This is a genomic window from Desulfovulcanus ferrireducens (genome assembly GCF_018704065.1).
GTDB classification, from domain to species: Bacteria; Desulfobacterota; Desulfovibrionia; order Desulfovibrionales; family Desulfonatronovibrionaceae; genus Desulfovulcanus; species Desulfovulcanus ferrireducens.
The window spans coordinates 1-57671 of sequence record NZ_JAGUQP010000013.1 but is presented as its reverse complement, the minus strand read 5'-3'; the positions used below and the strand labels follow the sequence as shown (position 1 = coordinate 57671).

Genomic DNA, 57671 nt, shown 5'->3' with positions numbered 1-57671 from the left:
AATCAGACCTGAATTCAGCCCAATTACTTAAGGAAGCCGAACAATATTTTGTTAAGTAGTTAAGTGGTGTGAGCAGTTGAGTGGTTGAATGATTGAGGTAAGGTCTTCCCATGTCTCTAACCGTTAAAAATAAACCCTTTAACCTATAAACCAAATAACAATTAGCCCGCTCTAGACTACTTAACTCCAATTTCTGACTTGTTCAACTCATTGATATTACATCATTTTTGAAGAGCACATTTTCTGAAATGCATTACAAACGGGTTGGGCAACACATCTTGGCGAAGCTTGGGGAAAAACAGAGCATCTGGGTGACAAAGGTAGATAGCTGGTGCTACTTGCCATAACTATCTATAATTTAAATTGAACGATTTTTTTGCAGTTCAAACTTTGAGATTGCTTCGCTACACTTTGTTCCACTCGCAATGACAGGGGGGAGATTGTCATTGCGAGGGCAGCGAAGCTGTCCGTGGCAATCTCACCCATTGAGTGAAAATCGCTCAACTAAGGTATAATTAAAAGAATACTCATTTACCCAAAATAGCCCATTATGCTCTCTCCGCAAGCAAGCCTTTTACCCCGTTGAATCCAGCGAAGCTGGGCTGGCTTTGCCAGTATTCAACCGGGGTAGATGTGTCCAAGTCTTTGTTAGCATAGAAGAAAATGCGTTCGTAAATTAACTCCGAAAGTTGATTGCTTAACTTAACCATGGAGGGAAAATGGACAGACAACCCATAGTCGCCGGCCAATTTTATCCAGGCAGGCCCCAAACTCTTTATCAACAGGTACAGGAACTGCTCCAGGGGCAGCCCGAGAACGATGAAAAGACCATCCTGGCCATGGTCCCCCATGCCGGATATATCTTCTCTGGTCCAGTAGCAGGAAGAACTTTATCCCAGGCCAATCTGGGCCAGACCATTGTCCTCTTAGGGCCCAACCATACCGGCCAAGGAGCCCGGCTTTCCCTTTGGCCAGAAGGAAAATGGTTAATTCCGGGCGGCCATTTACAAGTCAATGAAAATTTGGCCCAGGAAATTGAAAAAATACCAGGCATAAACTCTGATTATCAAGCCCACCTTTATGAACACTCCCTGGAAGTGATACTACCCTTTTTATGGGCCAAAAATAATAACATCCATATTGTACCCTTGAGTGTTTCCGAGTTTAATTTGGAAACTCTTCTCCAGGTGGGTCAGGAGCTAGCCCGGGCCATTTCTCGCTATACACAAAACTCTAAACTAAAACCAAGTGATGTCTCCCTGGTAGTCAGTTCAGACATGAGCCACTATGTTACTCATGAGCTGGCCCAAAAAAAGGATCAAAAGGCCATTGAGCAAATCCTAAACCTAGACCCCAGAGGGCTTTTTACCGCTGTTCAGCAAGAAAACATCTCTATGTGCGGAGTCTTGCCCATGACCATGGGCCTTGCGTGTGCAATAAGTCTCGGAGCAACCAAAACAAGACTCGTTTCCTATGCAACTTCTGGAGAAGTTAGTGGTGATTATGACCAGGTGGTTGGTTATGCAGGAATTTTGGTTGGTTAAATTGGTGAATAGCAAGGGCGGATTTATGCCTCCGCCCTTGTGTCTATCGAGTAAAAAATGACTGCTACGTAAAAAGGCCAAAAAGTAAACTTTCTGTTTCTCTTTGTACCTCTTAACGCTTTTACTTTTGCCTTAACTTAAAGGATTGAACAGTATTGAGCAAAAGTTGAGCAATGGTCATGGGACCTACCCCTCCAGGTACCGGGGTTATGGCCGAAACTATATCTTTCAAGTTTTCAAAGTCACAATCCCCGACCAGGCCTTCTTCTGTTCTGTTTATACCAACATCAACTACTACTGCCCCCGGCTTGACCATCTCCCTGGTCACAAACTTAGCACGCCCCACAGCTGCAAAAACAAAGTCCGCCTGGCTGACCTCCGAGGCTATATCCTGCGTGCGAGAATGACAGATTGTGACTGTAGCATTTTCCTGTAAGAGCATCAGAGCCAATGGTTTGCCAACTATATTACTCCGACCGATGACAACGGCCTTTTTGCCCTGAACACTCAAGTCATAGCGTTTAAGTAAGGTCATTATCCCGGCAGGAGTACATGAGCGTAAACCATCTAGCCCCAGAGTCAATTTTCCTACATTTACAGGATGAAAACCATCCACATCTTTTTCGGGCAGGATAAGGTCCAGGCACCTCTGGCTGTCCAATCCTTTGGGCAGAGGAAGCTGGAGTAAAATTCCATCAACCTCAGGATCCTCATTTAAGGCGCAAATCTTATCCTCCAACTCGGCTTGAGTTATCTCCGCTGGCAGATGAAACCCTTTGGAGATAATCCCCACCTCGGCACAGGCCTTTTCCTTGTTGCGCACATAAACCTGGGAGGCTGGATCTTCACCGACCAGAATAACAGCCAACCCGGGAGCGCGACCAGCCTGTGATTTTAGCTGAGCAATCTCCTCTTTTAATTCCTGTCTAATCTGTGCTGCTGTTTCCTTACCATTTAAAATTTTCATAACCACCTCTTTTGTTGTTCAATGTTCAACATTCAAGGTTCGATGTTCAACGTTTGACGTAGATTTCTGTTCACTGATCACTGTTCACTAACTCAACTGGCTGGCCATGGCCGGACCAAAGTAAATAGCCTGCTCATCAAGTTCCTCCTCAATGCGCAAAAGCTGGTTGTATTTGGCCAGGCGATCGCTACGACAAAGCGATCCGGTTTTGATCTGACCAGCATTCATGGCCACAGCCAGGTCAGCGATAAAAGTATCTTCTGTTTCTCCTGAACGATGGGAAATAACAGTAGTGTAAGAAGCCTCTTTGGCCATCTCAATGGTATCCAAAGTTTCTGTTAACGTTCCGATCTGATTTAATTTAATCAAAATAGAGTTGCCTACTCCCTGCATGATCCCCTCGGCCAGCAAGGACGGATTGGTCACAAAGATATCATCGCCCACCAATTGGACTTTGCTGTCCAGGGCCAAAGTCATAGTCTTCCAGCCCTCCCAGTCATTTTCCGCCAGCCCATCTTCGATGCTAATCAAGGGATAGGCATCAATGATATCTTTGTAATAGTCAATAAGCTCGTCAGCAGTAAAAACCTTACCTTCTCCCTGAAGATTATACTTACCATCCTGATAAAACTCTGTTGCTGCCGCATCAATGGCCAGGGCAATTTCTGAACCGGGCTGATAACCTGCCTCCTCTATAGCCTTTAAAATATAATCAAATGCCTGGCGATTACTCTTTAGGTTTGGTGCAAAGCCACCCTCATCACCAACGGCTGTAGAGAGGCCATCCTTGGCTAAAATGCTTTTCAGGGCGTGGAATATTTCTGCCCCCATGCGCAAGGCATCTCTAAAGGTAGCCGCTGCCAAGGGCATAATCATAAATTCCTGAATATCCAGATTATTGGGTGCATGCACCCCGCCATTTAAAATATTCATCAAGGGAACAGGCAAGACCTTGGCGTTTACCCCACCAATGTATTGATACAAAGGAAGTCCGAGAAAATTGGCTGCTGCTCTGGCTGTAGCTAACGAAACACCCAAAATGGCATTTGCCCCAAGCTTTGACTTGTTTTCAGTGCCATCCAAGTCAATGAGGATTTCATCGATTTCAACCTGACGCAAAGCATCATAACCGATAATCTCATCAGCTATTTCTTCAAGCACATTGGCCACTGCCTTGCTCACGCCTTTGCCGCCATACCTGGACTTATCCTGATCACGCAGCTCTAAGGCTTCCTTGGAGCCAGTAGATGCCCCGGAAGGCACTGCTGCACGTCCAAACACACCAGACTCCAAAACAACTTCCACCTCAACAGTGGGATTACCCCTGGAGTCCAGAATTTCCCTAGCCCAGATATCGGTAATAATACTCATCTCTATTCTCCTTTTTTATATATTAAAGTTTGTAGTTTACAGTAGGAAAACCAAGGCTAAAAGATCAAAAAGTAAGGACTTCCGAATGAAATCCCCCATTATGCTCTGCCTGCAAGCAACCTACTAGATGCGACCATGAAGTTTGCACCAGCATGAAAGAATCCGGGTTTGAAAAATAATCATGAAAACTTGCCCTCTTAAATATGGTTTGGCTACAGACTCCTTAACCTTTTTCAATATAATAAGCCATCTTTAAACCATGAAGGAGAAGATCCGGACGGACTTCCTGAATTTTAGTGCAAACACTAGCAATTTTATCGGCAAATCCGCCAGTGGCCAGGATAAAAACATCTTCACCTAACTTTCTTTCCAGCTTACTAACCAATCCATCAACAAGGGAAGCGAAACCAAAAATAATCCCCTGGCTTAAGCTGTCTTTTGTACTCCGACCTATTTCAAGTTCTTTATTTTGTATATCCAAATTGATTTGAGGGAGCTTGGCTGTCTGGGTACTCAGTGCCTTGATTGAAGACAAAACTCCAGGACAAATCAAACCGCCAAGATAGTCCTGTTCATATACGCAATCAAAGGTCGTCGCCGTACCGAAATCAATAACTATAAGCCCTTTATTAGCATATAATTTTCTTGCGGCAAAAGCGCAGGTTAGCCTGTCCGCCCCTACCTCACTGGGACGTGAGTATTTATTTTGCAACCCCAAAGAAATGTCATCCGGTACAAAATAAACAGGGCAATGACAAAATCTTTGCCCGGCTTGTTTGAGCAAACTGTCCATAAGCGGAACCACAGAAGAAACAACCCAGGCCTGAATGCTCCCTGGCTCCACCCGATTAAACTGAAGCATCTGTAAAATTTTCAGACCCAGCGAGTCAGATGTCTCAGTAATATCCGTGGGCAAAACAAAACCACCCAAAATACTATCTTTATCTGCCAGGCCAAATTTTATATTTGTATTCCCTATATCTACTAATAATATCATTATTGAAATTTACTAGGTTTAAGTTCAAGGTAGCAGGCTCAAAATTTAGAAAAAACGATGCAAACTACCCTCCAAGAAGCCCATGTTTAACCGGACAGGCCACCGTTACAAGCTTTAAAAAACTCAATGTACTCAATTTGCCACGCCTCATATTGCTCCTAAATTGAGCTATTTTTTTACAATTCAAACTTTGAGATTGCTTCGTCGCTTCACCCACGCTCGCTCCTCGCAATGACAGGATGAGCGCGAAGTCATTGCAAGGACAGCGAAGCTGCCCGTGGCAATCTCACACATTGGGTGAAAATCGTCGGTGGCTCAAAATCTACTTTTATTGATGCAACTGCAATAATTAAAATTTTACAGTTCTGACAAACATTTTTATCTTGTAACCCATTCAAATAATTCAACATTTATCATTCAAAATTCAACATTGCCTGCAAAAAGTCCCTTTTTGCAGGCGCATCTTTAGTCCAATGTGTTTAAAAATTAAATTACTCAACTCTGACTTCTTAAAACCCTTACTATTTCTACGTTCTCGAAGAGCGCATTTTCGGAAATGCATTACAAATGGATTGGGTAACATATCTCGGCGAAGCTTGCGGAAAAGCTGTGCATAGGGAGACTGTTTAACCAATATATCAAGATACATCATAAATACAAAATGGCACAAAGTAATATTTTACTAATAAACCCCTTTATGCACAGCCCGCAAGCGAGCCTTAGATGTGTCCAAGTCTTTGTTAGCATTGAAGAAAATGTGTTCGTAAATCAACTCCGAAAGTTGAGTTAAATTAAAAATCGCTCAACTGCTCACAATTCAATTTTTCCACGGAGTAACATCAACAAACTTCTTGCGCTCCGATGACCTTGATTTCATTATGCAGAGGATCAACTCTGCCCAGTCTTAGTTTAAATTTTTGTCCGATTCTGACCTTATCCCCTATAATATTGCGAGCAACACGCACTAATATCTGCTCTCTAGGCAAAGATAACACGACCAACGGTCCGGATTTATCTACAACAACCCCTGTCCAGTTCATCTTCTTAGCCTTTTGCTGAAAATAGACCAGCTTCCAGTATCTTGGCCGAAATCTTTGTACCTGGCTCACAGCACCCTGACGAGAATTCAAATAGGGAAGTAACTTTTCCAGTTCTTCCTTTGACCACAACGGGATGTTTTTTTGTAAAAAAGTAATGGTCTGGGCCAGATTTAAGAAGTCTACATAGCGTCGCAAAGGAGAAGTGATGGGAGCATAAGCAGTAACGGCCAGGCTGCGATGAGGCTTAGGGGTAACTTCAGTAATAGTGGCGCCCATAGCCTTGACCAAAGAATAAATTTCTTCCGCCTTTGTCCACACGCCTCCACTTTGTTCCGGTAAAACAATATCCTGAGTACGGTATAAAAAAGGCACTGATTTATCCATGGCCCATAAACCCATGGCCATATTAGCCAGGATCATGAACTCGGATACAATAAGTTGGGCCCGCGCATAAAAGGGTTTGTCCTGTAAATCAACAAATATTTCACCATCCCTGTCCTGAAGGACAATCTCCGGCTCTGCCTGCTCAATAACAACAGCTCCTTTGTCCAGGCGATTCTGCCTAAGGATACGAGCAAGTCCCAGAGCCTGTTCGAGCATCTGGTCCTGCTTTTCAACCAAAATTTTCTCAACCTGAGAATAGGTTAAATTTTTCTGTACCCTTATCCAGGCAAACTCAGGTTTAAATTCAACTATTCTCCCCTGCTCATCCACAAAAAAGTCCAGCAAAAGAGAAGGCTTGGTTTCGCCTTGCTTTAAACTAAAAGTCTGCGTAGCCAGCTCCACAGGCAGCATGTGGCTGGTACCTTCAGGCAGGTAGAGACTGCTCACCCTATGCATCACGGCCCGGTCCAGCTCAGAGCCGAATTCCCAGCCCAAAATCGGACAGGCCAAGGCCAATTTCAAACGAAAACCTGCATCCTGTCTTGCAACATAAAAGGCATCATCAATATCTTTTGTGGATCCTGAGTCAATACTGACTAATTCGCTCAGAGCAGGTTCTTTTATATCCTGGGAAATTTTCTTTTTAATCTGTTCAATCTGCCCGGCATACTTATCTTCCCATGATCTACCCCAGTCATACTCGGCCTGATCTAACAGATAGTTATAATGTTTAGGAAGTATGCCCCACTCTTGCGCTAAAACAAGCGGTAGTAAAGGATCATCGGGCAGTCCGCGAGATATCTGCTTCCAAATTTTTTCACTTTCCCGATCCTCGGGATCCTTGATTCTCTTTAATAAAAGTTCTTTTATCTGTTCCCTTATTTCAGGATCATCCGGCGGTACAACGTTTTTTTGCTTTCCTACATTTTGCCATAGTGTCTTTAAAAAATCTTGACCCAGGCTGACTAATTTTTCCCTTAAGGCAGCTTGTCTTAATTGTTCAACTCTTTTTTGGACAACCTCCTGACTGTAAACCTCAAAATCAGGAGGGTTAAACTTGAAATGTGTTTTGGCACCGAGCATGGCCCGTCCCAGAGCCGCAATCTGATCTATGGATGGTTCTTCCCAGATAAGACTTGCAAACCAAAAGATAGACGCCTGTGTAATTTCTCCCTGGGCCAATTCCCAGACTTCCAGGACATCAATCTCCCTGGTCAATTTTTCGCGTCTGGACTGGTGTTTCTTCAGGTTATCTAAAATATCCTGCCTGGACAATGAATCAAGATATACCGGACCAACCCAGGGCAATACCCTGGAACCCGGCAACTTCATTTCTCTTTGATTAACATTAAAGACCCTGAGCCGGGAGCTTTGCACGTCCAGAACCCAAGCTATCTGAGCCTGATTGTTCTGCAAATATTCGACTACTGCTCCTGGCTGAATTGAGGACTGAGGAAACAGGGCTGAGGTCTGAGCGTTATGGACCGAGTTTTTATCAGTATTGCCCTGATTTCTATAATTAACCATAAATCTACCCCTTTATTCCCACCTAACCCAACTAATTGCTCAACTCTTGTCTTGCTCCTCTCTTAATATCCTTCTCTGAGTTCTGAGCCCATCATACATCACTCAGTCCTCAAGAGTCTGAGGCCAACCCTACTTAAGACTTAAGAGGACAATTTTTCATATTTTTTTTAATACTGATTTCTTTCAAGCTGGTGCAAATGCCTTCAAGAAATCAGTGTTTTCAACCTGGTAGTCAAAGAATGAGGTTTAACCACAGACACTCAACCCTGATTTTCTTAATGTTTAAAAGAGCGTTGCCCTGTAAATACCATGGCTACCTGTGGTTCAGCCTGGTTAACTGCCTGAATAACTTCAAAGTCACGAATAGAGCCTCCTGGCTGAGCAATGGCAGTTATGCCCTGCTCAATGGCTACGTCTACTCCGTCCCTAAAAGGGAAAAAACCATCAGAAACCATGACAGAACCTGGCAGTCCGCCCTTGTGAGCTTTGGTTCTCTCCTGGATATCTTCCAAGGCCTTGGCTGCCTCCGGATCATTTTTGGCCTTTAATTTTAATTCATACAGTGAAAGGCCATGTTCACTAAAAGCCAGATTATCAGCATACTTGGTATAGGCTTTATGAATTGTCAGTTCCACACAGCCAACCCTATCCTGCTCTCCAGTGCCTATGGCCACTGTCTGACCATCCCGGGCAAAAATTACAGAGTTGGAAGTCACTCCAGCCTCCACTGCCCACGCAAAGATCAAGTCATCCATCTCGCGGGAATCAGGTTTCCTGGCCATGACCACCTGCCCATCTTTTTCCGCAGAAGCAGGAATAAAATCATCTGCACTCAAAATTTTGTTCCGGAATGAAAATTGGGCAATTATCCCGCCATCAACCAATGATTTGAGGTCCAGGAAAGGCGTGTTCACTAATTTTTCTAAGTCAGCGAGGCCGGGAATTTCCAGTATACGTAAATTTTTCTTTGTCTTTAAAACATCAATTGCCCCCGGTTCATAAGCAGGCGCTGCCACTACCTCAAAATAATATTTAGTCATAAACTCGGCACACTCTTTAGGTAACGGCCTATTAACAACAACAGCTCCACCAAAAGCAGCAATACGATCCGCAAAATAGGCCTTGCTCAATGCTTCTTCCAGGCCTTGATCCGACCAGGCAGCTCCACACGGATTGTTGTGTTTTAATATGACCGCAGCCGGTTTTCTGGTCAAATATTGCAAGATATTAATACCATTATCCACATCGGTGAGATTGATCTTGCCCGGATGTTTTCCCGATTGAATTATATTTTCTTCTTTGAGACTGGAAACCAGCCCTGCACCCGGAGAACGAAATTTCACTCCTCCAAGCTCTAGCTCGCCTTCAACCAGTTCATATAAAGCTGCGGGCTGATCAGGATTTTCCCCGTACCTCAGGCCCTTTTCCTCTCCTTCAATAACCCAGGATCTTCTGACAAATTTCAAGACTTGATCTCCCAAAGTTAAACTCATCTCCGAGGGAAAAGGATCTTTGACAACTGTCTTATACATTTCCTTGATATTTTTCATACTTTCCTCCAATATTTTGAATTTATCTCGCCAAAGGCAAGCTATAAGCCTTATTGCTAACTTACGCGATTTTTTGCAATTTAAAATTCGTGATTGCTTCGTTGCTTCGCTCGCTCAAGCTCGCTCGTCGCAATGACAGGGTGAGCGCTATGTCATTGCGAGGGCAGCGAAGCTGCCCGTGGCAATCTCACCCACTGGGTGAAAATCTTCATTTCAATGCATAGACTTTTAAAAATTTTATTGCCAAGTCCTATTCAAATTGGATTTGTTGAGTCCGTGGCCAAACCCTATTTTAAGTTTTAAGCGCTGATTGAAAGTCTTGGTTTCTGAAATGCATTACAAACGGCTTGGGTAACCCAATCTTAATGAAGCTTGCTTAAAAAACAGAGCATCGGGATGAATGGGCTAAATATTTTGCGAAAAGAAACCAAGACTAGAATAAACCATGGAAATTAATTTGATAAAAAGATTCGGCTACAAGCTCTATTAACATTTTATCCTCTGCATTTACGCTATAAATCACGCTTGACCTAAAGCTCTAAGCATTGCAGAATCAGCGCCTTAGCAAAAGTGCTTCTATCATAGGCCTTCCTGCTGGGCAAATCGAAAATGGGTGCATTGAGTGTTGCGGTACTTCCCGGCGGGTTTGAAATTTATTATTAGGCTACCCCGGTGTGAATATCCACGCAAAAAGTCAATCTGGAGAAAAAATGGATAAGATGTTACGCAACTTAGCAGAAAAATTAAACCAGTTGGATGAAGCCTCACTCATGTCATTGTGGGAAAAATACTATGAACGGGTAAAAATCTTTTCCCCCAGCAAAAGATGGGAAGAAGATGTGCTTATCCTGTCTATGATCCAGTCTGTACGCTGGAAAAATCAGCTATTTAACCACCTCTGGGCCAAACCGGACAATAGTCAAACCAGCGAGAAAAAAAATGACTCTCCTCCATCAATTGGGCCAGTCCGGGGGAACAAAGTCAAGAAAGCTGGCAAGGTGCTTAGCTTCAGGTCTCCCCAAAACGACTAGCCCATGTAAAATATAATAATAGTATCGAATGCTCTGGACATAGTCTACCGCTTCAAATCCCCGACAATAACCTCTTTTTACGGTTCGATAGTATTTTTTATAGCTAAGAAGGGGAAATACTTCCTTCAATCCCATCCAACTCAGATGATCTTTTTTGAGCCGCTTTGCCAGGTCCATGGCATCATATAGATGTCCTGGCCCTTGATTATACGCGGCCAAAGCAAAAAACCACCCGTCCCAGCCATTAACACCCTTTTCTTTTATTATTTTATTCCCAAGAAACCTCAAATACTTAGCCCCGCCCAGAATACTCTGTTCGGGATCAATACGATTAGAAATACCTACATAACTGGCTGTATCTAAGCTTAACTGCAAGAGACCGCGTACACCTGTTTTACTTTTTGCCCTGGGATTAAAATGAGACTCCTGGTAGATCATGGCTACAAGAAGAAGTGGATCTATATTGTAGAGCCTTGCTGCTTCCAGAATATACTGATCATATTTTGGCAAAACCAACTCTACAATATCCATAAGATGATCTAATTCATAGTAATCGATTCTTGACGGAAAAAAACCATAGTATTTTTCTTTTAAACGAAAAAATTCAGTGCTGCCAAAAAAATTATCCCAAAATACTGTTAGCATGCTATTCAGTTCACTATAGCGTGTAGACCAACACCATTTATAGTCAAATGTGTCATCGAACGAATAGGTTTTTCTTACGTCAACAAAATACGGATGCCAGTGATTAAAACTTATTCTATCGGTCAGTGCAAAACGGGCCTTGTTTTTAGTTATGGCCTGATACAACTTTTCCATTTTCGGGATTAATCGTTTCGCCTTTATGGAACAAGATAGTTTCTTTTGGTATGAGATTAATTTTTGTTCAAAAATCTCTTTATCAGGAATAAACACTACGACTCTACACAATTCGTCAGGCCGACGAAGAGGAAAACGAAACCTGTTGTGGACAACGATAAAATTATTCCTCAAGTAAGCCGGGCCAAATCTAATTCTGTCGTCCTGAAACTCATCCTTTGTTGTCAGCCCAATAAATAAATCAGCAAGACCAAGACGAAGCTTTTTTAGCCCCTCTTCTAAATTCTCTACTTTACTCCACGTAGCCTTAAGACCATTTTGGCGACAAAAAATATCCACTAGCTCCTGTTCCAGACCAGGACCATAAGGAGAAAGTCTAGACTTTACCCTTTCGGAATCAAGATAAACAATCCGCAAATTTTCTTTGGGCCAATAATAAAGCTGATAATAAATATGTCCAAAAATAAGAACTAATTGTATAAAAATCAAAAGAAGCAAAAGCTTTTGTGCACTTAGTGACTTTACGGACATATATTAGCCTTTTTAACAAAATCCCGCCAAATGCGGGACGAAGAATGATATGAAAAATTCGGAGAAAATTCTTCGCCTCGCTCAAAAATTATTTTAACCATAGCTTACGGTATAGGTGGTTGTCCAATAATCATCTCTCCCCCTCATAAAGCCATGTGTCCTAACCTTCCTTAAGTAAATTAGAAATTTATATCAATTAAGTTCCAACTTGCTTAAGAAATGGAACTTTGCTATTTTTACAGTTAAAATAACCTCTTTTAACAAAGAAGGAGGACGCAGATATGCAATTTCTAAAACTGTCTTTTGCTATGCTGACAATGTTCATGATGACCTTCTTGATTTTCCTTGGTGGACATGCTGGGGCTGCAGATCTTGATGAGATAAAAAAAAGAGGAGTCTTGAAACATTTGGGAGTACCCTATGCCAATTTTGTTACAGGCATGGGGGATGGTTTAGATGCAGAGCTTGTTCAACTTTTTGCTAAAGATTTAGGTTTAGCATACCAATATGTCAAGACATCATGGGAAATGGTGATACCAGATCTTATTGGTAAAAAAGTCAAAGCAAAGGGCAATGATGTAGAAATGCTGGATCAAACTCCAATACGGGGGGATATAGCCGCCAATGGTCTAACAATGCTTCCATGGCGAGAAAAAATTGTTCTATTTTCTGACCCTATTTTTCCCACACAAGTATGGCTCATAGTAAGGTCCGACTCGGATATTTCTCCAATTACTCCTACTGGTGACATTGCCAAAGATATCGCTGCGGTAAAGGCAAAACTTCAAGGACGGACTGTTTTGGGCAAATCAGGGACCTGTCTTGATGGCAGTCTGTATAAGCTTGAACAGGCAGGAGCCAAATTTATCCATTTTCCGGGACAATTAAACGACTTGGCCTATGCTGTCATCAAAGGCGAGGCAGAAGCCGCGCTTTTAGATGTACCTGATGCCCTGATAGCCTTGGAAAATTGGGCGGGACAAATCAAAGTTGTTGGCCCTATCTCTCCACCTCAAAAGATGGCCACTGCATTCCCCAAGAATGCCCCAAAGCTGCGGCAAGCCTACAATCAATTCCTAGACAAATGTAAAAAAGATGGAACTTATATCCGACTAGTCAAAAAGTATTATCCGGTAGTGTTTGAATATTATCCTGAATTTTTTAATGATGTTATTCAGGCCAATAAGTAAAAAATGAGTCCATTACGATTTATTGATTTAAAGACCAACACACATTTTCATCGGCAGAACATACTCCTTTATTTCTTGCCTGTGCTAGCGGGACTGATTCTTTTTGGTTATGTTTGGTTCCTGATTCATCTCGTTTACACATCCCACATCCGTTTACAGTTATTTGCACTCGATCGCTTTCAGGCTGAAGTTGATGACCGGGCTCATAATCTCGGTTACTTTTTATGTGAGCGCAAAGAGGATTTGCAGGTCCTGGCAATGGACAGGACTATACGTGCCTATTTTCAAAATAAGGCCCTCGGCATGACCATGGTCTACGGGCTCAGGGGCAGTCTTTATAATATCAATGCAAAATTTAAAAAATACGTTCAGGAAAGGACTTTTAATGGTAAAAGTATTTACACTCGGATTGTCCTGGTTGACTCAGATAGCATGATTCTGGCGGATACAAACTGCAGTAACAATAAAAATCTGGGCAAGCTCAAATGGAATAAATCATTCCCCGGTAAAGAAAAAAATATTTTAATCACCCCAGATCAGGACAATAAAAATTTTCTGGTTGTCTCTGCCCCGTGTATGGTCAAAGATGAATTAAAAGGCCGAGTTATGGCCTGGATTAATTTTCAAACTATTTTTGAAAACTTTTTAAAGGAATATACTTCCCGTATTCAATCCAATAATATCCAACAAAGACTTGCAGCTATAGTTTCCGGCTCTGAAACAATCTTTCTATTTGATCCAGCTGGTAATAATTTCCGGAAAATTTTAAAATTTGTTCCTTTGAAAGAACGAAAATCAGGTGAAGAATGGTATGAAATAAAGGAAAATAATGAGCCTACAACAATAGATAAATTGCCAACAAAAAAAGAATTTTGGGTAAAACTTGTACCAGGCAACCAAGACGCAATAATTTATGGTTCACTCGTGCCCAGCACACCATTTTCTTTATTTGAAATAGTAGATGCTGAGCAAGTTATTGGTCCCTTCAAGCAAAAAGGACTTCTCACAGGACTGATTCTATTGTCGACTGGCATATTAGGAGGAATAATTTTTGCGATTGTTATAAGTATCAGACAGTCAGCCATAAATGCCAGGTACCAGGAAGCTTCAACACAGAGAAAATTTTTGGAGGAGAAGAACAAAGAATTGGAGAAACAAATAGAGATAAGAAAAAAGACAGAAATGCAGCTCATTGCTGCTAAATCAGAAGCAGAACAAGCAGCCAAAAACCTCTCCTCTGCACTTAAGGAATCCGAACAATTAAGACAGCAGGCCGAGGCAGCCACCAAGGCAAAAAGCCAGTTTCTGGCTAACATGAGTCATGAATTGCGCACGCCTATGAACGGTGTCATTGGCATGATCGACCTTGTCATGGACACTGACCTTTCACAAGAGCAAAGAGATTTTCTGAAAATGGCCAAATCATCGGCCTATAGTCTTTTAAAAATATTGAACGATATCCTGGACTTTTCAAAAATAGAGGCAGGTAAATTGAATTTGGAAAATAATAAATTTTCCATCAGAGATACCATAGCCTCAACCGTCAAACCATTTGCTATTCTTGCTGCCAAAAAAGGGCTGAAACTTAATTATAATGTAGATTCTCAAGTGCCAGACCTCGTCATAGGCGATCAAGTAAGAATGATGCAGGTCATAAATAATTTAGTCAACAATGCCATCAAATTTACAGAAAAAGGAGAAATAACTCTTACAGTGACTCTAAAAGCCATACAAAAAGAAAAGCAAGGAGAAAAAGCAATAATCCTTTTTACGATCAAGGATACTGGCATTGGTATCCCCAAAGATAAAATGGAGACTATCTTTGATAGCTTTTCGCAGGCTGATAATAGTATTACGAGAAAATATGGTGGAACCGGTCTTGGGATAACAATATGTAAACAATTAGTAGAGCTTATGGGAGGAAGCATCTCGCTAGACAGCGAATTGGGCAAAGGAACGACTGTGAAATTTACAATACCTTTTCTCATTGCCTCAAAATCAGAGATAGATGCTAAAGACAACAATGGCGAAGATAATTATATTAAGGGAGATGATAAAAAACCTTTAGATTTTTCAAGATATAAAATTCTTTTAGTCGAAGATAATCTGATTAATCAAAAGCTGGCCAAGATCATTCTTGAAAAGTGGGGATTTAACGTAGTTGTTGCTGAAAACGGGAAAAAGGCGCTAGATAAATTAGAAAATGAAAAATTTGATCTCATTTTAATGGACTGTCAAATGCCAGAGATGGATGGATTCGAAGCTACAAAAGCAATTCGCAAAATAGAATCTAAAACAGGGGAGCATATCCCTATTATAGCCATGACAGCCCTTGCGATGCAGACAGACAAAGAACGTTGTCTTAAGGCAGGAATGGACGACTATACCACAAAACCAATCAAGCAGGATCAGCTCTTAAAAGTTATCACAGAAATATTGAACAAATAAGAAGTATAGCCAGGCATGTTATCTTTTTAAAATTTTAAAAAATATTTTTTACAGCGGTATCTATCAATTCACATTAAGCACTCCAATCTAGAAATAGGTGCCTATTTAAAAATATTTGCAGGTGCACTATGAAACATAGAGTTTTAAACCTGCTATTAGTTGAAGATAGTTTGATAGATGCAAGGATTATTCTATCTATGCTATCAAGTATTGAGTACACAAACTTTGAAGCAGATCACGTTGAAACGCTTGCAGATGCCAAAAAATATTTGCAAAATAAAAAATTTGACCTGATAATTCTTGACCTTATGCTTCCCGATTCTGATGCCTTAGATACCTTTAACACAATTAAAGCAGAAAGCAGTGGTACACCTATAATAATTTTAACAAGCATCGATGATAATGACAATGCATTAAAGAGTCTGGCTAATGGAGCTCAGGATTATCTCATTAAAGGATGTCTGCGAAAGAATTTATTATCACATTCTATTTTATATGCTATTGAAAGAAATCAATTAATGCTAAAATTAAAAAATAAATTAAAAGAACTCGATCTATTAAAAACACGTCTTGAATACATTATCCAATCAAATCCAGCAGTAATTTACACAAAAAACATTGATAAAATGCATGATTTTGTGTTTATCAGTGAAAACATGAAAAAAATATTTGGATATGATCCGGAGCAATTTATCAAGGATCAAAGTTTATGGCAAAAAAATATCCACCCTGAGGATTTATACAGAATAAAACCACAGATGGAATCATTATCTTTAAAGCGTTGTTACATTTGTGAATACCGTTTTCAGCATAAAAACGGGGAATGGAGATGGGTGCATGATGAAGCACGTGTAGCAAGGGATGAAGAAGGTAAAGACACTGAAATAGTTGGTTATCTAGCAGATATTACTGAACGCAAACAACTGGATGAGAATATTAAACATTATGCCATGTATGATCAGCTGACCGACCTGCCGAACCGGAGGCTATTTATGGATCGCATAGAGCAGGCAATTGCCCGGGCAAGGCGTGAACAAAAAAGTTTTGCTTTGCTTTATATAGATCTGGATAAATTCAAGCCCATAAATGACACCTTTGGCCATGCAGCCGGTGACTCTGTCTTACAGGAAGTAGCCTCTAGAATGAAGTCCATGCTCCGTTCAACAGATACTGTAGCAAGAATTGGAGGAGACGAATTTGCAATAATTCTCCAGGATCTAGAAGACATCGAATATGCTGGCATTGTGGCCCAAAAATTAATCTATAGTATCATTAAGCCTATTTCACTCAATAACAAAACTTGTTCCGTAGGGGCAAGTATTGGTATAAGCTATTATCCTATAATAGCTACTGATATAGACACATTATTGTTAACCGCCGATAATTCCATGTATAAAGCCAAATTAAAAGGTGGGAATAGATTTGAATATTCCGTGGCACCATCCAGTAAATAATAATTTTGAGGTGTAAAATTCGACTCAATCCTTTCCAATTGACTTCATAAGTTTATTTTTTTACGAAACCTTGCCATTTGCTCAAATTATGTTCATCTTCTCCTGTTTTGAGTCCCTGGCCAAAGTTCAAATTGTGGAGGAAAGCATGGCTAATCTAGTCGTTATGGGTGCCCAATGGGGCGACGAAGGTAAAGGAAAAATAGTAGATCTTTTAACTCGGGAAGCTGATTTAATAGTCCGCTTTCAAGGTGGAAACAATGCTGGTCACACCCTTGTAGTTGGTGAAAAGACCTTTATTTTACATTTGATTCCTTCTGGAATTCTGCATAAAGATAAAAAATGTCTTATTGGCAACGGAGTTGTCCTGGACCCGGAAATTTTATGCCAGGAAATTGACAATCTATCTGCTAATGGCATTGAAGTTACTCCGGAGAGGTTAGTTATCAGCAAAAAAACCCATCTCATTATGCCCTACCATAAGTTGTTGGATGCCGCACGCGAGGCCTTTAAATCCGGTGAAGATAAAATTGGAACAACAGGACGGGGTATCGGACCATGTTATGAAGACAAAATGGCCCGCATTGGTATTCGGGCAGGTGATTTTTCCAAGCTTGATCTTTTGCGCTCCAAAATTAAGAAAGCCCTGTTAGAAAAAAATGTTATTCTTAAAGAATTATATAATCAAGAGCCGTTAGACCCTGAAGAGGTATTTAAGCAGATCGAACCTCTGGCAAAAAGATTAACTCCTTATTTGGGCGATGTGAGTGCTGAAATTCAGAATGCCAATAATGCGCAAAAATCTGTTCTCTTCGAAGGGGCACAAGGTACGCACTTAGATATTGACCATGGCACTTATCCCTTTGTGACCTCTTCCAATACTGTTGCCGGAAATGCATCAGCCGGGGCAGGCACTTCACCACGGGCTCTGAAAAAAATAGTTGCCGTGGTCAAAGCCTATACCACCAGAGTGGGTAGCGGGCCTTTCCCCACTGAAGAAAAAAATGAGCACGGCGATTATATGCAGCAAAAAGGATCAGAGTTTGGAGCCACCACTGGACGAAAAAGAAGATGTGGGTGGTTAGATTTGGTTATCTTACGGGAATCAGTGCGTCTTAATGGACCTACTGATATCGCTTTGACCAAACTGGATGTCCTGGGCGGGCTTGAGGAGATAAAGCTCTGCACTGCTTATAAATACAAAGGGCAAACAATCTATTATCCTCCCCAGGAAGAAAACAGCCTCGCAGAAGTAGAACCTGTCTACGAAACAGTTCCAGGCTGGAAAGAGGATATAAGCACTTGTCGAACATTTACCGAGCTGCCGGAAAACGCCAAAAAGTATATTCAAAAAATAGAACAAATATTAAATGTTCCAGTGACCATTATTTCAGTGGGTCCGGAACGAGAACAAACCATAAGAAGATGAAGCAGTGAAACAAGAAAGCGGTGAAACGGTCTATTTAGTCCTCTTTTCATCAGTTTTTTTCCATTCTCCGCTTCACCGCTTCATTATTTTACTGTTTCATTGCTTGGTTAATATGTCCACTTTTTTTATTATACCAGAGAATCAACAACGAGTCCTGCAATTTTTTCAGAAACTTAAAAAAAATCCTCCTCAAAGCCTTGTCCTGGAAGGCGGACGTCTGGACCAGCGTCTTTCCCTGGCCCTTTATTGGGCTATGGCCTTAAATTGCGCAGAAGATACCCCTTGCCTAAAATGCATGGTATGCTCCCAAATTAAAGACCAGGTTTTCCGTGATTTAATCCTTTTGGATACCAGGGAGGGAGTTGGAGTCGAAGACATTCGTCAAATGCGAACCACCTTATCCCATCCGCCACATCACCAAAACCGGGTCGTAATTATCAATGAGGCCCAAAACATTACCCCGGAATCTGCCAATGCCCTCTTAAAATCAATGGAAGAACCAATACCGGGTAATAACTTTATCCTTCTGGTCCCTCAGAGAGAAAGTTTGCTTCCAACCCTTATTTCACGTAGCTTTGTTCTCACCTTAAGCTGGGAACAATTTTCCTGGCCTGAAGATATAAATGATAAATGGGAGCCATTTGTCTCTTTTGTAAACACTGGTCGTGGCTGGTTTCACTTGACCACAAAAAAAACTTTTTTAACCAAAGACGAGGCCAAAAAAATTATTCTCTGCGCCCAATACGAACTGTTGAAAACCATGCACGGTAAAAAGGATTCCAAACTGAGCTCGCTATGGTCCAGATTAGATATACCAACATGGCGTAAAATCCATTTGGCCCTGAATTTAGCCGACCAGGCTCTTGACGTAAAGGCAAATCCAAACATTGTCTTGGACTGGCTGGCTGTAAAATTATGGAATTTTAGCCAGCACAAATGATAATCACTGAACACGACATCTATCTTTTTAAACAAGGCCGACACTTTCGACTATATGAAAAGCTGGGTTCCCATGTAGTTAAAAATGGTGGGGTCAAGGGAACTTTTTTTGCTGTCTGGGCACCCAATGCACAATATGTATCAGTCATTGGCGATTTTAATAATTGGAAGAACAATACTCACCCCTTAAGTCCCAGACTGGACTCCTCTGGAATTTGGGAAGGCTTTATTCCTGAAGCTTTGCCAGGTCAAAAATATAAATATTTCATTCGCTCCAAAAACAATTATCAAGTAAACAAAGGTGATCCTCTGGCCTATCTCTGGGAAATTCCGCCTGATACTGCCTCCATCATTTGGGATCTGGATAATGAATGGCACGATCAGCAGTGGATGCAAAAAAGAAAAGAGAAAAATAATATTAATGGACCAATATCAATCTATGAGCTACATCTTGGTTCCTGGAGAAGAGATCCGCAAAATCCAAGTCGCTTTCTTTCCTATCGTGAACTAGCCCATATTCTGCCAGAGTATATCAAAGATATGGGATTTACCCATGTAGAATTTCTCCCACTTGTTGAACATCCATTTTATGGTTCTTGGGGATATCAAGGAGTGGGATTTTTTGCTCCTACCAGCCGCTATGGGACTCCGCAGGACCTGATGTATCTGATAGACGTCCTGCACCAGCATGACATTGGTGTAATCATGGATTGGGTTCCATCTCATTTTCCCTCTGATGAGCATGGTCTGGCTTATTTTGACGGTACCCACCTGTATGAACATATGGACCCAAGAAAAGGTTATCATCCGGACTGGAACAGTTATATTTTTAATTACAGTCGCTACGAGGTCGTATCTTTCCTTGTTAGTTCTGCTTTGTTCTGGCTCGATAAGTTTCATGTGGATGGACTACGCGTTGATGCTGTAGCCTCGATGCTCTATCTTGATTATTCAAGAAAGAATGGTGAATGGGTGCCCAACAAATACGGTGGTAATGAAAATCTTGAGGCTATTGATTTTTTAAAACTTCTAAATACCCAGATCTATCAAAATTTTCCAGATGTACATACATTCGCGGAAGAATCCACGTCGTGGCCATTGGTATCTCGTCCGACGTATATTGGTGGACTTGGATTCGGTTTTAAATGGAATATGGGTTGGATGAACGATACCCTCGATTACTTCCAAAAAGACCCAATCCATCGCAAATATCATCAAGATCAGCTTACTTTCAGCATTTGGTATGCTTTTAGTGAAAACTTTGTACTGCCCCTATCCCACGATGAGGTGGTTTATGGTAAAGGCTCGCTTTTGAATAAAATGCCGGGAGACAGATGGCAACAATTTGCCAACCTAAGGCTCCTTTTTGGATATATGTTTGCACATCCCGGGAAAAAACTACTTTTTATGAGCTCAGAATTTGGCCAAATTAAAGAGTGGGATCACGAACAAAGTCTGGATTGGCACTTGTTAGATTGCCCGGATCACCAAAACCTTAAACGCTGGGTTAGAGATCTCAATCATTTCTATCGTTCTAATCCCGCCCTATTTACACTGGACTTTGAACCAGATGGGTTTAGCTGGATTGATTGTCACGATACAGAAAATAGTGTTCTTTCTTTTTTACGTTGGGAAAAAGACAGAACCCCTATGGCCATTGTCTGCAATTTCACCCCTCTACCACGCTACAATTATACTATTGGTCTACCCCGGGCTGGTTTGTGGTATGAAGTTTTAAACAGTGACTCACATGTCTACGGTGGCTCGAATTTAGGCAATTTTGCTCCTATTCAAACAAAAGAATCAAGTTGTCACAACTTGCCCTATTCCGCACAACTAACCCTACCCCCTTTGAGTATAATTTTTTTATCTCCTCAATCTTGAGCTTATTGAGTTTATTCGATTATTACAAATCACGAATTAATTATGTATAGAAGAAGTGGTATTTTACTTCATATTTCAAGCCTTCCGTCTAATTTTGGCATAGGTGATTTTGGTCCCTGGGCCTGTCAATTCATTGATTTTTTATTTCGTTCAGGTCAAACTATTTGGCAAATTCTTCCTTTAACCCCTGTAAATGGAGGAACTGGTAATTCGCCTTACAGTTCTCCATCTTCCTTTGCTCTTAATCCCCTTTTTATAAGCCTGGAAAAATTAATTATTGATGGTTATGTGTCGCTAAGGGAACTAGATTATAATTTTTCCTTCTCTCATAACCGAGTTGATTATGATCTTGTTCGTGAGTTCAAATTAAATATCCTGAACCAAGTTTTTGTTCGTCACTTGGTAAGAATAGAGAATGATTCCAAGTTTAATACTTTTTGCGCAAACAATGCCTTTTGGTTAAACGATTATTGCCTCTATCAAGCTATAAAAGACTATTTTCAGGGCTCTGCTTGGTATTGTTGGCCCAAGCTTTTACGTTTTAGAGACGAAAAAGAAATCAAAAAGTGGTCACAAAACCTGGCCAGAGAGGTTTTAAAACAAAAATTTTTTCAGTTTTTAGCCTTTGATCAGTGGCAAAATTTAAAAAATTACGCCAATGGAAAAAATATCCTTATTTTAGGTGATATTCCAATCTATGTTAGCCTGGACAGTAGTGATGTCTGGGCAAATTCGGAATATTTTATTCTGGATAAGGATAAACTTCCCCTATTTGTAGCAGGAGCACCGCCAGACTATTTTAGTCCTCAAGGACAATTATGGGGCAATCCAATATATGACTGGAAAAAATTAAAGAAAGAAAATTTTAACTGGTGGATAAAACGAATTGAGCACAACCTTGCTCTCTATGATTTGGTTCGCTTGGATCATTTTAGGGGCTTTGTCTCTTACTGGCAGGTTGAGGCAAATGAGCCAACAGCACAGAATGGTCAATGGATAAAAGGACCGGGAGATGATCTGTTTCGAGTGATGATGAACACTTTTGATCCAAATTGTTTTCTGGCTGAAGATCTTGGCCATATAACAGAAGATGTTCTTGATTTACGTGATAAATACAATCTTCCAGGCATGAATGTCCTGCAATTCGCCTTTGCTAACGCTGCTGATGCGGATGACGCTAATTCAGATTTACCTAAAAACCCATATCTTCCTCACAATCACAGAAGAAATAGTGTTGTCTATACTGGAACGCATGATAATAATACTATAAAAGGATGGTATAAAAACGAATTAAATATTCAACAAAAAATGATAGTTAGTGAATATATTGGGAAGGATATAAATGAGTTCAATGTACATAATGAGTTTATTCGCTTAGCCCTGTCATCAACGGCAAAATTATCTATAATACCTATGCAAGATATCTTGGGTCTGGATACAGAAGCAAGAATGAACCTACCCGGAAGCAGCACAGGTAATTGGGAATGGCGTCTGCTTCCGGATCAGTTGACTGAACATATCGAGGAAATGATTTCTCGCCTTACATATATCTATGGCCGTAGAGTAAACTAAATAAAGCTCAAACAAAATAAAAAAATGTCTTTTCAGATAGCGTCCGGAGTCTGTAGCTGTCGGGAAAAGGCTTATTTAAGGGATACGAGGGTTGCTTACTTGAACCTCTCTTTTATTTTTAATCGCAGACCCACGCAAAGAAGAACACCTGACGACTTACCGGTCGCGCTGTTGTCCCGGCCTGAAAGGCCGTCAGGTTTTAGTTCAGCAAAGTCTGCCTAACAAGAATGTCTGCCTTAGTCTGCGTGGGTCTGCGGTTAAAATATGAGCTTTCAATAAATAGCAGATGCAACTATCAGATGCACCCCTTTTAAAATTTAGTCTTCTTAGCCTTCGGTTGCTTGTAAACTGTTTTCCTGGACCACAATATCAAAACAAATCACTTTTTGATCTTCTTCCAGATTGACCAACTTCACTCCCTGAGTATCACGTCCTGCACGACGTACTTCATCTACTTTAATCCGAATAATTTTATTATTCGAAGAAAGCAAAACAAGTTCATCATTATCTGCTACCAGAAAAGACCCTACCACTGCCCCGGTTTTTGGGGTTATTTTCATATTTTTTATACCCATTCCTCCTCTGGACTGAACTCTGTAGTTTTTCAAATCTGTTCTCTTTCCGAATCCTTTCTCAGAAATAGTCAGTAAATCTCTTCGATGATCTCCGTTCACTATGACTGCTGACACTACTTCGTCGGATTTACGCAGGGCAATACCTTTCACCCCCATTGCTTTTCTTCCTATGGGCCTTATTTCTTTGCCCATAAAATGTATAGCGTATCCATTTCTGGTTGTTAAAATTATCTCAGAATCTGATTCAATTACTTTTACAGCAATAAGTTCATCACCTTCTTTCAGCTTGATGGCTATTTTCCCCTGGCTGCGTAGTATTTTAAATTCTGAAAAAGAAGTCTTTTTGACCATTCCATTCTTAGTAATAAAAAGAAAGTATTTATCATCATCAAGATTACGGAGTGATATAATATTAGCAATATATTCATTGCCTGTAAGCGGCAGTAGATTATTCATATGTACGCCTTTAGCGATCCGACTTCCTTCAGGAATTTCATATACTTTAAGGCGGTATACTTTCCCTTTGTTGGAAAAAAGGAATAAATCTTGATGATTAGTAGTAATAATTAAATTTGTAATAAAATCTTTTTCTGAAACATTTGCACCAGCAATTCCTTTTCCACCTCTTCTTTGCTGATGATAGTTGTCAAGTGACGTTCTTTTAATATATCCATTTCTCGACAATGTAATAATAACATTTGAATCTGGAATAATATCCTCAATATTTATAGAACCTGGATCATATTCCATTATTTTAGTTCTTCTGGGAGTAGCATATTGTTTTTTTATGCCCTCTAGTTCTTCCCTTATTACTCCCTTCAATACCTCTACATTTTCTAAAATACTCTTTAAATATTCAATCTTTTTTAGTAATTCTTTATATTCTTCAAGTAACTTCTCTTGTTCAAGATTGGTTAGTCTTTGTAAGCGCATATCCAGAATAGCCTGAGACTGAACATCGCTTAAATTAAAGCGGTTCATCAGTTTTTCTTTTGCTTCTCGAGGTGTTTTAGAAGACTTAATCAGCTCAACAACCTCATCAATATTTTCCAGAGCAATTCTAAGTCCTTCTAAAATATGTGCTCTCTGTTCTGCCTTATTTAAGTCATATCGTGTTCTTCTTATAATTATTTCTTTTCTATGCTCAATAAAATATTCCAGTATTTGCTTCAAATTTAGAAGCTGTGGTCTATTATTGACCACAGCCATCATATTAATACCAAAACTTGTTTCCAATGCAGTAAATTTATATAGTTTATTGATTACTACATCAGCAATTGTCCCTTTCTTTAAATCTATAACTATACGAATACCTCTACGATCTGATTCATCTCTGAGATCGGTAATACCCTCAATCTTGCGCTCATTTACAAGCGCGGCAATTTTTTCCACCAGATTAGCTTTGTTCAGAGCATACGGTATTTCAGAAATAACAATAGATTCCATTCCCTTTGGCCTGGACTGAACTTCTATTTTAGACCGGATTTTGATACTTCCACGCCCGGTTTCATAAGCAGAAACAAGGCCTTTTTGGCCATACATATATGCACCGGTTGGAAAATCCGGTCCCTTGATATAACGCATCAAGTCTTTAATTTGCGCCTGTGGATTATCCAATAAATAAAGTAAGCCATCTATAACCTCGCCCAGGTTATGGGGCGGAATATTCGTTGCCATGCCAACGGCTATACCTGATGAACCATTGATAAGAAGGTTAGGAACCTTTGTCGGCAGAACCTCTGGTTCCTGTAGTGAATTGTCATAATTGGGTCTAAAATTAACAGTTTCTTTTTCAATATCAGCTAAAAACTCTCCGGCAAGTCTGGACATGCGCACTTCGGTATAACGCATGGCAGCTGCAGCGTCGCCATCGATGGAACCAAAATTACCCTGGCCATCAACAAGAGGATCGCGCATATTAAACTCTTGAGCCATTCTTACCAGGGCATCATAAACAGCTGCATCACCATGTGGATGGTATTTACCTATAACATCACCAACAATGCGGGCTGATTTTTTATATGGGCGATTATAGGTATTACCAAGTTCATGCATGGCAAATAAAATACGACGATGAACAGGCTTTAAGCCGTCACGTACATCGGGAATAGCCCTACCAATAATAACACTTAAAGAATATTCCAGATATGACTTCTTAATCTCTTCTTCGATACTTACTTTATCCAACACTATCTTTCTCCTTTAATCCTTACCCTTTATCACTTAACCTATTTTAGATATCCAAATCACTGACAACCAGGGCATTGCGTTCAATAAACTCTCGTCTAGGCTCAACTTTATCGCCCATAAGTTTTGAAAACAATTCATCAGCTTCCTCGGCATCGGCTATGGTTACCTGTAAAAGTTTTCTCTTTTCCGGATTCATGGTCGTTTCCCATAGTTGCTCGGGGTTCATTTCACCGAGACCTTTATAGCGTTGAATATTTATTCCTTTATTGGCCAGAGATAATACATAATCTCCCAGTTCAAACAGACCGTGAATATGTTCGGAACTATCTTTATGGATCACTTCAAAGTCAAAGTTAGGACTCTGCTTTTTTATTCTGGAAAATATATCATAACTTAATTTATATAATTTAGAATTAAAAAACTCTACACCTAATTTTACCTGATGACCATTTTGATCAATAAATTTTAAATACATTCTTTTTTCTTCATCATTATCCTCTACAATCATATCAAAATCATATCCATTTCTTAAAATATAATCCTTAAACGGACTATAATCCATATATTCAAAATATGCAGGACTCAGCTTTTGTTCAAACATAAGTAAATTTAGAAACATATCCATACTAATACCAATATTTTCTGTCTCTAAAAATTTATTTTTTAAAATTAAAATATCTTCTAAAAATTTAATCAATTCTTTGCCTGTATATATATTTTCATCCTGTGTCTTAATCTGAACTTCATCTGATATCCTTGATAGTAAAAATTCGTTTAGTTCCTTCTCATCTGTAATATACTTTTCAAAATTTCCTTTATGTATTCTAAATAGTGGTGGTTGAGCAATATATAAATATCCATTTTCAATAAGACTCTGATATTGTCGAAAAAAGAATGTGAGTAAAAGTGTTCTAATGTGGGCACCATCAACATCAGCATCAGTCATAATCACTATTTTATGGTATCTCAATTTTTCCAAGTCAACACCGTCCTCACCAACTCCCGCCCCCATAGCTGTAATTAACGCTCTTATTTCTTTATTCTCCAAAATTTTATCAAATCTTGTTTTTTCCACATTTAAAATTTTACCACGCAGAGGCAGGATGGCCTGAAACTTTGGATCACGGCCTTGCTTAGCAGAGCCACCAGCTGAATCTCCCTCAACAATAAAAACTTCGCATTCAGCGGGGTCTTTACTCTGACAGTCAGCTAGTTTTCCGGGTAAGGAATTGTCAGAAAGAGCTCCTTTTCGACGCACTAGCTCGCGCGCCTTTCTCGCTGCTTCACGGGCTCTGGCTGCATCAACAACCTTCTCTATAATCAATCGAGCATCTTTGGGATTTTCTCCAAAAAATTTACTTAAAGTTTCATAGACCAAAGCAGAAACATACCCCGATACTTCGCTGTTTCCTAGTTTGGTTTTAGTCTGTCCTTCAAACTGGGGATCAGGAACTTTCACGCTGATTATCGCGCTCAGGCCTTCGCGCACATCATCACCAGTTAACTTTTGCTTCAACTTCCTTGGTAAATCAGCGTTTTGAATATAATTATTTATGGCCCTTGTGAGGGCAGATCTGAAGCCAACCAAATGAGTTCCACCCTCTATTGTTTTAATATTATTAGCAAAAGAATAAATATTTTCCTTATATCCTGCCTTATATTGCAGTACAAACTCAATGCTCACATTTTTAACTTCTCCTTGACCATGAATAACTTTATGGATTCCATTTCCAGCATTTATTTTATTAATAAATGAAATTAGCCCACCGTCATACTTAAAAACATCCTTATTACCAGATCTTTCGTCAAAAAATTCTATTTTTAAACCTTTATTTAAGTAGGCTAATTCTTCAAATCTTTTGGCTAAGGTCTCATAATTAAAATTAACATCTTCAAATATCTCTTCGTCTGGCCTGAATTTAATGGTAGTTCCTGTTTTTTCAGTACTACCAATCTCTTTTAGCTGACAGACAGGTATACCTTGCTCATATCTTTGAAAATATTTTTTTCCATTTCTTCTAATAGTTACTTCCAAATATTCAGAAAGGGCATTAACTACTGAAACACCAACACCATGCAAACCACCTGAGACTTTATAAGTAGCATCATCGAATTTACCTCCTGCATGAAGGACTGTCATAACAACCTCTACGGCAGGTCTTTTTTCCTTAGGATGAATATCAACAGGTATTCCACGCCCATTATCTGATATAGTAACACTATTATCCAAGTGCAAAGTGACCTTAACATGGTCACAGAACCCTGCCATAGCCTCATCAATACTATTATCAACAACTTCATATACAAGATGATGGAGACCTCTTTGATCAGTACTGCCAATATACATCGCAGGCCTTTTGCGAACAGCAGAAAGACCTTCTAAAATTTTAATACTTGCTGCGGTATACTCGTTACTCATATTTTTCTTTATCTCCTTAGTCTAATTTTAATTACTCTACCTCTTCTTCTGTATAATAAACTTCCTCTTCAATCTCAACGGGCATTGTTATTACCATATAACTATAGTCTTCATCACCTGTAATTTTACATGGTTCGGTTTGTCCTGAGAAATGAAATTTTACTATTTTAGAGTCAAAGTGATTTAAAATATCAATTACATCCTTTGTAAGTAAGACAATATTTTTTATAGTTCCTTTGTAATTACATGGAAGTGACTCATAAGCTTCTCCTATATCGGTTCCTTCTACGTAAAGTAATAATTCATTTTCATTAAGCTTAAAATATGTTGAACTTGTTTCCGAATTAAATATCATCAACCTATCTAATGATTCAATCAGATCATCTTTGTTTATTTCTAAAACAGAGTTAAAATGATCTTCATATTTATTTAACAGTTCATGGTAATCAGGAAAGTTATATACACTTAAAGGAAATGAAAATATTTCTTTATTTTCTTGTGTCCTGAAAAATAATCTTTTATTAGATAAACTTATTTCTATTTCATCTTCAGACAACCATTTTTTTAACTCTGTAAGAAATTTTTTAGAGATTAAAAAACCATCTTCTGGTAAAATTCTATGAATATCTTCGTTTTTAAATTTAAGCAACGCAAATTGATGTCCATTTAATCCACAGATTTCTATATGGTCATTGCTTACAGCTTTAAAACTCATACAAGTCATACCTTCCATAGTATCATCATCACTTATACAAAAGGAAATTTTTTGAATAATTTCCTTCAAGATATCACCTGACCATAACACTTTGTTTTCATTTGGAAAATTTTCAAAATTTTGAAACCACGATGGATCACTTGTCGGAAGACGATACCTTCTTTTTCCCTGTTCCACGATTAAAATATTTTCCTTAAGTCGAAGACTAATTTCGCCTGGCTTCAATTTTCGTATTAGATCGGCAAAAGTCTTACCTTGTACTCCGACCAAGCCCTCTTCTCCGACAATTGCCGGATAATTTCCAGTGAATTCAATATTCGAGTCAGTAGCCCTTATCTTAAGTTTATCTTCTTTAGCTTCAAGCCAGATAGTTCTTAAAAAAGCTGCACCTGTCTTGGCAGGAATTATGCCTGATGACTTTTGTAAACCTTCAATGACATCTTCTCTAATAAACTTAATATACATCTTTTTTTTCTCCTATTTTTATTAAAGATGGTCTATTTGTAGATAATTTAATTAACCATTTGAAAATAATTGTTTTTTTAGCGTTTTTTTATGAACAATTAAGGTTCACTTTTGACAAATTTTGTCTGATTCAGGAAATTTGAACCTATTTTTCTTGTGAGGAACATTTTTGTTCCAGATTTTTTAACAAAGATTTCATAAATCGGCTATCTTCTTTTAATCTTTGAATTTTTTTTACACTATAAATGACGGTACTATGATCTTTTCCCCCAAAAATTTTTCCTATTTCTGGATATGAATATTTCAGTAATTTACGACATAAAAACATGCTCACCTGTCTGGCTTTGACAATCTTTTTTTCTCTTTTTGAGGAAAGGATATCATCCCTTTCCAGGTTCATTTCATCTGCTACAATGTCTATAATATTATCAAAGGTTAAGTTGTCTGCTCTTTTCTCCTGTACTGTATTTAAAATGGAAAAAAATTCTTTTTCTCTCAGGTTATTATTTATGAGCTGTGTGTAAGCTAAAATTTTTAAAAGGATACCTTTTATATTTCTCAAATTTTTAAATTTTTGTGCAAGAATTAAAATTTGTTCATTAGATAATTTTATTTTTTTATCGTCACAAAATTTACGTATAAATTTAGTTCTAATTTCTAGATCTGGTTTTTTCAGATTTACAATTAAACCCCATTCTAGACGGGATTTTAGCTTTTTATCAAGTCTATCCAATAGTAAATACTTGCCAGTATAACTGAAAATCATTTGTTTTTTTTGTTCATAAAACAAATCAAAAATTGTAACTAATTCTTTTTGTAGACTATCAAAATTTAATACTTCTTGAAAGTCATCTACAATTAGGTAGTCATAATTATCTATATATTGTTTAAATGTAATATGATTTCTTTTAAATTTTACAATATATTTATTGTTCAAATCGTCTGAATTGATAAATAGTATTTTACTATTATGTTTATTTTTTAAAATTTCATTTACAATTGCTTTTAATAGGTGTGTTTTTCCTGTTGAGCTTTCTCCATAAATTACAAATGGATTAAACTTTGCTGAGTTGTGATTGCATATTTCCTTAGCTGATACAATTGGAAAAAGATTTTTTTTGTTATAAATAAAATTTTTAAATGTAAAATCGTAATTTAAATTTTTATTATTTTCTTTAATTTTTTTCTTAAAATTTTTTAATATTTTATTATTGGTGTTTAATGATATGATTTTGTATTCAAAGTCTAAATTAATTTCGTTTTCAATTATATCTTTAAACTTGATTTTATAGTTATCAAATAAAAATTTATGTTGGAATATTATATATATTTTTTTTTCATCTTTTTCAATATTTAATGGATCAAACCACATTTTTAGTGTTTTTTCAGAAAAATTATTTTTTATGAGTATTTTTTTTATTTTTTCTTTAATATCAGACATAATGAATAATTTTGTTTTAGTAATTTATTGACTTGACCGTTATCCTTTTATAGCCATTTGGGACAGAAACTTTTATATTTTGAAAGGGTGGAGTCAGTAAAATGTCATGCATGTTAAATTATTTAGCTTAAAAAAAAACTATACCAGATATCGTGGGGATTTGGCAAATTTTAATTATTATCTAATATATTAAAATTATTATAAATTTTTAGATTTAGAGAGGAGATGTCGATGGCAATTAAGCGAACTATTTCGGAAATAAATGATAAAATTAAAAAAGGCAAAGCCGTTGTTTTAAATGCCAGGGAGATGGCCAAGCTGGTTAGAGAAAAGGGGAAGAAAAAAGCTGCTCAAGAGGTTGATGTTGTCACCACCGGGACTTTTTCACCTATGTGTTCATCCGGGATGTTGTTTAATTTTGGCCATCAACCGCCACTTATTAAAGCTTCAAAGGTATGGTTAAATGGGGTTCCTTCCTATGCTGGTCTTGCTGCTGTTGACGCTTATTTAGGAGTTACAGAACCTGCAGAAGATGATCCTCTGAATAAGGTTTATCCGGGGCAATTTAAATATGGCGGTGGTCATGTTATTGAAGAACTTGTGCGCGGAAAATCTGTTCGTTTAAAAGCCATAGCTTATGGGACTGATTGCTATCCAAGAAGAGAATTGGAAAAGGATATTACTCTTGCTGAGCTCAAAGATGCAATTTTGCTCAATCCTCGTAATTGTTATCAAAACTATAATTGTGCTGTTAATAAGACCAATAAAATAATATATACTTATATGGGTCCATTGAGACCAAATCTGGGTAATCTTAATTTTGCAACATCTGGGGAATTAAGCCCGTTATTTAATGATCCTTATTTTAAAACCATAGGGTTGGGGACAAAGATTTTACTGGGCGGCGGCATTGGTTATGTTATTGGTGCCGGGACGCAGCATAACCCTAATCCGGTGCGAAATAAACGAGGAATCCCCATGCGGCCATCCGGAACATTAATGGTAAAAGGTGATTTAAAACAAATGAACGCTAGATTTTTGCGTGGAGTAAGTATAGTTGGTTATGGTTGTTCAATGGCCGTGGGGGTTGGCATTCCTATTCCTATTCTCAACGAAGAAATGGCTTGGTATACGGGTGTAAGTGATGAGGATATCCAGATGCCAGTTATAGATTATGGTGTTGATTATGGACAGGGAAAAGCTAAGGTTATTAAATATGTTACTTATGCTGAATTAAAGTCAGGCCAGGTTGAGGTAGAAGGTAAAAAGGTATCTACAGTTCCTGTAACCAGTTATGCCCTTTCTCTGGAAGTGGCGGATCTGCTCAAAGAATGGATCGAATCCGGTGAATTTTTATTAACCGAAGCTCAAGAAAAAATTGAATCCAATTAATAATACGGTTGGCCAGGTAAAAATTTTTGGTCAGGCTAAACTCGATAGTTTGTATAATTTTTTAAACAAATACCCTGGGTTTATAATTGCCCTGTCAGGTGGTATTGATAGTCGGTTTCTGACTTTTTTTAGTCATATTTTTGAACTTAATTACCAGGCAGTAACCTTTTATGGACCTCATTTAACCGATTATGAAATAGATTTTGTTAAGAGATGGGTAGAAAAACACAAGATAAAACATAATTTTGTATATTTTGATCCTTTGAAATTTAGGCTAATTAGTTCTAATACAAAGGATAGGTGTTATTTTTGTAAAAAAGAAATATTCACTCTTTTAAAGCGAAACTATGGAAAATATGGTTATATAATTATTGATGGGACTAATTATTCGGATTTAAAAAAATATAGACCTGGAATAAGAGCCTTAAATGAACTGAAAATTATAAGCCCGCTCGCAGATTTTTTTATTGAAAAAAATGATATAAAATTTTTAGGTAACATTATAGGGCTTGATTTTTTAGATCAGTATTCTAGGTCGTGTCTTTTGACTAGATTTGATTATAATATAAAAATTAATAAAACTTATTTATTAAGGTTAAGAGAGATTGAAAATTTTTTACTGAATCTGGGTTTATTAAATTTTAGAGTTAGAGTTTTAAAAAATAAAATTTTTTTACAGGTAGATGATTTTTTTAAGGAATTATTTTTTTCTTATAAGAAAAAAATAGATATCCGGTTTAACGATCTTTTTAAAAGAGATTATGAGCTGATGTTTTCTAATAATATTTCAGGTTATTTTGATAAAAAAGGTTTATAAATGGATATAAAATATCAGAATAGGTTGGATAAAGTTAGAGAAATAATTTTTAATTCTGGCCTTGATTATTTTTTCATTTCCAGTGCTGCCAATAGGTATTATCTTAGTGGTTTTGAGCTCCATGATCCTCAGTGTAATGAATCATCAGGATATTTACTTATAACCAAAGATAATTTTTATCTCTTAACAGACCCGCGTTATGAAGAAGCTGCAAAGAGAATTTTACCTGAAGATAATATATTTATATATAGACAAAATAAATATGAAAGAATAATAAATTTTTTAAAGGAAATTGGTGTAAAACGTTTTGGCTTTGAATCTGTTTATTTGTCTTATGATTTTTATGACCAATTAAATAAACATTTTGAATTAGTTCCTCTTAAAAATGTAGTCGAACAGGTTAGAATGATTAAAGATAAGGACGAAGTTAAGTCCTTGCAAAGATCTTGTGCACTTAATCATAAGGTATTTGAACAGATTGAATTATTTTTGACTACAGGTAAAACAGAAGCTGAAATTGCATGGGAAGTTGAAAAATTATTCAGGACCGGGGGGGCAACTGAACTTAGTTTTTCAACTATAGTTGCTGTTGGTCCCAATGCTGCTTTACCCCATGCAATTCCGGGAAAAACAAAAATAGTTAGAAATTGTCCGGTACTTATTGATATGGGAGCGCGAGTTGACGATTATTGCTCGGATCAGACCAGAACTTTTTGGGTAGGAGACAGTCCTAGTAAAGAGTTTCTCAGAACCATGGAGCTTGTAAAAAAAGCACAAGAAAAGGCTATAAAAGAAATTTATCCGGGATTACCTATAAAGGATGCATATTATATTGCGAAAGCTTTTTTTCAGGAGTATGGTGTAGATAAATATTTTACTCATGGGTTGGGACATGGAATTGGTTTGGAGACACATGAACCACCTGCCATTGGACCTCTTGCCAAAGGTGTTTTTAAGCCGGGAATGGTAGTAACCATTGAACCTGGTCTTTACTATCCCAAGTGGGGTGGAGTCAGATGGGAATATATGGTTTTAATCACGGATAACGGTGCCGAAATTTTATAGTCTGCTATGCTAAATAATTATTCTAAGCGCCTATATTTGCAGGTTGATAGGAAAAATATTGCTTTATTTAAATTTTTTTTAGAAGGATATGATAATTTAGCTTACTTAACAGTAGTAGACAAATACAAGGCTGTTTTACAGCTTGTTTTTAGTCATGAGTTAGAAAAATTTGTTCATGATTTTATAAAAAATATAAAAAGTGATATTCCTGTTAAAATAGTATATGATACAAGATGCGCCTGCAAAAATTCCCTTTTTGCAGGCAATGTTGAATTTTGAATTATGAATGTTGAATTATTTAAACTGGTTATAGGATATTTTTTTTGTCAAAATTGTAAATTTTTAATTTTTGCAGTTGCATCATACAGGTAAAAAATAGCTTTTTTTGCGTCTCTTGGAGCTAAGATTATGAAAAAAATTAAATTTTTTGTCTTGATAATTATATTTACTCTTTGTCTTGGAATGGGTGGAAATAATTATAACATTGTTTCCAGTATTCCTGAGCCTGATCGCTATTTTACAGTAACAATTGTAGATCAGAGTAATAATTCTTATAAAGTGCAGAAAATATCTGTTGATGGTTTAACTTTTTTACCCGCAAAAATGGGAAGAGCTGATGTTGGGATAGACTTTAAAACTATTAAAAAAGTAAATTTTTATTTACAAGATGATAAAGTTTTAGCCAAGATAGTGTTTTATGATAAATCTAATAAAGAATTTTATATAGATCCGGAAGTTACTTTTTTTGGTCAGACTGAATGGGGAAAAATTAGACTTAAATGTAGTGATATAAAAGAAATTGTATTTAAATGAATTGATAAAAAGCAATTTAAAAACTGAAATGATTAATTTTCATTCATAGGAATAGATGTTAAGTAGTTGTAAATAAAATTACATCATTAGAGGTTAAAGAATTTTTGACATGTGCGAGCGGTGGTTATCCATACATCAGAGGTAGAAATTTTCTTAATTTGAGCAATTTTTTGGGCAGTAAAACCAATTAATGCCGGTTCATTGCGTTTTCCACGATAAGGTTCTGGTGTTAAAAAAGGACAGTCAGTTTCCAAAACCATGCTTGTTAAGGGTATATATTGCACTGCTTCCTGAAGTTGATGATTCTTTCTGTAGGTTACTGTTCCAGGAATGGACAAGGTCCAGCCAAAGCCTAGGAGTTCTTCTGCTAAATCCTTTCCTTTTCCAAAACAGTGCCATAATACTTTTTTATCTTTAAACCCCATATCGAGTAAAATTGTCACAGTTTCTTTTTCTGCCTCTCTTGAGTGAATAACAACGGGTAAATCCAGTTCCCTTGCCAGTTCTAGTTGTTCCTGAAATGCTTTTACTTGAGCTTCTCTTGGGCTAAAATCATAATAAAAATCCAACCCGATTTCCCCTACAGCCTTTATTTTACTGTCCTGATTAATAATCTGTTCAATTTTATTTATCGTATCATTATTAAATACTTTGGCATCGTGGGGATGCGTACCCAGGATAAAGAAAACCTGCTCATATGAGGCAAATAAGTCTTTGTTATTAAGATAGGCCTCCGGACCTAAAAATACATTACCAATTGCTGCCAAACCACATTTTTGAGCACGCTCAATTATTTCATCCAAATCAGAACCAAACTGCTCCAGGTCAAGGTGAGCATGGCTGTCAATTCCACCTGGTGGAAGATTAAGTTCTTCAGGTAATGGCCTTCTTTTCTTTTTAGACATTTTATTTTTAAAGTTTTGTAGTTAATATATTCTGACAGATCATCCATTTATTAAGCGATTTTTAATTGAGTTTTAGATTAAACGTATTGGAATAAAGGTAAATTTTGAGCCAGAGATTTTAACCCAATGGGTGAGATTGCCACGGGCAGCTTCCCTGCCTTCGCAAAGACAATATCGTCCCTTTCATTGCGAGCGGAACAAAGTGGAGCGAAGAAATCTCAAACTTTTAACTGCAAAAAAACGCACAAGTTTTGTAAACTTTGACTTGTTCTAATTATTCCTGACTATTGCTGAGCTTTTTTTTTCCACTCATCTAACTTTATTGCTTCCTCAATAAGCATAATAGGTATTTCTTCTTTAATAGGATAAACCAGTGAGCACGTTTCACAAATTAACCCGTCTTCTTTCTGAGTTAGAATCAAATCACCTTTGCATTTTGGGCAAGCTAAAATATCTAACAGATCTTTGTTTAAGGTCATGTTTACTCCTTTTGCCTCTTTGGGGATGCATCCGATTTTGCATTTGATATTTATGAGATGTTATATTGTAACCGCATAAGGCGTACAGACAAGTGCGCCCTGCGACTTGCCGGTCATATTGCTGTCCCGGCCTGTAAGGCCGTTAGGTTCTTGTTCGGCAGACTTTGCCGAACAAAAATGTCTGCGTTAGTCTGCGTGGGTCTACAGTTAAAAATAAAAAAGGGGGTCAAATAAGCAACTCTTACCCCTTAAATTAGGCTTTACCCCGACAGGTGCACACACCGGATACGTCCAGTTCACTTGTAAGGTACGCCCCAATCAAAACAATTGTTTTAAAATATCTTCACTTGCTTTTTGACTTTCTTGTTTTGGTGATGACGAGTCACTTGTAGATGTAGGTTCGGTACCTTCTTTAAAAGGTAAAAGATAGACTTTATCACTATTTGGTCCGGCAAGGAGCCCGGTTTGAGCATCTATCTTGGCCATAACAATACCTGGAGGTCGTGGAAAGTCCTGAATCGGATAGTTAGGTTCAACAGCTAAGCGATAATTGACCCATATCGGACTAGCTGCCCTCGAGCCTGTTTCATATTTACCCATTGGGGTTAATTGATCAAAACCAACATATACCCCGGTAAGAAGATAAGGTGTGAAACCCATAAACCAGGCGTCCTGTTCGTTATTCGAAGTCCCTGTTTTTCCAGCCACTGGTCTTTTGAGTACTCTGGCCCTCCAACCTGTTCCATCTCTGACAACTTCCTGTAATAGGTAGGTAATGATGTAACTTGTTTCCGGACTTAGGGCTTTAACAGGTTCATATTTTGCTTGGTAAAGTTCCTCGCCCCATGAGGTTGTCACTTTGTTTATTAGATGAGGTTGAATATATGTGCCACCCCGAGCGAATGCTGTGTACGCCTGACATAGATTAATAAGTGTTACCGGTACAGAACCAAGGCTGACTGATAGGTCCCGGGGGAATTCACCTTTTAAACCTAAATCCTTGGCACGTTGGATAATCTTATCTATACCAATGCGTTGAGCAATGCGAATGGTGACAAGATTGCGAGATTTAACCAAAGCAGTTCTTAAAAGCGTAGGACCATAAAAGATACCTTCAAAATTTTCAGGTTTCCAGGTGGAATTAGTTTGAAGGTCTTCATATACAATGGGCGCATCCAAAACTATGGAAGCCGGAGTAAAACCGTTGTCCATTGCTGCAGAATAGACAATCGGTTTAAATGCCGATCCCGGTTGTCTTCTGGCCTGTGTAGCCCGGTTAAATTGACTTTTGAAAAAGTTGTATCCTCCAACCAGGGCCAGGACTTCTCCTGTCGCTGGTTCCAGAGAAACAAGGGCACCTTCAACTCTTGGTTCTTGTTCCAGGGATAAATTCCAAAGCGAGCTATTTTCTTTTTGATTTATAATCGAAGCCCAGACAACATCACCAGGAGTGAGCACTTGGCGTGCATCTTTGATTTTAGGAACTTCTTCCGGGGCCTTTTTGGGATCGGGAGTTCTTGCCCAGCCCATTGTCTTTACATCGATCCAACCTTGAAAGGGACCAAACTTTACTTCTGCTCCTTTTTTATCCACCCTGGTGACTAAAACTTTTATCCACTCCCCAGGAGCCAATATATCCGGATGTACTGATTCCTGACTTAAAAAATGATCAAATTGATTTGCCTCCAGGTGCTCAATGGGACCTTGCCACCCCCTGCGTTTTGTTGAGGCGATTAGCCCTTTTTTAAGTGCATTTTCAGCGGCCACCAAGTGTTCCAGGTCTCCTGCCGTGTAAACAACCAGACCACCGGTATAGACTTTGTTTTGTCCAAATTTTTCAATCAGCCACCGACGCACTTCTTCCAGGTAATAAGCACCTTGTTGCCAGGAAGGGTCAGGCATTTGCTTAAGAGTGATTTGTGTTTGCCTGGCTTGATTATATTCTTCATCATTTATCCAGTTAAGCTCTTTTAACCTGTTTAAGACATACTCTTGTCTTTTTTTTGCACTATTAAAATTTTTATAAGGGTTATATCTGGATGGTGCTTTTGGAAGCCCTGCCAAAAGGGCTGCTTCGGCTAAATTTAACTCGGAGGCATGTTTGCCAAAATACTCCCTGGCAGCTGCTTCGATACCGTAAGCCCCTGCACCCATATAAATTTGATTAAGATAAATAGTTAGAATTTCATCTTTGGTTAAATACTTTTCCAGACGATATGCCAGAATAGCCTCTTTTAATTTTCGAGTATAACTACGTTCCGGTGAAAGAAGCATTGATTTTATGACCTGCTGGGTGATGGTACTCCCGCCCTGGACAATTCCTCCGGCCATTAAATTTTTTATAGCTGCTCTAAAAATACCTAAAAAATCGATACCTTCATGTTGATAAAAATTAGCGTCTTCAGCAGCCAAAAAGGCTTTGGGTACCCACTCTGATATCTCGTTTAATGATACCAGGAATCTTTTTTCCTTATAAAAATAGCCCAGGATTCTACCGTTTCTGGTTAAAATTTTGGTTACCAAAGGTGGATTATAATCCGTTATTTTCTTAAAGCCGGGTAAATCCTTGGCAGCCCAGAAATACAGGCCAATTCCAGATCCAGTTATCAATATAAGCAATAATAGTAAAACTATTAGCAAATTTTTTAATACTTTCATCTTTATCTCACCTGGTTAATCTAAGACTTGCGATCATCAACTTAAAATTATTTTCAATGGTCTCTATGCTTACTGAAAATAGTCTTAAAAGCTGGCCAACTTTTTCTGTTTTTTTTTGTGCCAGACAATATTTGTCCTTAAAATAAGTAATTCTCTGATTATAGAACCAAAAGGGATAAATTTGACAATAAAAAGGTCTGTTGTGCCTTTGAAGCAAACATCCGTTGTCTGTTAAAAAGACACATTCTCCGTTATCTTTTATTTTTAGACGATAGTGAAAATTATTAGGCGGGAAAATTTGTTTAATTTTATGTCTGTATTCAGGTAAATGTGAAATAAATTTTTTAATAAAATTTATTGAATTTTTTTCCTGTACATAAAATTTATTGATTTGACTTTTTTTAGTTATATTTTCAATTTCATATTCTGATAAAGGGAAGCAATATTCTTCCAACTCTTTTTTTATTTTACAGCAAGTTGGAAATATTTGACTACACTGAGCACATATATATTCTTTTTTCATTTAATTTGTAATTTGAATACGGATTGTTTACGATTTTTTATAGCAAACAATAATTTCAGTACCACTTTTGGTGTAACTAAATTCAAGTGAACTAACTAAGAGAATTTAAATTTTCCTTTACCGAGCAAGTCGTGAAGATGAACAATTCCTAATATTCTTTTATGCGCATCAACAATTGGAATAACAGTAATTTGTTTTTCTTCCATAGTATCAAGTACCGATGCCGCTGATTGATTAGGGTCTGCTGTATATGGATTTTTTACCATGTAATTATTGATAGAATTGTTTAAATTCATATTTCCCTGGCATACAATGCGTCGCACATCTCCATCTGTGATTATTCCTTTGAGTTTGTTTTCTTTGTCCACAATTAATACTACACCTAGTCCTCCCTTGTTAAGAACGTGCAGCCCCTGTTTAAGCGAAGTGTCTGTTTGTGTCAGGGGAAGATTTTTTGAATGCATGATTTCTTGGACTTTTTTAGCAAGTCTCTGGCCTAAAAATCCGCCAGGATGGTATTTTTTAAAATCTTGTTTCCCAAATGATTTTAATTTGATCAGGCAGACAGCAATAGCATCACCAATGGCGAGAGTTGCTGTTGTGCTTGCTGTTGGTGCAAGGCCAAGAGGACATGCTTCTTTGGGTACCTGAACCTTGATGACTAAATCACAAAGCATAGCCATTGTTGATTTTAAATTGGAAGTCAAACCTATAATTTTTACACCTAAAGATTTTAAACTTGGCAGGATAGAGTTTAATTCATCTGTTTCACCACTGTTTGATATAGCCAAAACAACATCTTCAGGCCTGATCATGCCTATATCTCCGTGTGCCCCTTCCACAGGGTGAAGAAAGAAGGAAGGAGAGCCTGTGCTACTTAAAGTAGCGGCGATTTTTTTGCCAACCAATCCGGATTTGCCAATTCCGGTTACTACAATTCTTCCCTGGCACCTTCCTAAAAGTTCAATTGCCTGAGTAAAGGAATTGTTCAGATCATCTTTGACCTTTATTAGTCCTTGGATCTCAATATCCAGGACTTGTTTGGCAATTTTTATCCAATCTTTATCTGATGATTTCTGAATATACATAAGTAAGCTTATATTTAAAAAGGATAGTAGATATAATGGATATGTTATTACTGAATGTTTTTATTGTCACACAAAAACTTCATCTTCCTGGCCTAAGGTCTGTGATTTAATATCCAGCATAATTTATGGATATTAAATTATGCGTGAGTCTACGGCTAAAAAGACATTTTAATATTTTTTTTTATTCCAAACACATTTTTCCGTAATGTGCTCCCGGCAGAATAGGATAGTCACCATTAAAACAGGCCAGGCAATAATTTTGCGCATTCTTTACTGCAGACTTAAGACCTTCAATACTTAAATAGTGCAGTGAATCCAGGCCGATGAATCTGGCAATGTCATCAACACTATGATTACTTGCAATAAGCTCTCCTTTTGAAGAGAAATCAATGCCATAGTAGCAGGGGAATTTGATTGGGGGGCAACTGACGCGCATATGAATTTCTCTGGCACCTAGTTCTCGCAGTTTCTTAACCCTGGTCCGGATTGTTGTCCCTCGGACAATGGAGTCTTCAACGATAATAATCTTTTTATTTTTGATCATACTAGCGACGGGATTTAACTTAACGCGAACTCCAAAATCTCGCATATCCTGTGATGGCTGAATAAAAGTTCGGCCAATATAGTGATTTCTTATCATTGCAACTTCAAAAGGTAGCCCTGACTTTTGAGCATAACCCAAGGCTGCATAGACTCCGGAGTCAGGAAAAGGCATAACAAAGTCTGCATCTATAGGGGCTTCTTCAGCCAGGATACCGCCCATTCTTTTTCTTGCTGAATAAACCTCTTCATCAAAAACTATAGAATCAGGCCGAGCAAAATAGATAAGTTCAAAAATGCAGGACTGCTGCTTTTTGGGTTCGGCAAACTGGATACTTCTAAGTTTTCCATCTTCAATAATGACCATTTCTCCAGGTCTAATAGAGCGTAAAAACTCAGCTTCCAAAAGATCAAATGCACAAGTTTCAGAAGCAATGACATAAGCAGCACCAACTCTCCCAAGGGATAAAGGTCTGAATCCAAATGGATCGCGCATGGCAATCATTTTATTATTGATAAGCAGAATTAGACTGTAAGCCCCTTTTATTTTCGTCATTGTTTTGATTAAAGCCTCTTCAACACATGAGCTATTCAAGTTTTTTGCCAGCAGGTGCATAATGATTTCGCTATCCATTGTGGTTTGGAAAATGGAACCTTTTTCTTCCAGTTCCTGACGTAGCTCAAAAGTGTTGACTAGATTACCATTGTGTCCAATTGCCATGGCCATGTCTTTAAATTTGACCATAAATGGCTGTGCATTGCGGATGAGTGATGCTCCGGTTGTGGAATAGCGAATGTGTCCAATGGCTATATCACCTTTTAATTGATGACTAAGATGTCTTTCCGTAAAGACATCTGCCACCAGTCCCATTCCTCTTTGCTCTCTTAATTTTTTTCCATCCCAGGTAACTATGCCTGCACTTTCTTGACCCCTGTGTTGCAATGCATATAGGCCAAAATAGGCCATACGTGCTGCTTCAGGGTGCCCATAAATACCAAATAGTCCACAATATTCCTTTTTTGTGTTAGTAGGGTTCATTGTACTTTAGTTTTTTTGGTTAGTTTTTTCTATTTTTGGTTAATAATTATAAAACAAATACAATATTACAGACTTAAAAATGTTAGTTGGAAGTATCAATCTTAAAGAGTCTGTGGCCAAACCTTACTTAAGAGGACAATTTTTTATAATTTTTTCAATCCTGATTTATAATCTGGTTGTCAACATGGGGTTTTGGTCACAGACTCAAAAATAGAGTTAACATTTCCTGCTGAGCCTGGCACTAACTAGCACCGCATGTAAGACAACGTGCAAGTTTGCCAGGTGCGGGATGGCAGGAATTAATCTTTTGATAATTTAAATTCATTTTTACAGACTACCTTAATCTTTTTATGTATAATATTCTTGGATACTTTGTACTTCAAGGCCACAGGTAGACTTTTCTTTTATGGCCATTGCAATAGCCTTGGCTCCTGCAATGGTCGTTGTATAAGGTATTTGATATAGAAGTGTTGCTTGTCTTAATGATGACGAATCCTGCACAGTTTTTTTGCCAGATGATGTATTGATGACAAGATCAATTTCTCCATTTTTAATATGGTCAATGACGTTAGGTCGTCCTTCATATACCTTGTTCACAACCTGAACAGGAATATCATGTTCTTCAAGGAATTTGGCCGTCCCTCTGGTTGCCATAATTTTAAATCCTATTTCATTAAAAATTTTGGCCGCAAACACACTTTCATTTTTATCTCTGTCATTCACCGAGATAAAAACTGTTCCTTTGCTTGGAAGAAAATGGCCTGCCCCCAACTGGCTTTTCATGTAGGCCAGGCCAACATTTTCATCAATACCCATGACTTCGCCTGTTGAACGCATTTCCGGACCAAGTAAAACATCTACTCCTGGAAATCTGTTAAAGGGCATGACAGCTTCTTTTACCGAGTAATAACCTTCTTTGCGCATTGACCATGGGTCAAGTTCTTTTAGTTTCTTTCCCATCATAATTTTTGTGGCAAGTTTTGCCAGTGGAACGCCAGTGGCTTTGCTCACAAAAGGTACTGTCCTGGAGGCCCTTGGATTCACTTCCAAAATATAGATTTGATTATCTTTAATGGCGAATTGTATATTCATAAGCCCAACAACTTTCAGTTCTTTGGCCAGGGCCTTGGTTTGTCTTTCAATTTCTTTAATAAGCTCAGAACTTATTGAGTGGGCTGGAAGGACGCAAGCCGAGTCACCAGAATGTACGCCGGCCTCTTCTATATGTTCCATAATCCCCGCTACATAGGTTTCTGTACCGTCACTTAATGCATCTACATCTATTTCAATGGCGTTTTCCAGAAATTTATCAATCAAGATTGGGTGTTCAGGTGAAACATAAGCAGCTTCTTGAAAGTAACTTTTCAGATCACCATCATCGTAGACAATCTCCATGGCTCGTCCGCCAAGGACATAGGAAGGTCTAACAACTACCGGGTACCCAATTTTTTTGGCTATTTCCAATGCCTGATTTTGTGACATGGCCGTACCGTTAGGCGGCTGGAGCAAATTCAACTTTTGGATCAAGGCCTGAAACCTTTCTCGATCTTCAGCCCGGTCAATGCTGTCGGGCGAGGTACCTAAAATTTTTACCCCGGCCCGTAACAGGGGCACTGCCAGGTTAAGCGGTGTTTGTCCCCCAAACTGGACAATTACACCATCCGGCTTCTCAAAATCTATTATATTTAAAACATCTTCAAACGTCAGAGGTTCAAAATACAATCTGTCAGAAGTATCATAATCAGTGCTAACAGTCTCTGGGTTTGAATTGACCATTATTGATTTAATACCCATTTCTCTAAGTGCAAAAGAGGCGTGTACGCAGCAGTAGTCAAATTCTATTCCTTGTCCAATCCGATTCGGGCCGCCGCCTAGTATCATGACTTTCTTGTCTTTTCCAACTTCTACCTCTTTACCTTGCTCATAAGTAGAATAAAAATATGGAGTATAGGCTTCAAACTCTGCTGCACATGTGTCAACAAGATAATAAACAGGTTCAATTTTTAATTGTTTTCTTATTCTTCTGATATCATATTCACTTTTTTTCCACAGAATAGCCAGTTGTTTGTCAGAAAATCCCAGTTGTTTGGCCTCCGTAAGAATTTCTCTGAGTTTTTTGTTTTCCGGAGTTATACTTTCTTGCAAACTAAAATTTTTCAATTTTGTTTCAAACTTAACAATTTCCTCAATTTGGCGCAAAAACCACAAATCAATGTTGGTTAGTTCATTGATTTCAGAGCAGCTCATCCCTTGAAGAAGTGCATGTCTTACAGAAAAAATTCTTCTGGAATTAGGAGTTATCAGCTTTGCGCGGATTTCATCAAGGCTTGGCAGGTCAGCATTATAGCTTTTTCCCAGGCCAGGGTAGCCAATTTCTAATGACCTGAGCCCTTTCTGGAGCGCTTCTTTGAAGGTTCGCCCAATAGCCATGGTTTCACCAACGCTCTTCATGGCCGTCGTTAAATAGTCTTCGGCGCCTGGAAATTTTTCAAATGTAAAGCGTGGAATTTTAACGACACAATAGTCTATAGTTGGCTCAAAGGATGCCATTGTCTCCTTGGTAATGTCATTTGGAATCTCATCCAAAGTGTAGCCTACGGCCAATTTGGCAGCTATTTTGGCAATTGGGAATCCAGTGGCTTTAGATGCCAGGGCTGATGATCTTGAAACCCTGGGGTTCATCTCGATAACCAGCATTTCGCCATTTTCCGGGTTGATAGCAAATTGTACATTAGAACCGCCAGTCTCCACCCCGATTTCTCGCATAATAGCAATTGCCGCATCGCGCATGCGTTGGTATTCTACATCTGTCAATGTTTGCGCTGGTGCTACGGTTATGGAGTCTCCGGTATGTACCCCCATGGGATCGATATTTTCAATTGAACAAATAATTACGCAGTTGTCATTTTTGTCCCGCATTACTTCCAGTTCAAACTCTTTCCACCCCAAAACAGATTCTTCAAGCATGACTTCGTGTTTCAGGCTTGCTGCAAGACCATGAGATGCGATAGCCTCTAGTTCCTCTTGATTATAAGCGATACCACCTCCGGTGCCTCCCAGGGTAAAAGCGGGACGAACAATTATAGGAAATGGTATAATTTTACTCCATTTTTTTACCTCGTCCATGCTTCTGGCAATCCCGCTTTTGGGAACCTTTAAACCAATATTTTCCATTGCCGCCCGAAATTCTTCTCTGCTTTCAGCCTTTTTGATAACCGGTAAAGAGGCACCAATCAGCTCCACACCATATTTTTCGAGTATTCCATTTTCTGAGACAGCAACGGCTGTATTCAACCCGGTTTGTCCTCCAAGGGTTGGCAGGAGAGCATCTGGTCTTTCACGGGCAATAATTTTGGCAACGGTTTCAGGCTCAATTGGTTCAATGTATGTCTTGTCGCCTAGTTCCGGGTCAGTCATAATTGTGGCTGGATTTGAATTAACCAGAACCACCTCATATCCTTCTTCTTTAAGTGCTTTAACTGCCTGTGTTCCAGAATAATCAAATTCACAGGCCTGACCTATAACAATTGGACCCGAGCCAATGACCATAATTTTTTTAATATCTTTTCTTTTAGGCATAATTTTATTCGTAGGTTAAAGGTTTAATACGTAAACTAACCTGGTTTTTCCTCATATATATAAAGTTTTTTTTATTTAGCTCAGTCAAAATAAGTTCGCATTTTTGTTGAGAATATCCAGTCAATGGTGGTAACAGCGTTTTAAATTCGAGTAAGTTACCAACCGAATCCAGGTAATATAAATTGGCTAGAATAAACTTTTCATCAGTCGTCAATTTATTCGTCCCAAAAATTTTGGAGCGAAAACTTTCTGGTAGGTTGAGCAGCTTTTTTAATTTTGTATGAGCAAAAAACTCATCTATGCTCATGTTCTGTCCTTCCATTAGATGTATTGCTTGACATGGTCAATGAGTGTATTTACACAATTTTAAAGTTAGGAGGAATAAACTTATGAGTCCCAAACCCATTGACCAATTTCCACCAGGAACTCGTGTAAAAATAGTTACCTTAAATGCTGGCTGTGCGGCCAGATCAAAATTATGCGCGCTTGGTTTAATCCCTGGCACGGAAGTGGTGATAGATAATTGTGGCTGTGGACCATTTAAAGTAAAAGTTCGTGAAACCGATTTAGTTTTGGGTCATGGACTGGCACAAAAAATTCTTTGCTGTCCTATAAGTTAGATGGATACACAATTTTTAATACTTTTGGTAATTTTGTTTTTTTCTCTGGTTTATTTAGCTTTAAGTTTTTGTAAACTACTACGTTATTCCACCAAGGCAGTGAATCTCTGCTCTGGTTGCAACAGATGTAAATTTTTAGCGAAAAATCGTAACCTCAACCTTAAAAAAGATAATCTATGCACGAAGTAAGTTTAGAACAGACTATTTACGATTATATTACAGGAAAAAAAATTGAGCTCACAACGTACGAGGACGTTCGTCAAGCCCTGGCTAAAATTTTGGTCGAAGAAAAGGGCTATCCCAAGGAAAATATTTTTCCGAAAATTGAGCTTAATTTAGATATTGGTCAAAAGCCATACACGATAACTCTTGATTTTATTATCAAAGATCAAGGAAAACCTGTTTTGCTCTTGGCTTTTTGCCCCGGTGAAGTTTCTTCTTATGTCCGACAATATGTTTCTGCAGCCCGTTTATTTGACCCCCCTATTCCTTTAATAATTGTAACAGATTCTAAAGATGCTCGACTTGTACGCTCATATGATAAAAAAATAATTGAACAAGGCTTTAATTCCATACCAAGTTGGAATGAACTAAGGGCGCTCTGTTCAAATGTACCGGAGCCAAAATTAACCCCGGAAAAAAAACAAAAAGAAGCAAGACTTGCTTATGCTTATTTTTCTTTAACTGATGGATGTTGTTCATCAAGGTGCCCTATGTCCACTGAGTAATTTTAGGTACATCTAACTTTTTGATTGTCTCGATTATTTCTTTTTTCGTTGTTGTTGCTGTTCCAACTTCCCCCACAACTATCCCTGCGGCATAGTTGGCAAGGCAGCAAGCATTGAGTAAGTTAATTCCACAGCAAAGGCATAACGCAAGTACAGCAATAACCGTGTCCCCTGCTCCTGTAACATCGTACACATTTTGCGCACATGTCGGAATATGGTAAATCGAACCGTTAGTCTTAAATAATGCCATACCATCAGGTCCCAAAGTCACCAGCAAGTTCTTGAGCTTTTTATCCGCAAGTAATCTTTGTCCTGCCTCAATAATATCTTCAGTGCCCTTGATTCTTAGATTTGCTCCCTCCTCTGTCTCCTTTTTATTGGGTGTCATTATAAAGATATCATTATATATATCAAAATTTTGGGTTTTAGGATCAAGGAGAACTTTATAATTTTTAAGTCTTTCAAATATCTCGTTACCAATCAGCCCTTTTCCATAGTCCGAAACAAGCACATACTCATTTGGGGTTATTTTTTTTAATATATGATCCAATCTTTCTACTTCGTCATCTGACATTTTAAAACATTGTTCCTGGTCAATCCGCACAATCTGTTGGTTGTGCGCCATGACCCTGGTTTTTACAGTCGTAGGTCTAATGTCCGATTCAATTAAATTGTAATTTATATTTTCTTTTTCGAGTAACTCCTTAATTTTTTTTCCGTATTGATCTTTGCCTACAAGAGCAATGAGAACAGGCTCTCCTCCCAAGGATTTTATATTTCGAGCTACATTTCCTGCTCCACCCAGATGAAATGTTTCCTTATATACACTTACAACAGGAACCGGTGCCTCTGGTGAAATTCGTTCAACATGCCCCCACTGATAGTGGTCTAGCATGATATCGCCAATAACTATAATATTTTGGCCATTAATTTTGTTAAGGTCCGATATCAGTTTATCTTTCATCACTTGAGATCCCTAGCTTATTTAACAATAATTCCAGATCATTCTGAGAATTATATTTAAGAGAGATCGTGCCTTTTTCCCTGTTTCCTTTCAGATTAACCTTAATTTTTGGGCTGATTTTATTTTGAAATTGTTGAGCCAGAAAATTAGCAAGTTCCTTATCAAATGTTACTTTTCTTTTTGTTTTTCTGGTTATTTTTTTGTTCTGCACAATTTTTTCTGTTTCGCGTACGCTCATTCCTTTTGATATAATTTCATTCGCCAACGCGATCATCTCTTCTTTAGATTCCAGTGCGAGCAGAGCCCTTGCATGGCCTGCACTTAATTTATTCTCTTTTAGCAGATGTTGTACATCTTCAGGTAATTGAAGCAGTCGCAAAAGATTTGCGATTTGAGCCCTACTTTTTCCTACCTTCTTTGCAATTTCTTCCTGACTTATATTTAGATCATCTTTTAATTTTTTCAGGGCCAAAGCTTGATCTATAGGATTTAAATCTTCGCGTTGAATATTTTCGATTAAGGCAATAACCAAAACTTCTTCATTGCTAAGATTTTTTATAATAACCGGCACCCTTTCTAGCTTGGCCAGTTGACATGCCCGCCACCTTCTTTCACCAGCAACTATTTCATAATTTTCACCATCTAGTTTCCGAACAAGAATTGGCTGCAGCAACCCCTGTTCATTTATAGACTGAGCCAGTTCATTGAGTGACTTTTCAGAAAATGTAGTACGTGGTTGGTTTTTATTGGGCTTTATTTGGTCAATTTTCAAGTGTGTAATTCCCGCGCTATCTTTACTCAAATCCATTGGATTTAAGAGTGCATCCAATCCCTTTCCTAAACCTCGTTGTTTCATTTTCATTATTAATCCTTGATTTTTTTGTTATTCTAATTAAATCTTTGCGTGTAAAATTTTACATCATGAGGAGGTAAATATGTTTTCAGATAAAGATATTCAAGGTTTGTATGACCATAAAGGTATTTTGATTGGCGTTTTCATATCTTCAAAACTATGGCATGCCATTGAGGATGAAGTTAATCCTATTATAGACAAACATTTGGGTACTTCTGAAGAAAATGAGACTGTCCAGGTCATGGAGGAGCCAATAGAAGATTGGGAGAACTTTTTAAAATTTTGGGATTTTAGATACCCGGTTGAAAAGAATGTTGTCTGTGACAATTGTGGTGCTGAAACTTCTGACTGGACAGCCGATACACCCAAAAAATTTCTCCTAAAAGCTGCCAATATTGCCGGCTTAGTTTCTTTTCAGTGTTTACAATGTAAATCTCGTATTATTAAGAGACATTTTAAGGATCACATAAAATACGAGATTATTCCTTTTAAAGAAGATTAATGGGTTAATGGGTGGATGTTTTAATATTGTTCATCCACTCATCCCCTATCGCTTATTACTAACTTACCAGATCGCTTATTACTAACTTACCAGTTTTTTAACCAATTCCCTGGCTAGTTCCAAATAAGCAATGGTCCCTGTCGACCTGATATCATAACTAATTGCAGGTTTGCCGTAACTAGGCGCCTCGGACAACCGCACATTTCTAGGAATTATAGTCTGAAAGACTTTGTCTCGAAAATATCCACGTACTTCAGTTGCAACCTGGTGGCAGAGATTATTTCGCTTGTCAAACATGGTCAGCAACACCCCAAGAATATTTAATTCACTATTAAGTCTTGCCCTGACGAGCTCATATGTATGTAAAAGTTGAGCAATGCCTTCCAAAGCATAGTACTCACATTGTAGAGGAATGAGTAAATTTTGAGCCGCGCATAAGGCATTTACCGTCACTATACCCAATGAAGGTGGGCAGTCAAAAATTAGGTACTCAAAATCTTTCTCTATTTCTCGAATTAATTTGTACAGGTAAAATTCTCGCTCTCTCCTGTCCAAAAGTTCCAACTCGGCACCCACCAGGTCATGTGATGAGGGGATAATTTTTAAAAATTTTAAGCTCGTGTCATGTATTATCTCTTGTGGCTTACTCTCGCCAATCAAGCCGGTATATAGATTTTGCTCAATTTTTTTTACATCTAAACCCAACCCACTGCTAGCATTGGCCTGAGGATCACAATCAACCAAGAGAACCTTTTTTTCCATTACAGCCAACGAGGCGGCCAAGTTTACAGCCGTCGTTGTCTTGCCAACACCCCCTTTTTGATTTGCTACCACTATCCTTTTTGCGTTCACTTAGCCCCCTCTCTTACTTAAATTAGGTGAATTTAGATCTGTTTAAATAAATTGTTTCACGTGAAACAATTTAAAATTATCTGTAAAATTTGTGGCAGAAAGACTGGGCGTCGTTGATAGATTCTACTAGCATTACGGCAGTTTGTAGGTCGCCCTGGTTTACAGCCTGTAAGAGTTGTTTGGCTAAATGGGCGAAGTCTTCACATTCTTCTGCCCATTCGTCGTCTGCCAGGGTGTGCATCCTAGTTGCTAAACGATTGAATTTTTGTACATGGTCTAGGTTCGGCAGTATTCCCTCTTGGGATGGCTTTTTGATAAGTTCGAAAACTTGTGTCAATTCCTTTTTTAAAGTTTTGAGAGCCATTTCTCATCCTTCTTGGTGTTTATATCTGATAATATTTTTTATACCAAATTATAAACTGCTCTATGCCATAATCTATCGGGGTATCTGGTTTGAAGCCAACATCACGCTGGAGGTCGTCAACGTCGGCGTAAGTTTTTGGCACGTCACCAGGCTGGAGTGGTAAAAGCTCTTTAACTGCTTTTTTGTTTAAATGTTTTTCAATGGTTTCAATGAAATGGTTTAAAGAAACGCTGTTGTTGTTTCCGATATTGTAAATCTTGTACGGTGCTGGGCTTGAGCTCGGGTCTGGTTGTGAGCCCGACCAGTCTGGGTTGGGTTTAGGTATGTGTAGGGTTACTCGGTACACACCCTCGATAATGTCATCTATATATGTGAAGTCTCTTTGCATGTTGCCGTAGTTGAAGACTTTGATTGGTTTTCCTTCTAAAATCGCCTTGGTAAACAAGAATAAGGCCATGTCTGGTCTGCCCCATGGTCCGTAGACAGTAAAAAAACGCAGGCCTGTGCAAGGAAGTTTATATAAATATGCATAAGAATGAGCCATTAATTCGTTGGCCTTTTTGCTTGCCGCGTAAAGACTGATTGGGTGGTCGACGTTGTCATGAACACTGAAGGGCATTTTGGTGTTTAATCCGTAAACAGAACTTGATGAAGCAAAAACAAGGTGCTTTATAGAGTTATGCCGGCAGCATTCAAGGATATTGGCAAAACCTACGATATTTGACTCAACATAAGCCATTGGATTTTCGATACTGTATCTTACTCCTGCCTGCGCGGCAAGATTAACAACATGTGTTATACTTTCCTTTCTAAATAGTTCCATCAGTCCGGTTTTATCGGCAATGTCCAGTTGATGAAAACTAAAGTCGGGATTGTCAACGAGTTGAGCCAGACGATCCTTTTTAAGCTGGACAGAGTAATAATCATTAAGGTTGTCTACTCCTATTACTTTAATCCCTTCATTTAAGAATTTTTTAGACAAGTGAAAACCTATAAATCCTGCAGCCCCAGTGACTAAAACCTTCATTAACTACTCCTAATCTTATAATTTTTTATTGGATGAAAGTACGAATGTTAACTTTATGTTTTGAGTTTGACCAATACATAACGCAAAAAACGAATGCGTGCGTTTATCAATTAAAAAAAAATAATTCAATCATAATTAGACTGAAGATAAGGGGTGAATTAAGTGGTAAGGGTCAGGGGAAACATCCATGCACCACTCTGCTCCTTCTGCATTGGCCAAGCTTCTAAAATCTCAAAACTTAACTTTCTGAGTTAATTTGCGAGCTCATTTTCTTCAATCCTAACAAAGACTTGGACACATCTAAGGCTTGCTTGCGGGCTGTGCATAATGGGGTTAGTCAATAGAATATTATTTAATGCCTTTTTTGTTGTTATGATGGGTTTCGAAAGTTCGATGGAATAACCTCCCTATGCACAGCACTTCCGCAATCTTCGCCAAGATGTGTTACCCAACCCGTTTGTAATGCATTTCAGAAAATGCACTCTTCAATTGTGAAGTAATTTTAGGATGTTAATCATGTCAGAAAGTTGAGTTTCAAAAGTCATTTTCATATCATCCATCTCCTCCCTACTCTTCCCCCTATCTACCCATTTACTCATTGACCCATTTACCCATCTTCCCATCCCCTCATTCACCGACTAATTTTTATTGGGGAGTGTATTTTTTTAATGTTTGCCAAACCAAATTTTTTAACTCACGATTATCTGGAAGCAGTTGATCAAAATCTGGCAAAGCCTGGACTAGATAAGAACCATAATAAAATTTCTTAATCTCAAAGTCTTGGTCAGGGAACAAGGTTTTGAAGGCATCTTTTCCGAAACAAAAAATATAAATTGGCTTGATTTGCTCCAGACCATACTGAAATAATTGGATATCTGGAGCAAGATTGTCATTTTTAAAGTTAAATACTGGCCAAAAGGTTATCGAACCCTGAGGCCAATTGAGCTTGTCGTGCACTTGATGAACAATGCTTCTTATAAGTCGCTTCCTGTCTGTTACCTCTTCTATGGAGAGGTCATAGGTAAAACCAGCATATATCCATAGAGTGTAGGCTGGTCTCAAAAGTTTACTTAGTTTTAATTTTATATTTTTAGGTAAGATAAAAGAAGCGTTCTGGTCGTTGGGTGTTGAGGGAGAAGATGTTTTTTTTGGCTTTGGTGGTTCAGGATCGGCAAGGAAGTATTTGAGCCCAAGTTGAGTTAAAACTCGGCTATTTTCTGAAATGTCTAAAGAGTTAAAATCCAATCCCAAATCCTCCAGGCTACCTCTGTTTTGGGAAGTAAAGGCCAACTTTCCTGTCTGTTAGTACGGTCTAAAACATATACCCTGTTTTGATCGCTGGCAAAAGCTGAATCCTCATCCGTTATCAGGTTGCCAATAATGAGATCCAGGTTTTTTTTCTTAAGTTTTTGCAGGCAGTTGTGATGAAGACTTTCAGCCTCTGCTGCAAAGCCAATTAATTTTTGTGCTTTGGTTTTTAAATTTCCAATGGTAGCCAGGATATCCTTGTTTTTGGTAAATGTTATTTTTAGCTGCCGGGTATCTGACTTCTTAAATTTCGGAACCGGACAGGACTCAGGGGAAAAGTCAGCTACTGCCGCTGTAAAACAACCCATATCCATGTTTGGCCATAAATCCATACACACGGCATACATTTCTTTGGCCGAGTGGGCTGGATATAAATTTAGTCCGGGTAGTGGCAAAACATTTATAGGTCCATGAACCAGGTGGACTTCGGCGCCACGAAGCCAGGCAGCTAAACTCAAGGCCAGACCCATTTTGCCTGTGGATGGATTTGACCAAAACCGAACCTGATCGAAATATTCTCGAGTTGGACCACAGGTAATAAGTATTTTTTTATTTATGAGATCTTGAGGGGTTATGGCTTTTAATGCGGGAAAGTAAATATTTTCAATTGATGGTAGACGTCCTTGACCGGTATCACCACAAGCAACATGACCTTCACCCGGTTCAATGCAGATATAGCCGCGCGATTTTAGTTTTTGCCAATTTTCTTTTGTCGCAGGACTATGCCACATCTTTGGATTCATGGCCGGAGCAAAAATTATTGGACCGGGAAAAGATACTATTTGCGTGCTCAAAAGATCGTCTGCAATGCCATGTGCTGCTTTGGCCAAAATATTTGCTGTTGCCGGAGCAATGAGTAAAGTATGTGCAGTTTGTCCGGGGGCCAAATGGGCAAAAGTTGACTGAAGGAGATCGTCCTGCGTAAAGACAGGATCCGCACCCAGGGCCTGAAAGTTCAGCGCAGGGATAAACTCGCTCCCAGATTTTGTTAAGGTTACGCCAACATCTAAATTGGACTTTAGAAGTAAACGAAGCAGGTCAAGTATTTTATACGCGGCAATACTTCCGCATATTCCCAAATGTGCCCTTTTACCGTAATAATGGGTGAAAAGCGGAAACGAGTTCTTCATTGGGAAAGATTCTTTTCTAGATTTTCCGGTGAATCACTAAAATGACCCAACTTTTGCCGGAATCTTGGAGCGACCCATATCTGCAATTCAGTTGTAATCGGATGGTCGATGATTCTTATGATGCAATCTTTGTTTGGTTTTTCAAAAACCATAATATAACGACCATATTTAAAATAACTGCGCATGTTCCAGTTTTCTTTGGGCATATTGGCTAAAAAGAAGTTGAACAACGATACAGCATCTACTCTTCCTTTAAATACGACTGCTCCAGCCTTCATATCCGGGGTTTCAAATAGGATCGATTTTTTGGGATCCAATTTCATTTCATTTGGTATTGGAATATCATCAAAATCATAGTAACTGTTGGTATTTTCCGGAGCTGGTGGAGGAGTCGTTTCAGGTTCGGGAGATGAAGGTTCAGGCCCCTTTGTTAGAGTTGCACAACCAAAGAGTAATAGGGTTGCGGCAATCAGAATCAATGATTTTAGTTTCATAACTTTCCTCCGTTTGCATGAAATTTACCTAAAACTAAAGCAAAGGATGTTGTTAGTTTGTTTATTATGGCCTGACATAGTAATAAATACAGTCTTTTGGTCCAGAATGTGAGAATTTTAAAGAGTAACTTCTGGAACAGTTGATACTAGTCTGAATAAAAACGCTACGTGTATTTTGAGGGTTTAACAACTCCTTTCATTTAATTAGTGAGTCAGAACGGTCATCTTTGTCAAGCAGGTCAATTTGACTAAAAACATATTTTTTTCTCCATATCTCTAACACCAAATATTTTTGAGCCTGTGACCAAACCTTAACCAGAGGACAAATTTTCATAATTTTTTTCAATCCTGATATCTTTCAAGCTGGTGCAAATGCCTGGACCCATCTACCCCAGTTGAATACTGGCAAAAGCCAGCCACGCTTCGCTGGATTCAACGGGGCAAAAAGCTTGCTTGGGGGCAGAACATAATAGGGCATTTGGGATGATAGTTATGGCAAATAGTCCCGGATATTTAGCTTTATCACCCCGATGCTCTGCTTATTCGCTAGCTTCGCCAAGATGGCTTAGCCAGCCATTTGCAATGCTTTCAAGAAACCAGGATTTCTATCAACGGTTAAAATGGAGTTTTACCACAGGCTCTAGGGCGTGAAGGTATGGTTTGAGCAGATTTTTAAAAACAAAGCCCCATCCCTACCCAGGATGGGGCTTTGTTTTTGATATTAATTATAAAATATTTTCTCTATTAGAAGCTCCATCCTAGATCCGCTCGTAATTTTGCAGGCAAATTGGCATTTTCAGGTGGTAAATAAGGTTTTGGAGCACCAGCCTGGCGTCGACTTTCCTTGAGTTCGTCAAGAGTGAAATCTCTAGGAATGACAAAAACTTGATTGGGGTAGATAAGATCAGGATTTTTTATTTGGTCCCTGTTAGCCTTGTAAATCAATGGCCACATAAATGGATCGTTGTAAATTTGCTTGTATTCGGCAATCCACCATAAACACTCTCCTTTGACTACCTTGTGCTCGGTAGGGAGAGAAGCATAAGTGCTTTCATAAATTTCCATGGGGGTTGGCTGAACAACTTGTTTTTGCTCAGGTTCAGGCTGAACAGCAGGTTGAGGCGCAGGTTGAGTTATTTGTTCTTGTACCTGAGCTGGTGGCTCCGCGGGCGTGGCTTTTACCTGCTTTTTGGCGCAACCAAAGGCCAGCAGGCTCGTTGCAAATAAAGCAATAAAAAATAATTTTCTCATGATAGCCTCCTATAATTTTGAAATTTGGCATTTAATGGTCCTTTGTTTTCTAAGTTGTTATCAATTAATTTCATCTCTTGCAAGACAAGTTTGTTGTTCGGAGCCATTTGATGGGCCTGCTTTATTGCTTGTCTTGCTTCGTCAATCCATCCTCCCAAACGCAGGCTCTGTGCAGCCAGTATATACATATGTTCAGGAGCATCGCCATAAATGGCCTGGATGAGTTCGTTATAACCTCCGGTTTTAAAGACATTTTTGACCAATTCATGTCTGGCAAATAAAAAGCGGGCCAACAATGGGTTGTCCTTATGGTATGGTAAATAAAGTATAAACAGGCGTCTACAATGAAATTGGATAAAGCGTACTCTCTTTACTTCGCGATCAATACTTTCTTTGGTTTGTTCAATGACTTGGAGAAGTTCTTGGGTAATTAACCTTTCTTCAGGGCTGAGTGATTGTTGCGACTGGATCTCTTCAAACCAGGGTCGATAATTTTCCTGTTGATAGGCATCTTCTCTTAGCTTCATACATTCATGAAAAATATATCCCAGAGACCAATCGAGATATTGGCCTATCAGTTTAGCCTTGGGGTCATGTTTAAATAAAATATGAGCAGTATCCTTTAAGTGCCATAATTGGCCCTTATTCATCTTTTCCCCTAAAATATCCTTAAAAAATTGGAAACGAATTTGCCCGGTTTGATCGAGGTACTGAAATTCTTGCTCAAGCTGCTGGCTGACTAAGCAAAAATCACGCAACACATCACGAACAAATTCTGGGAGTTTTGAGCATATCCAGGTTTTTGACATAAGCAATAATTACGTTTATTTTTTTGAAAAGATTTTCAGATCAATTTGGTGTTGTCAAATAAAAAATGTCTTCTGATGAGCTTTATTTATTAAAAAAATTGGTTCTTTATACGGACATTAAATCTCTAGTTTTTTTGAAATCTAAAACATGGTTAAGCAATTACCTCCACGCAACATAGCATTATTATCTGTATTAGCGTCTATATTGACTCTGGCTCTAAAATTTGGGGCCTATCTATTAACCTCATCAATTGGTTTCTATTCAGATGCAGCTGAATCTTTGATCAACCTTGTTGCCAGTCTTGCTACGGTGTGGGCTATAAGCATTGCATCACGGCCAGCCGATGACAAACACAGTTACGGATATGACAAAGCGGAATATTTTGCTAGTGGATTCGAGGGAAGTTTAATTATAGTGGCTGCTATAAGCATTATAGTTTCAGCGATAAACAGGTTTCAGAGTCCACAAAAATTGGATTATTTACCGGTGGGTATGCTTGTCGTAACGGTTGCATCATTGATTAACTTTGTTGTGGCAAAGATAATGTTGAAAGGGGCCAAACTTTTTGATTCCATAGCGCTGGAGGCCGATGCCAAACATCTTATGACCGATATCTGGACGTCTCTTGGTGTCACTATTGGCGTGGGCATAATTTATTTCATACCGGAATGGGTTATTTTAGATCCGATCATTGCGATTTTAGTGGCCTTAAATATTATGTGTTCCGGGTATTCGTTGATAAAGCGCTCCGTGTTGGGCTTAATGGACAGGTCCCTGCCCGAAGATGAGTTGCAAACCATTGACCAGACAATAAGAGAATCCGCTGGTGATGGGGTTCATTATCACGGTTTAAGGACAAGAAAGTCCGGTGTTAGACGATTTATTGATTTTCATATGCTTGTTTCAGGTCAAAAAAGTGTCAAAGAGGCCCATGATTTGTGCTGTAAGATTGAAGAGAATATACAAAAGAGACTGCCCAATGCTCACGTAAACATACATGTGGAACCCAAGGAAGACAAATCGGCCTGGGAGGATTAAACTTTTCTGTGCCCAAACCTTAATCAGAGAACAAATTTTCATAATTTTTTCAATCCTGATTTCTTTCAAGCTGGTGCAAATGCCCGGACCCATCTACCCCAGTTGAATACTGGCAAAAGCCAGCCACGGTTTGCTGGATTCAACGGGGCAAAAAACTTGCTTGCGGGCAGAGCATAATGGTACATTTAGCATAAATGAATATTCTTTTTATTGTTGATAGTTATGGTAACTCAACTTTCTCGTATGTTTACATCACCTGTTTTCAAATTTAAGAGATAAAGAAATAAGAATTTAGGCGTGACAGACCGTTCAACTTTCTGGTGCATCAAGACACCGTAACTCAGCTTTTGGTC

At 38.4% G+C, this 57671-nt stretch carries 47 protein-coding genes (1 of these 47 running past the window's edge); 19 read left to right on the top strand and 28 right to left on the bottom strand.

The features are described from left to right. Both KFV02_RS06115 and amrB read left to right on the top strand, forming a co-directional pair. A protein-coding gene (locus KFV02_RS06115) for a tetratricopeptide repeat protein (RefSeq protein ID WP_252380658.1) crosses the window boundary here: on the top strand, positions 1–59 show its end. It extends 1192 nt beyond the left edge of the window; 59 of the gene's 1251 nt are visible here — the last part of the coding sequence; its start codon lies off the left edge, out of view; its stop codon occupies positions 57–59. Between the two features lie 660 nt (positions 60–719). Next, positions 720–1544, top strand: coding sequence for an AmmeMemoRadiSam system protein B (gene amrB, locus KFV02_RS06110; RefSeq protein ID WP_252380657.1), 825 nt, complete (start codon positions 720–722; stop codon positions 1542–1544). Positions 1545–1665: 121 nt separating this feature from the next. Here amrB and folD read toward each other — a convergent pair whose 3' ends face one another. The 5 genes from folD to KFV02_RS06085 all read right to left on the bottom strand — a co-directional run bounded on the left by folD (position 1666) and on the right by KFV02_RS06085 (position 9380). Beyond that, on the bottom strand, positions 1666–2511 hold the full coding sequence (gene folD / locus KFV02_RS06105; RefSeq protein ID WP_252380656.1) for a bifunctional methylenetetrahydrofolate dehydrogenase/methenyltetrahydrofolate cyclohydrolase FolD: 846 nt from the start codon (positions 2509–2511) through the stop codon (positions 1666–1668). Positions 2512–2598: 87 nt separating this feature from the next. Then, positions 2599–3882, bottom strand: coding sequence for a phosphopyruvate hydratase (eno, locus tag KFV02_RS06100; protein WP_252380655.1), 1284 nt, complete (start codon positions 3880–3882; stop codon positions 2599–2601). A gap of 223 nt (positions 3883–4105) precedes the next feature. Then, on the bottom strand, positions 4106–4879 hold the full coding sequence (locus KFV02_RS06095; protein ID WP_252380654.1) for a type III pantothenate kinase: 774 nt from the start codon (positions 4877–4879) through the stop codon (positions 4106–4108). Positions 4880–5718: 839 nt separating this feature from the next. Continuing rightward, positions 5719–7830 carry a ribonuclease catalytic domain-containing protein gene (locus tag KFV02_RS06090; protein ID WP_252380653.1) on the bottom strand — a complete coding sequence of 704 codons (2112 nt, stop codon included), beginning with the start codon at positions 7828–7830 and terminating at the stop codon, positions 5719–5721. Between the two features lie 275 nt (positions 7831–8105). Next, on the bottom strand, positions 8106–9380 hold the full coding sequence (locus KFV02_RS06085; protein WP_252380652.1) for an IMP cyclohydrolase: 1275 nt from the start codon (positions 9378–9380) through the stop codon (positions 8106–8108). A gap of 710 nt (positions 9381–10090) precedes the next feature. Here KFV02_RS06085 and KFV02_RS06080 point away from each other — a divergent pair. Continuing rightward, on the top strand, positions 10091–10411 hold the full coding sequence (locus tag KFV02_RS06080; protein ID WP_252380651.1) for a hypothetical protein: 321 nt from the start codon (positions 10091–10093) through the stop codon (positions 10409–10411). Here KFV02_RS06080 and KFV02_RS06075 read toward each other — a convergent pair. Next, positions 10334–11761, bottom strand: a complete 1428-nt coding sequence (locus KFV02_RS06075; RefSeq protein WP_252380650.1) for an MltF family protein — start codon at positions 11759–11761, stop codon at positions 10334–10336. The two genes, KFV02_RS06080 and KFV02_RS06075, sit on opposite strands and share 78 nt — an antisense overlap. 281 nt (positions 11762–12042) lie before the next feature. On the opposite strand from KFV02_RS06075, the gene KFV02_RS06070 reads away from it, so the two are divergent. The 7 genes from KFV02_RS06070 to malQ all read left to right on the top strand — a co-directional run bounded on the left by KFV02_RS06070 (position 12043) and on the right by malQ (position 22674). Then, positions 12043–12951 carry a transporter substrate-binding domain-containing protein gene (locus tag KFV02_RS06070; RefSeq protein WP_252380649.1) on the top strand — a complete coding sequence of 303 codons (909 nt, stop codon included), beginning with the start codon at positions 12043–12045 and terminating at the stop codon, positions 12949–12951. A 3-nt stretch (positions 12952–12954) separates the two neighbouring features. Then, positions 12955–15399 (top strand): ATP-binding protein, encoded by a 2445-nt coding sequence (locus KFV02_RS06065; RefSeq protein ID WP_252380648.1) that lies wholly within the window; start codon positions 12955–12957, stop codon positions 15397–15399. Positions 15400–15527: 128 nt separating this feature from the next. After that, a complete protein-coding gene (locus tag KFV02_RS06060; RefSeq protein WP_252380647.1) occupies positions 15528–16853 on the top strand; it encodes a diguanylate cyclase domain-containing protein in 1326 nt (441 codons plus the stop codon). A gap of 145 nt (positions 16854–16998) precedes the next feature. Next, positions 16999–18279 carry an adenylosuccinate synthase gene (locus KFV02_RS06055; protein WP_252380646.1) on the top strand — a complete coding sequence of 427 codons (1281 nt, stop codon included), beginning with the start codon at positions 16999–17001 and terminating at the stop codon, positions 18277–18279. A gap of 4 nt (positions 18280–18283) precedes the next feature. Continuing rightward, entirely contained in the window at positions 18284–19219 is a 936-nt protein-coding gene (locus KFV02_RS06050) for a DNA polymerase III delta subunit-related protein (protein ID WP_252380645.1), read from the top strand. Further along, entirely contained in the window at positions 19216–21102 is a 1887-nt protein-coding gene (glgB, locus tag KFV02_RS06045) for a 1,4-alpha-glucan branching protein GlgB (RefSeq protein ID WP_252380644.1), read from the top strand. The genes KFV02_RS06050 and glgB overlap by 4 nt, the downstream gene beginning before the upstream one ends. 42 nt (positions 21103–21144) lie before the next feature. After that, positions 21145–22674, top strand: coding sequence for a 4-alpha-glucanotransferase (gene malQ / locus KFV02_RS06040; RefSeq protein WP_252380643.1), 1530 nt, complete (start codon positions 21145–21147; stop codon positions 22672–22674). A gap of 326 nt (positions 22675–23000) precedes the next feature. On the opposite strand, the gene gyrA is transcribed toward malQ, so the two are convergent. From gyrA to KFV02_RS06020, 4 genes are all read right to left on the bottom strand, one after another. Beyond that, on the bottom strand, positions 23001–25439 hold the full coding sequence (gene gyrA / locus KFV02_RS06035; protein ID WP_252380642.1) for a DNA gyrase subunit A: 2439 nt from the start codon (positions 25437–25439) through the stop codon (positions 23001–23003). A 43-nt stretch (positions 25440–25482) separates the two neighbouring features. Beyond that, entirely contained in the window at positions 25483–27858 is a 2376-nt protein-coding gene (gyrB, locus tag KFV02_RS06030; RefSeq protein WP_252380641.1) for a DNA topoisomerase (ATP-hydrolyzing) subunit B, read from the bottom strand. Between the two features lie 31 nt (positions 27859–27889). Continuing rightward, a complete protein-coding gene (gene dnaN / locus KFV02_RS06025) occupies positions 27890–29038 on the bottom strand; it encodes a DNA polymerase III subunit beta (RefSeq protein ID WP_252380640.1) in 1149 nt (382 codons plus the stop codon). 145 nt (positions 29039–29183) lie between these two features. After that, complete coding sequence (locus KFV02_RS06020) at positions 29184–30479, bottom strand: DnaA ATPase domain-containing protein (RefSeq protein ID WP_252380639.1); 1296 nt, start codon at positions 30477–30479, stop codon at positions 29184–29186. A 231-nt stretch (positions 30480–30710) separates the two neighbouring features. On the opposite strand from KFV02_RS06020, the gene KFV02_RS06015 reads away from it, so the two are divergent. From KFV02_RS06015 to KFV02_RS05995, 5 genes are all read left to right on the top strand, one after another. Then, a complete protein-coding gene (locus KFV02_RS06015) occupies positions 30711–31871 on the top strand; it encodes a homocysteine biosynthesis protein (RefSeq protein WP_252380638.1) in 1161 nt (386 codons plus the stop codon). After that, the gene (gene larE, locus KFV02_RS06010; protein WP_252380637.1) at positions 31858–32688 is read left to right on the top strand and encodes an ATP-dependent sacrificial sulfur transferase LarE; all 831 of its coding nucleotides are present in this window, start codon (positions 31858–31860) and stop codon (positions 32686–32688) included. Before KFV02_RS06015 ends, larE begins: the two co-directional genes overlap by 14 nt. Next, entirely contained in the window at positions 32689–33753 is a 1065-nt protein-coding gene (locus KFV02_RS06005) for a M24 family metallopeptidase (protein WP_252380636.1), read from the top strand. A 6-nt stretch (positions 33754–33759) separates the two neighbouring features. Beyond that, complete coding sequence (locus KFV02_RS06000) at positions 33760–34032, top strand: DUF4911 domain-containing protein (RefSeq protein WP_252380635.1); 273 nt, start codon at positions 33760–33762, stop codon at positions 34030–34032. A gap of 129 nt (positions 34033–34161) precedes the next feature. Further along, positions 34162–34566, top strand: coding sequence for a hypothetical protein (locus KFV02_RS05995; RefSeq protein ID WP_252380634.1), 405 nt, complete (start codon positions 34162–34164; stop codon positions 34564–34566). A gap of 86 nt (positions 34567–34652) precedes the next feature. Here the strand turns inward: KFV02_RS05995 and KFV02_RS05990 are convergent, their stop codons facing one another. The 8 genes from KFV02_RS05990 to KFV02_RS05955 all read right to left on the bottom strand — a co-directional run bounded on the left by KFV02_RS05990 (position 34653) and on the right by KFV02_RS05955 (position 45684). After that, complete coding sequence (locus KFV02_RS05990) at positions 34653–35471, bottom strand: TatD family hydrolase (protein WP_252380633.1); 819 nt, start codon at positions 35469–35471, stop codon at positions 34653–34655. Positions 35472–35755: 284 nt separating this feature from the next. Then, positions 35756–35950, bottom strand: coding sequence for a Trm112 family protein (locus KFV02_RS05985; RefSeq protein ID WP_252380632.1), 195 nt, complete (start codon positions 35948–35950; stop codon positions 35756–35758). Positions 35951–36268: 318 nt separating this feature from the next. After that, positions 36269–38608 carry a penicillin-binding protein 1A gene (locus tag KFV02_RS05980; protein ID WP_252380631.1) on the bottom strand — a complete coding sequence of 780 codons (2340 nt, stop codon included), beginning with the start codon at positions 38606–38608 and terminating at the stop codon, positions 36269–36271. A gap of 7 nt (positions 38609–38615) precedes the next feature. Continuing rightward, on the bottom strand, positions 38616–39131 hold the full coding sequence (locus KFV02_RS05975; RefSeq protein WP_252380630.1) for a YkgJ family cysteine cluster protein: 516 nt from the start codon (positions 39129–39131) through the stop codon (positions 38616–38618). A gap of 95 nt (positions 39132–39226) precedes the next feature. Then, complete coding sequence (locus tag KFV02_RS05970; protein WP_252380629.1) at positions 39227–40219, bottom strand: KpsF/GutQ family sugar-phosphate isomerase; 993 nt, start codon at positions 40217–40219, stop codon at positions 39227–39229. Between the two features lie 181 nt (positions 40220–40400). Beyond that, a complete protein-coding gene (gene purF / locus KFV02_RS05965; protein WP_252380628.1) occupies positions 40401–41798 on the bottom strand; it encodes an amidophosphoribosyltransferase in 1398 nt (465 codons plus the stop codon). A 348-nt stretch (positions 41799–42146) separates the two neighbouring features. Then, complete coding sequence (gene carB, locus KFV02_RS05960) at positions 42147–45377, bottom strand: carbamoyl-phosphate synthase large subunit (protein WP_252380627.1); 3231 nt, start codon at positions 45375–45377, stop codon at positions 42147–42149. A gap of 4 nt (positions 45378–45381) precedes the next feature. Further along, positions 45382–45684, bottom strand: coding sequence for a hypothetical protein (locus KFV02_RS05955; protein ID WP_252380626.1), 303 nt, complete (start codon positions 45682–45684; stop codon positions 45382–45384). Positions 45685–45766: 82 nt separating this feature from the next. Here KFV02_RS05955 and KFV02_RS05950 point away from each other — a divergent pair, with 82 nt between their 5' ends. Both KFV02_RS05950 and KFV02_RS05945 read left to right on the top strand, forming a co-directional pair. Further along, positions 45767–45997: a FeoA family protein gene (locus KFV02_RS05950; protein ID WP_252380625.1), complete on the top strand. Its 231-nt coding sequence runs from the start codon at positions 45767–45769 to the stop codon at positions 45995–45997. Between the two features lie 176 nt (positions 45998–46173). Further along, positions 46174–46725: a type I restriction enzyme HsdR N-terminal domain-containing protein gene (locus KFV02_RS05945; protein WP_252380624.1), complete on the top strand. Its 552-nt coding sequence runs from the start codon at positions 46174–46176 to the stop codon at positions 46723–46725. Here KFV02_RS05945 and rfaE1 read toward each other — a convergent pair. Both rfaE1 and KFV02_RS05935 read right to left on the bottom strand, forming a co-directional pair. Continuing rightward, positions 46709–47689: a D-glycero-beta-D-manno-heptose-7-phosphate kinase gene (gene rfaE1 / locus KFV02_RS05940; RefSeq protein ID WP_252380672.1), complete on the bottom strand. Its 981-nt coding sequence runs from the start codon at positions 47687–47689 to the stop codon at positions 46709–46711. The two genes, KFV02_RS05945 and rfaE1, sit on opposite strands and share 17 nt — an antisense overlap. Beyond that, positions 47679–48551 carry a ParB/RepB/Spo0J family partition protein gene (locus KFV02_RS05935; protein ID WP_252380623.1) on the bottom strand — a complete coding sequence of 291 codons (873 nt, stop codon included), beginning with the start codon at positions 48549–48551 and terminating at the stop codon, positions 47679–47681. Before KFV02_RS05935 ends, rfaE1 begins: the two co-directional genes overlap by 11 nt. A gap of 73 nt (positions 48552–48624) precedes the next feature. Here KFV02_RS05935 and KFV02_RS05930 point away from each other — a divergent pair, with 73 nt between their 5' ends. Further along, on the top strand, positions 48625–49044 hold the full coding sequence (locus KFV02_RS05930; RefSeq protein WP_252380622.1) for a hypothetical protein: 420 nt from the start codon (positions 48625–48627) through the stop codon (positions 49042–49044). A gap of 81 nt (positions 49045–49125) precedes the next feature. On the opposite strand, the gene KFV02_RS05925 is transcribed toward KFV02_RS05930, so the two are convergent. From KFV02_RS05925 to KFV02_RS05890, 8 genes are all read right to left on the bottom strand, one after another. Further along, positions 49126–49896, bottom strand: a complete 771-nt coding sequence (locus tag KFV02_RS05925) for a ParA family protein (protein WP_252380621.1) — start codon at positions 49894–49896, stop codon at positions 49126–49128. 76 nt (positions 49897–49972) lie between these two features. Continuing rightward, positions 49973–50260 (bottom strand): GAK system XXXCH domain-containing protein, encoded by a 288-nt coding sequence (locus KFV02_RS05920; RefSeq protein ID WP_252380620.1) that lies wholly within the window; start codon positions 50258–50260, stop codon positions 49973–49975. A 19-nt stretch (positions 50261–50279) separates the two neighbouring features. Then, entirely contained in the window at positions 50280–51287 is a 1008-nt protein-coding gene (locus tag KFV02_RS05915) for an NAD-dependent epimerase (protein ID WP_252380619.1), read from the bottom strand. Between the two features lie 645 nt (positions 51288–51932). Then, entirely contained in the window at positions 51933–52532 is a 600-nt protein-coding gene (locus KFV02_RS05910; RefSeq protein WP_252380618.1) for a hypothetical protein, read from the bottom strand. Beyond that, positions 52514–53725, bottom strand: coding sequence for a bifunctional phosphopantothenoylcysteine decarboxylase/phosphopantothenate--cysteine ligase CoaBC (coaBC, locus tag KFV02_RS05905; protein ID WP_252380617.1), 1212 nt, complete (start codon positions 53723–53725; stop codon positions 52514–52516). Before coaBC ends, KFV02_RS05910 begins: the two co-directional genes overlap by 19 nt. Beyond that, positions 53722–54219, bottom strand: a complete 498-nt coding sequence (locus KFV02_RS05900) for a hypothetical protein (RefSeq protein WP_252380616.1) — start codon at positions 54217–54219, stop codon at positions 53722–53724. Before KFV02_RS05900 ends, coaBC begins: the two co-directional genes overlap by 4 nt. A gap of 744 nt (positions 54220–54963) precedes the next feature. Further along, the gene (locus KFV02_RS05895) at positions 54964–55470 is read right to left on the bottom strand and encodes a LysM peptidoglycan-binding domain-containing protein (protein WP_252380615.1); all 507 of its coding nucleotides are present in this window, start codon (positions 55468–55470) and stop codon (positions 54964–54966) included. Further along, a complete protein-coding gene (locus KFV02_RS05890; protein WP_252380614.1) occupies positions 55467–56279 on the bottom strand; it encodes a hypothetical protein in 813 nt (270 codons plus the stop codon). Before KFV02_RS05890 ends, KFV02_RS05895 begins: the two co-directional genes overlap by 4 nt. Positions 56280–56427: 148 nt before the next feature. On the opposite strand from KFV02_RS05890, the gene KFV02_RS05885 reads away from it, so the two are divergent. After that, entirely contained in the window at positions 56428–57318 is an 891-nt protein-coding gene (locus KFV02_RS05885; protein WP_252380613.1) for a cation diffusion facilitator family transporter, read from the top strand. Positions 57319–57671: the final 353 nt, after the last annotated feature.

Coding starts and splice junctions, on each gene's coding strand:
- amrB (WP_252380657.1), top strand. CDS start 720: ATGGACAGACAACCCATAGTCGCCGGCCAATTTTATCCAGGCAGGCCC.
- folD (WP_252380656.1), bottom strand. CDS start 2,511: ATGAAAATTTTAAATGGTAAGGAAACAGCAGCACAGATTAGACAGGAA.
- eno (WP_252380655.1), bottom strand. CDS start 3,882: ATGAGTATTATTACCGATATCTGGGCTAGGGAAATTCTGGACTCCAGG.
- KFV02_RS06095 (WP_252380654.1), bottom strand. CDS start 4,879: ATGATATTATTAGTAGATATAGGGAATACAAATATAAAATTTGGCCTG.
- KFV02_RS06090 (WP_252380653.1), bottom strand. CDS start 7,830: ATGGTTAATTATAGAAATCAGGGCAATACTGATAAAAACTCGGTCCAT.
- KFV02_RS06085 (WP_252380652.1), bottom strand. CDS start 9,380: ATGAAAAATATCAAGGAAATGTATAAGACAGTTGTCAAAGATCCTTTT.
- KFV02_RS06080 (WP_252380651.1), top strand. CDS start 10,091: ATGGATAAGATGTTACGCAACTTAGCAGAAAAATTAAACCAGTTGGAT.
- KFV02_RS06075 (WP_252380650.1), bottom strand. CDS start 11,761: ATGTCCGTAAAGTCACTAAGTGCACAAAAGCTTTTGCTTCTTTTGATT.
- KFV02_RS06070 (WP_252380649.1), top strand. CDS start 12,043: ATGCAATTTCTAAAACTGTCTTTTGCTATGCTGACAATGTTCATGATG.
- KFV02_RS06065 (WP_252380648.1), top strand. CDS start 12,955: ATGAGTCCATTACGATTTATTGATTTAAAGACCAACACACATTTTCAT.
- KFV02_RS06060 (WP_252380647.1), top strand. CDS start 15,528: ATGAAACATAGAGTTTTAAACCTGCTATTAGTTGAAGATAGTTTGATA.
- KFV02_RS06055 (WP_252380646.1), top strand. CDS start 16,999: ATGGCTAATCTAGTCGTTATGGGTGCCCAATGGGGCGACGAAGGTAAA.
- glgB (WP_252380644.1), top strand. CDS start 19,216: ATGATAATCACTGAACACGACATCTATCTTTTTAAACAAGGCCGACAC.
- malQ (WP_252380643.1), top strand. CDS start 21,145: ATGTATAGAAGAAGTGGTATTTTACTTCATATTTCAAGCCTTCCGTCT.
- gyrB (WP_252380641.1), bottom strand. CDS start 27,858: ATGAGTAACGAGTATACCGCAGCAAGTATTAAAATTTTAGAAGGTCTT.
- dnaN (WP_252380640.1), bottom strand. CDS start 29,038: ATGTATATTAAGTTTATTAGAGAAGATGTCATTGAAGGTTTACAAAAG.
- KFV02_RS06020 (WP_252380639.1), bottom strand. CDS start 30,479: ATGTCTGATATTAAAGAAAAAATAAAAAAAATACTCATAAAAAATAAT.
- KFV02_RS06015 (WP_252380638.1), top strand. CDS start 30,711: ATGGCAATTAAGCGAACTATTTCGGAAATAAATGATAAAATTAAAAAA.
- KFV02_RS06005 (WP_252380636.1), top strand. CDS start 32,689: ATGGATATAAAATATCAGAATAGGTTGGATAAAGTTAGAGAAATAATT.
- KFV02_RS06000 (WP_252380635.1), top strand. CDS start 33,760: ATGCTAAATAATTATTCTAAGCGCCTATATTTGCAGGTTGATAGGAAA.
- KFV02_RS05995 (WP_252380634.1), top strand. CDS start 34,162: ATGAAAAAAATTAAATTTTTTGTCTTGATAATTATATTTACTCTTTGT.
- KFV02_RS05990 (WP_252380633.1), bottom strand. CDS start 35,471: ATGTCTAAAAAGAAAAGAAGGCCATTACCTGAAGAACTTAATCTTCCA.
- KFV02_RS05985 (WP_252380632.1), bottom strand. CDS start 35,950: ATGACCTTAAACAAAGATCTGTTAGATATTTTAGCTTGCCCAAAATGC.
- KFV02_RS05980 (WP_252380631.1), bottom strand. CDS start 38,608: ATGAAAGTATTAAAAAATTTGCTAATAGTTTTACTATTATTGCTTATA.
- KFV02_RS05975 (WP_252380630.1), bottom strand. CDS start 39,131: ATGAAAAAAGAATATATATGTGCTCAGTGTAGTCAAATATTTCCAACT.
- KFV02_RS05970 (WP_252380629.1), bottom strand. CDS start 40,219: ATGTATATTCAGAAATCATCAGATAAAGATTGGATAAAAATTGCCAAA.
- purF (WP_252380628.1), bottom strand. CDS start 41,798: ATGAACCCTACTAACACAAAAAAGGAATATTGTGGACTATTTGGTATT.
- carB (WP_252380627.1), bottom strand. CDS start 45,377: ATGCCTAAAAGAAAAGATATTAAAAAAATTATGGTCATTGGCTCGGGT.
- KFV02_RS05955 (WP_252380626.1), bottom strand. CDS start 45,684: ATGAGCATAGATGAGTTTTTTGCTCATACAAAATTAAAAAAGCTGCTC.
- KFV02_RS05950 (WP_252380625.1), top strand. CDS start 45,767: ATGAGTCCCAAACCCATTGACCAATTTCCACCAGGAACTCGTGTAAAA.
- KFV02_RS05945 (WP_252380624.1), top strand. CDS start 46,174: ATGCACGAAGTAAGTTTAGAACAGACTATTTACGATTATATTACAGGA.
- rfaE1 (WP_252380672.1), bottom strand. CDS start 47,689: ATGAAAGATAAACTGATATCGGACCTTAACAAAATTAATGGCCAAAAT.
- KFV02_RS05935 (WP_252380623.1), bottom strand. CDS start 48,551: ATGAAAATGAAACAACGAGGTTTAGGAAAGGGATTGGATGCACTCTTA.
- KFV02_RS05930 (WP_252380622.1), top strand. CDS start 48,625: ATGTTTTCAGATAAAGATATTCAAGGTTTGTATGACCATAAAGGTATT.
- KFV02_RS05920 (WP_252380620.1), bottom strand. CDS start 50,260: ATGGCTCTCAAAACTTTAAAAAAGGAATTGACACAAGTTTTCGAACTT.
- KFV02_RS05915 (WP_252380619.1), bottom strand. CDS start 51,287: ATGAAGGTTTTAGTCACTGGGGCTGCAGGATTTATAGGTTTTCACTTG.
- coaBC (WP_252380617.1), bottom strand. CDS start 53,725: ATGAAGAACTCGTTTCCGCTTTTCACCCATTATTACGGTAAAAGGGCA.
- KFV02_RS05900 (WP_252380616.1), bottom strand. CDS start 54,219: ATGAAACTAAAATCATTGATTCTGATTGCCGCAACCCTATTACTCTTT.
- KFV02_RS05895 (WP_252380615.1), bottom strand. CDS start 55,470: ATGAGAAAATTATTTTTTATTGCTTTATTTGCAACGAGCCTGCTGGCC.
- KFV02_RS05890 (WP_252380614.1), bottom strand. CDS start 56,279: ATGTCAAAAACCTGGATATGCTCAAAACTCCCAGAATTTGTTCGTGAT.
- KFV02_RS05885 (WP_252380613.1), top strand. CDS start 56,428: ATGGTTAAGCAATTACCTCCACGCAACATAGCATTATTATCTGTATTA.